This window comes from Brevibacillus sp. LEMMJ03 (assembly GCF_007197875.1).
GTDB lineage: Bacteria > Bacillota > Bacilli > Brevibacillales > Brevibacillaceae > Brevibacillus > Brevibacillus thermoruber.
Window position 1 is genome coordinate 342,370 of record NZ_VKJN01000002.1, and the last position, 56,724, is coordinate 399,093.

Sequence of the window (56,724 nt, forward strand, 5' to 3'; positions counted from 1 at the left end):
CTCCTGGGCGATTTGCCGTAGTTCCACTCCCAGCTTTGGTAGCGGGAGCGGGACAGCTCGTGGATGTTCGTCCAATCCTCGTCGGAGAGCGGGTATTCCTCCACCGGTTTGCCGTCGAAGATGAAGGCGAGCAGTTCCTGCTTGAACTCCTCGATCGTCATCGTGCGGGGCAGAAATTCCGTGATGTTGGCGACCCGGCTGCGAATCGACTTAATCCCTTTCGACTGGATTTTCTGGGGATTCACGTTCAGCGCGGAGACGACACGCTCCAGGTCGGAGTCAAACAGCAGCGTGCCGTGGCTGAACATGCGTCCTTTGGCGGCGTACTGGGCGTTGCCGGAAATTTTCCGCTCGCCCACCTGGATGTCGTTGCGGCCCGTCAGCTCCGCGTCGACGCCCATCTGGCGCAGAGCGCGAACGACCGGATCGGTAAACTTGCGGAAGTTGTGAAAGGACTCTCCGTCGTCATTGGTAATAAAACTGAAGTTGAGGTTGCCGAGGTCGTGGTAGACGGCGCCGCCTCCCGACAGCCGGCGCACCACGTGAATCCGGTGTTCGTTGACGTAGTCGACATTGATCTCTTCGATCGTATTCTGGTTTTTCCCAATGATGATGGACGGTTCGTTGATGTAAAACAGCAGGTAGTCTTCGTTGGCGGGCAGGTGCTTTAAGGCGTATTCCTCGATCGCCAGGTTGATGCGGGGATCGGTGATTCCTCGATTGTCAATGAATTTCATGCGCTTTCCTCCTTTGCAGACCTGATGTCTGTTGGCTTGTCCGATCAAATGTTGACGGACACGCCTCTTGCTTTGCGTGGAAAAAGCAGGAATCGGCGGTTTTCCCCATCCTTACACCCCCCAGGTCTCTCCCCACTCCTTCATCGCGTCAAAAACCGGCCGCAGCGCGAGCCCCTTTTCGGTCAACGAATAGACCACGTGAGGGGGAATCTCCGAGTAGATCGTTCGGTTGACAATGCCCGCTTCCTCCAGTTCCTTTAGCCGCAGGGACAAGGTTCGGGGGCTTATCTCCTTCAAGGATCGCTGCAATTCGCCGAAGCGGCGGGGACCGTAAAACAAATCGCGCAGTATGACAAACGTCCACTTGCCGCCCAACACATCCATGATCTTTTCGATCGGGCACGCGGACTGGCCGCGATCCAACGGGTTCTCCATCCGTTACTCACCTCGCTATACCACTCTATAGTTACTATAAAAAATATCAGTACTTTTATCCAGATAGCACTTCATTTAGTATAGTCCGCAAGGGGCCCCTTGGTACAACAACACATGGATAAAGGATGTTGGAACCTATGAAAGACTGTCGTTTTCCCGGGTCCGCGCCTTGTTGGAGATCACCCGGCAAATCGCTATGGACCACAATACTGCGGCAAAGCGCACAGCAGCTTTCGGCAGGGGGGTTTGAACTGAGATGACGTTACAGCGGGCGTCTGATCTGCAGACGGACACACCCAGGCTGCAAACGAACTCGTCCACGGGTATGGCGACGCTGGTCGCACTGGCGATGGGGTTTGTTATGGCAACGCTTGACGTGACCGTGGTGAATGTCGCCGCTGCCGACTTGCAAAACAAGCTGGACATTACGCTCGCCAGCCTGACGTGGGTTGTCGACGGCTACATTCTGTCCTTCGCCTCTCTCCTGCTGGCGGGTGGCTCACTGGCCAACCGTTATGGCGCCAAGACGGTTTACATGGGGGGATTGACCCTGTTCGTCCTGGCCTCCCTGCTGTGCGCTTTGGCGCCGAGCGGAGCCATTCTCGTGACGGGCCGTCTTCTCCAAGGCGTCGGGGCGGCCTTCTTCATGCCCAGTTCCCTCAGCCTGCTTGCCTACGCGTATCCGGATGAGAAGAAACGGGCGAAAATGTTTGGCATCTGGTCGGCGATCGTCTCCGTCGCTTCGGGGCTGGGGCCGTTCATTGGCGGGGTATTGGTCGAGGCGTGCGGATGGCGGAGCATCTTTTTCATCAACCTCCCGATCGGGATTCTCGGGCTGTTCATGACGCATCGGGTGGTGCCTCAGACGCCCCGCGCAGCGGTCGAATTGCATACGGCCCGTCATGCGTGGGGAATGATCGCCCTGGCGGGGCTCTGTTATGCCCTGATCGAAGGCCCGTCTCACGGCTGGACCTCGCCGTCGATCATCGGTGCGGTCTGCCTGGCAGCCGCCGCCGCGATCCTGTTCCTGCACAGGGAGCGCCGTGCGGCAGCTCCGATTATTCCCGTCCGGTTACGGCGAGACTCCCGCTTTGCCGCTGCCAATGCGGTTGGCTTTTTGATCAACTTCGGCCTCTTCGGGGGGACCTTCATGCTGAGCCTCTTTCTGCAAAAGGCGCGGGAAGCCAGTCCCTTTGCGGCCGGGGTACAGCTCCTGCCGATGATGCTCGTGTTCGTGGCGGGCAATCTGTTGTTCGCCCGCCTGACGCCCCGTCTGGGGGCGAGACTGCCCATGCTCGCCTCACTCGCCGTGGCCGGCATCGGGTCGCTGCTGTTGGTCGCCATCTCCCCGGCCACCCCCTATTGGCTGTTGGCGGTCGTGCTGGCGGCCGTCAATCTGGCGGTGGGCGTCGCAGTTCCGGCGATGACGGCAGCCGTGATGCAGGCGTCGGGACTGTCGGACACCAATATGGCCGGCGCCATTTTGAATGCCAACAGGCAGATGGGGGCACTGTTCGGAGTGGCCGTCATGGGCGTGGTGCTCCACGAATCGGCCGACTGGTATCGTGGGGCAAGTCTTGCGTTTCTGATCACGGGGATCGCGTACATGACGGCCGGGGGGCTCGTCTGGCGGTTGATCCGCACGAGTTGAACGAGGGGCCTCATCCCCTCTCCCGGTCAGGAAATCAGCTTCAATCCGACCGCAGCGGCAAGGACGACGCCGATACACAGCATCCGGCGCCAATCGGTTGACTCGCCGTACAGGGCCATGCCCAGAATCGCCCCGCCCGCCGCGCCGATGCCGGTCCAGACCGCATAGGCCGTTCCCATCGGCAGGGTTTCCATCGCGAGGGAGAGAAACAGAAAGCTGGCCCCGAAACTGGCGAGCAGCAGCGCCAGCGTCAGCCAGGTCCGGTCGCGGTGCCATTTGTTGATCATCGCGACGCCCGTCATCTCGAAAAGTCCGGCGGCGATCAGATACAGCCACGCCATTGCGTCTCCCCTCCTTCCGCTTTCTCTTCCGGTTTCTCGTGGGTCACCAGCTTCAGTCCGACTACGCCCCCCAGCAGCAGCAGGATAAGGAGCACTTTCAACCACTGAAACGGCTCGCCGAAAAAGACGATGTCGGCAAACACCGTGCCGGCCGTGCCCATGCCGACAAAGACGGCGTAGACGGTGCCCACCGGCAGTGTCCGGCCGGCCCCGATCATCATGAAAAAGCTGACGCCAATGGCCGCTGCTGTTCCCAGCCACGTCCAAAGATCGTACGCGTGTTTCAGCCCGATCACCCACAGCACTTCAAACCCTGCCGCAATGAACACCTTTCCCCAATCTCTGTTCACGTCTCTCTCCTCCTCTTCATCCTGGTGGTCTCGTTTTTCCGGAGCAGCAAAAAAACCCGGGGGTATCGTCGGCACAACGATATCTCCCGGGCTTTTATCCCTCCGTGTCACAGCCAATCCGCTGTGTGTTTTCTCTCGGACCAGGCCAGCCAACGCTGCGGAACCCTAGAAAACAAGTGCTCTTCCATTTGGCCGTACTGTATCACATCGGGGCCGTGGGGTCAAGTACGGGGGTGCTGCAGCGCTTTCGCCTCCCGGAGGATCCGCTTGGCCCGCTCCGCCACGGGGTAGTCGACCAGCTTGCCGTTGACCTGAATGGCGGCGCTGCCGGAAGCGAGCGCTTCGTCAAAGGCGGCGGCGACCGCTTTCGCCTCCGCGATTTCCTCCGCCGTCGGGGAAAACGCGTCGTGGACAATCGGGATCTGGTCGGGGTGGATCACCAGCTTGCCCTGAAACCCGAGCTGCCGCGCAAGGCGGGCCTCATGCGCAAGGCCCTCCGCATCCTTGACGTCCGCGAAGACGGCGTCAATCGGCGGTTCGATGCCGGCTGCCCGGGAAATGACCACCAACTGCGAGCGGGCAAACAAGAGTTCTGTTCCCTCCCGCGTCAGCCGGGCGCCGATATCGAGGGCGAAGTCGACCGAACCGAACGCCAGCCGCTTCACCCGGGGGCTTGCCGAGGCGATGTCGTAGGCGTGGTAGAGACCGGCCGCCGTTTCGATAAGGGGTACGATCTCCGTCGAGCCGCACGGCAGATTCAAGTGATGCTCAAGCTGCGTCAGGTGGGCGTCCGCAGCGAGAATCTGCTGACGGTTTGCCGCTTTGGGCAGAACGATGCCCGTCAGTCCGCGCCCGATCGTGCCGTTGAGGTCGTCCAGGTAAAACGGCGTGGACGGGTCGTTCACCCGCACGTATTGGAGACGGCTGTCGTTTTCCCGCAGCGCCAGGCGCACCATGTCCCGCGCGCCCACTTTTTCCTGAAGCGGCACGGCGTCTTCCAAATCGTAAATGATCATGTCAGCCGCCAACTCCCTCACCTTGTCCAGCCGCCGCCGGCTGCTGCCCGGCACGAACATCCACGAACGAGCCAACCTCATCCGCCGTCCCCCTCACGCTTCCCGGTACTGTTCCACGCCCTGCCCGTACGAAAAGGATTCTCCTCTGAGGATCTTGTAACCCATTTTTATTATCTATCAATTTTGATACGAAAAAAAACCCGGGAGATATCGGATCCCCTGATATCCCCCGGGCAATTGTCCGCCGTGCCGCAGCCTGGTGACTCTGCGTGTTACCGCTCGGTTCAGGCCGGCCATTTGCTTCCACACGGCTGAGCCAACACTCGGCACGCGCGTTACGCCCGTTTCGGCGCCAGTTCGACCGCCTGACGGATCGCCTCTTTCATGCTCAGCTCGTCAGCCACGCCTTTTCCGGCAATATCGAACGCTGTGCCGTGATCGACGCTGGTGCGGATAATCGGAAGCCCCACGGTAATGTTCACACCGGCTTCCAAGCCGAGCACCTTGACAGGGCCGTGTCCCTGATCGTGATACATCGCGACGACAATGTCGAAGTCTCCCCGCGTCGCGCGGAAAAAGAGGGTGTCAGCCGGGAGCGGTCCCACCACGTCAATGCCCTCCTGCTGCGCCTGCCGAACCGCGGGCACCACTTTTTCCTCTTCTTCGCCGTATCCGAACAACCCGTTTTCGCCCGCGTGCGGGTTGATTCCGCAAACGGCTATCTTCGGGGAGGAAATCCCCGCCTTCTTCAAGGTCTCATGAGCCAGGACGATGACTTTGTAGACCCGCTCCGGCGTGATCATTTTCACCGCATCGATGAGCCCCACGTGGGTCGTCACATGGATCACTCTCAGTTTGGGAGCGGACAGCATCATGGAAACATCCTTGGTATTGGTCAGCTCCGCAAGTATTTCCGTATGACCCGGGTAGATGTGCCCGCCCTTGTGCAGCGCTTCCTTGTTGAGCGGCGCCGTGCAGATGGCGTCGATCTCCCCGGATTTCGCCAGTTCGATCGCCTTTTCCAGGAAGCGGAACGCGGCGTCCCCGGCCTGGACGGATACCTGTCCAAACGGCAGGTCTTCCGGCAGCAGGTCAAGGTCGAGGCAGTCGATCACGCCGTGTTCGTACTTCGCCGTGCCCGCATCACTGACCCGACTCACGGACAATCCGGCTCCCGTGATGCGGTTGGCGCGCTCCAACATTTTCGCGTCGCCGATGACAAGCGGCCGGCACATCTGATAGACAGCCGGATCTGCCAGCGCCTTTACAATAATTTCCGGGCCGATCCCGGCGGCATCGCCCATCGTAATGCCTACAATCGGTTTACTCATGTTCCCGATCCCCTTTCAAAACGTGTAACGCATGAAGCAGCGTGTGATTGGTGCCAAAAGCTCCCGCCTTCGTGACGACAAACAGCGGGTGCGCGCCAACGAGGCGGCTGAGCGGAATCCCCGGCTCAATCTCGTCCAGGAGCTGAATGCCGCTGACACCCAAGTGGCGGCATACGGCTTTCGCCGTGTCTCCTCCGGTGAGAATCATCCCCTGCAGGTCATGCCGGGCGGCAATGGCGGCGGCGGCGGTGCCCAGCGCATCCGCGATCCGGTTGGAGATGTCCGTGTCCGTCATCCCCCGGGCCTCTCCCAACTCCTTGGCCCCTTTTACATGGGCGGAGGTGGCGAGGGAATAGAACGCCGCATCCCGTCCGCTCTGGACCGCTTCCTCCAGTTCCCGGACGCACCGCTCCAGTTCCCGCTGCTGCTCGTCCTCCCCTGCCAGCAGGGCGAGGGGATTCAGTTCCACGCGAGCCACGTGCGGCGCTTCGCAAACGCGCCTCACCTGCTCCTGTGTCGTTTGCGAGATGCTTCCCGCAACCAGCAGCACCGGTTTTCCGGCCGGGGCAATCGCCACCCTCGGCCGGGGGCGTCCCGCAAGTCCAAGCGTCTCGGGAAGAACATCGGCCAATCCCGCAGAGCCGGTCCACAAGATTCGTGCCCGGTACCCCGTCATGATTGACGCAATCCGCTGCATGTCGCTGTCCGACTCGGCGTCGAAGACCATCACTTCCACGCCGTCCTGCCGCAGTCTGTCCACCTGTGCCCGAACGGCTTCCTCCCCCTCCCGCAGCACAGCCAGCGGGACCAGTCCCGTTTTCCGTTTGGATTGAGAGGCGAGCAGCTTGGGGATGTCCGATTCGCTCACCGGGCATTTGGGATCGCGGGCCATCTCCGTCTGGTCGATGGGCGTCCCGTTGAGAAAGTGTCTCCCGCCTCTCGTCACACGGCCGATTTTGGGATAGGCCGGGGCGACGACGGCGAAATCAAACGTAATCGTGTCCATCACCGCGTCGATTTCCGCCCCGAGATTGCCGCGCAGCGTCGAATCCAGTTTTTTGTAGACGTGCTGGAACTCCAGCGCACGCAAATACTGCGCCGCTTCCCTCACCCTGGCGTACGCGTCCGGTATCGGGAGGGAGCGGCTGTCCGTATCCATGACCGCGACGTCCGTGTCGACGCACTCCGCGGCCGCGTTTTTCCAATCAAAAAGAACGCGTGTCTCCAAGCCCATCCGCGCAAACTGAACGCCTGAATCCGAGGCGCCTGTCAGGTCGTCTGCGATGATGCCTATTTTTCTCATGACTGTTGCCTCGCCTTCTGTCCATGTTTCCCCCGTCCCGGGCTGCCTGCCCCCTCCGGGCTCACATCATCCGCCGAGCCGCATCGGGAAGGCAGAACAGCCAGCCAGGCGGGTGCCTCTTTCCCTGTCTGACGACCGAAGCGAAACGTCCCGAGCCGCTGCCTCGGGACACTCCCTTCTTCTCGATGGCTCATGATTAAGCCGTGTTGCTTTTGACGCCGATCCGCTTCGCCCACCAGGCCGTCACGATCGGTGCCAGAATGGCGGTCACGATCACGCAGGAAGCGATCAGCGCCGTTGCCGACGGCACCAATGGTTCGTACACGGGATTGGCGGCAGCTACTGCGGCCGGCACACCCACGGCGTTACCCGCAGTCGTGGCTGCAGCCAAACCGGCAATGCCGTTGCCGCCAGTCAATTTGTCTGCGGCAAAGAGCACGATGCCGGTGATGGCGACCACCGCCACTCCCAACAATACCCCCAGCAGTCCGGCTTTCCACACATTCTGAAGGTTCAGACCGGCGCCGAGCGCAAAGGCGAAGAACGGCACCAGTACCGGCACGGCCTTGCCCAGATAGTCGCGCATGTCTTTGTCGAGGTTGCCGAGAATCATGCCGACGACGAGCGGCAAAATGGCGCCGACCAGCGTTTCCCAGGGAAAGGCGGAAAGACCTGCCACACCCAGCGTCACCATCGTCAGGAACGGCCCCGACTCCAGGCTCATGATCGAGTACGCCCCTACGTCTTCTTTCTTCCCGAACTGTCCCATCAACGCCATGTACATGCCGCCGTTCGTGTCGTTCATCGCGGCCACGATCGCCAATACGGACAATCCGGCAAAGAATCCGCTTTCAACCATGCCTTCGCCGAGAAATTTCGCAGCGATAAAGCCAAGCACGACAGCCGTACCCACTTTGGCAGCCAGCAGGGCACCGCCCTTTTTCGCGATATACGGCGTCGCCTTGAAGTCGATGGTCGCGCCCATGCACACATAGAAGACAGCCAGAATCGGGAGTGCTCCGGTCAAAAGCGCACCTGTAAACGAACCAAACGTCTTCGCCGCCCCGGGAAACACGGTATTGATCACCGCACCGAGCAGCAGCGGAATGATCATCATGCCGCCCGGAATCCGTTCAATGGATGCTTTAATTTTCATGCGCAAGTGCCCCCTTTGGTACTATTGTTTAAAAATGAAACAATAACTATTTGATATCGCTTTCAATAGTCATTATAAGACGGGTCAAAGGGGGGATTCAATATTCAAACTGTTTATTTTTTCAACACTCCTCCCAATTTTCGCCACAGCGTTGTTCGATTGATGCCCAATCGTTTGGCCGCGCGTGATTGATTCATGCCTTCTTCTTTCAGCACGTGCAGCAAAATTTGCCGTTCAATCTCTTCCCAAGTTCCCTCCAGATTCAATCCGCCCAGGGGCAGCCCCCCGTTTCCGGCACGTGTTTCCGCGCTGTACCGCTGCCACGCTTCCTGCCATTCTTCCAGGCCCACATAGTGGCCCTCCGTCAGCAGCAGCATTTCTTCCACGACGTTTTCGAATTCTTTCAGGTTGCCGGGCCAGTCGTATTCGGCGAGCCGTTCGATTACCTCTTCCCTGATGCCGACGATGTGCTTGCCGTACGCCGAATTGTGATGGGCGATGAGCACACGCGCCAATTCCCCTATGTCCTCTACGCGTTCCCGCAGCGGAGGAATGCGCAGTTGGCACTCGGCGAGCTGGTGGAGCAGAAGAGAGGAAAAGCCGCCTCGTTTCGCGACCTGTCCGGGCGACAGGGTGGAGGAGGCAATCAGCCGCAGCCGTCCCCCTTTTTGCAGCTCGGCCGCCAACTGATCCTGCAGGCGAACAGACAGCTTGTCCGCTTCCTCCAGGTACAGGGTTCCTCCAGATGCGGTTGTAAGCAAACCTGGTTTTCCTTCCGTTCCGAACAGTTCTTCCGCCAGCCTCTCTTCCTCTGCGGATGAACAGCAGACGGAATAGAATCGGTGCCGGCCTTGTCTGCTCGCCACGTGGATGGCCTGGGCAAAATGCATGCGGCCGCTGCCCATCTCCCCGGTGAGCCAGACGCTTTTGTTCGTCTGCGCGTACGTCTGGGCCCGCTTTACCGTTTTCGCGATCTCCCGGCTGGACCCGATCACCTGCGCAAACGCGGCCAGCCGCTCCGGCGTCTGTATCTCCCGAAATGGCTGGGGCGGCACGCCCTTGCTTTCCTGCAGGTAGAGAACAAAAGCGGCCGGTTCCTCCTTTGTGCGGGCGGCAATCCGGATATCGCACAAACGGTCTTGTATCGCCACGTGTTCTGCTGTGACCGTTGTGCCGTCCGGCTGGTCGGCGGAAAGCAGGGACGCAACTGCCGGCGGAATCGCGTCGGCATTGCCCAGCCACGCCTGCGCCGCAGGATTCGCGTACAGGATGTCGCCGTTCGCACGCACCGCCAGCACGCCTGTCGTGTCGTGCTGCAGGAGTTCCTCGTAAAAACGCGCCTTTTCCTGCCCCTTCATGTAGATATCGTGGACGTACACCAGCTCCGTCAACATCTCCTGGACGGACTCGCGGCCGGATGTGATGAGGATGCCGTGATAGCCCATTTCCTGTGCGGTCCTCACCGTGACGACATCGCCCAGTACGATTTGCGCGCCCTGATTGGTCGCCTGCTCCAGCGCGCCTCTTACTTCCGACTCATGGTGAACGGGGTAAACGGGTATTTCAAGGTTGAGCAGGCTGGAGACGGTCGCCGCCCCCTGGCAGATTCCCGGGAAGCCGATGATGGCCGGCTTGCTGTTGGAATCCTTGATCAATGTGAGAACGCGCAGGATGTCGTAGCCGGAGACGGGGATGTCCACGACCGGAATGGACACGTGCTTGCGGATGAGCTGAGCCGTTCCTCCGCGGCTGACAATCACGTCGTACTTTTGCTTCTCGGCCTGCAGCACAATGGGCAGGGCCTCTTCCAGATCGGCGATTTCCACATCCATCTCGATCCGGTCGTCTTCTTTTGCGATGTCCAGCAGCAAATCCCGCAAGCCCGGGTACGGCGCGATGCCTTTTACCTTGATCTTCGCCATGTTCTTGCCTCCAATATGTTGCGAAATGAAACAGGTATCGCTAAAATTATACAACTTTGGCCGGAAAAAGCAAAAGAACCGGAACACCCGTTGTCCGGGCTGCCGGTTCACTAGATTTCGCTCAGGGTTTCCCCAGGTTTCGGATCACCTGCTCCGCTTCCTGATCGCGCCGCTCTGTTTCTCCCGCCGCGGTCCACTGCAGGAAGCGGTCGTCCAGCAGTTCGGCCAGAACGGCCCGGCGCTGTGTTTCGTTCAGTCCGAGCGCGAGCACCCTGTCCCGCATCGCTCCCAAAAAGGCCGTGTAATCTCCGTACTCCGGCCCGAACCGCTCCTCCAACTGCCGGCGCAGTTTTTTCGCCAGACCGGGGTTGTGTCCGCCCGTGGAAATGGCGATCTGCATATCGCCCCGCTCCACCACGGACGGAACGGTAAACGTGCACAGGTCGGGACGGTCGACGACATTGACCCACTGGTGCGGGCCGCACGCCCGGTGGACAGCCAGATTGACGCGGGGATCGTCCGTGGCTGCGATCACCACGACCGCGTCCCGCACGTCGTCAGGAACAAACGGGCGGCGGTGCAGCGTAATGCGTTCCGCTTCCGCCCACGAATCGACCGCCGGCGTGCAGGCGGGACTGACGACCGTGACGACGGCTCCCGTGTTCAGCAGGCCGCCGATCTTTCGTTCCGCCACGTGTCCCCCGCCGACGACGAGACACCGTTTGTCCCGCAGATTGGCCATCATCGGGTAGAGCCGCACCCTGCCTCACTCCTCGAACCACTTGATATTCTCCCGCAATTGTACCACGTCGCCGACCAGAATGATCGCGGGGTTGGAGATGCCGGGGTGGCGCTGGACCGTTTCCTCGATGGTGGCCAGCGTCCCGGTCACCGTCGCCTGCTCCGGCAGCGTTCCCCTGGCGATCACGGCGACGGGCGTGTCCGGCCGGCGGCCATGTTCCAGGAGCCGGGCACAAATCAGCGGCAGATTGGCGATCCCCATGTAAAAGGCGACCGTGTCCACGCCGCGTGCCAGCGCCCGCCACTTTTCCTCGTCCTCTCCCGATTTGCCGCCGCTCAAGTGCCCGGTCACCACGGCAAAGGAAGAGCCGTGCTCCCGATGCGTGACGGGGATGCCGGCGTAGGCCGGAGCGGCGATGCCGGCCGTGACGCCGGGAACGATCTCAAACGGGACGCCTCTTTGGGCCAGATGCTCGGCTTCTTCACCGGCCCGGCCAAACACGCACGGGTCTCCGCCCTTGAGCCGGACGACCGTTTTGCCCTCCAGCGCTTTTTCCGCCAGAAGCGCGTTGATCGCCTCCTGCCGCATCGTGTGGTTGTCCGGCAGTTTGCCGCAGTAGATGCGCTCCGCGTCATCCCGGACGTGCTCCAGCAGCGTCGGATTGGCCAGGCGGTCGTAGATGACGACGTCCGCCCGGCGCAGGCACTCCAGCCCTTTGACGGTGATCAGCTTGGGATCGCCCGGCCCCGCCCCGACAAGGTATACCTTGCCGCGCTGCGTCATCGGCTGCTCACCCCTGCCGACTCAAATGTCGCCATCTCCCGAATCATCCGGGTGGCCGCCTCCACGATCGGAAACGCCACCGCCGCCCCGCTGCCTTCGCCGAGCCTGAGGCCCAGGTCGATCAGCGGCTCTTTGCCCAGCGCCCGGAGCGCATGGAGATGGCCCGGCTCCTGGGAGCGGTGACCGGCGATCAGATAGTCGGCCGCTCCCGGACAGAGGCGGACGGCCAGCAGTGCCGCCACCGTGGAGATGAAGCCGTCCACCAGTACGGGGATGCGCCGCGCCGCGGCGCCGAGCACGGCTCCCGCCATCGCGCCGATTTCCAGGCCGCCCACTTTGGCCAGCGCCTCCAACGGCCGGGCCGGGTCCGGACGATGCCGGGCGAGCGCCTGTTTGACGACCGCTTTTTTCCGCTCCCACGCCGCGTCGCCGACGCCCGTCCCGCGGCCGACCAGCTCATCCGGTTCCGCCCCGCTCAGCGCCGCCAGCAGGGCGCTGCTGGCCGTCGTGTTGCCGATGCCCATCTCGCCGATGATCAACAGCTTCGCGCCCTCGTCAACGATCGCCCCGGCACACTCCAGGCCGACCTGTACGGCGCGCTCCGCCTCTTCCGGCGTCATGGCCTCCTCCCGCAGCAGGTTGCCGGTGCCCGGCCTGATTTTTTTTCGCCACACGCCAGGCGCCTCCACATCGGCAGCTACCCCCACGTCCACCACGTGCAGCAGGGCTCCGATCTGGCGGGAAAAGACGTTGATCGCCGCTCCCCCGGCCGCGAAGTTGGCCACCATCTGGGCGGTCACTTCCTGCGGGTAGGCGGAGACCCCCTCGGCCGTCACGCCATGGTCGGCGGCAAAGACAAGCACGCCGGGCGGTGTTACGGAAGGAAGCGCGCTGCCCGTCATCGCCGCCAGCCGGACAGCCAGCTCCTCCAGCCGGCCCAGGCTTCCCAGCGGCTTGGTCAGCTGATCCACGCGGCGTCTGGCCTCAGCCGCCGCCGCTTCGTTCAGCGGCTCAATCTTTACATACGGTTGTGTCCATTCGGTTTTCATCTTCCCACCCCATTTTCCTGAAACGCTCTCATCCGCTCCTCGATCAGATCCAGCCTGACGTGGCGCCTGACGCAGTCGGCCAACAGGTCAAAGCCCCGCTCCCGCAGCGCGACAAACGACGGCCGTTCGCCAAGCGGCGCCAGCCCCTTCCGCGCGCGAAGCTCGTCGAGCAGCAGCCAGCGGAATTCATCGTTGTGAAACAGCCCGTGAACATACGTGCCGAGCACCCGCCGCTCGGGATCGCAGAAGCCGTCCGCGCGATCGGCGAGCCGGATGAACGGGGAGACCCCGTCGGCAAATACGGAACGGCCCATGTGGATCTCGTACCCCTCCAGCCGAATCCGCCTGCCCGCGAACGACGCCTCGCCGCTGCACAGGACGGTGGTTTTGCGCCGCTCCAGCGTGGTCGTCATCGGGATCAATCCCATGCCCGCCACCGATTGGCGGGGCGACTCCACACCGTCCGGGTCGCTGACCGTCCGCCCCAGCATCTGATAGCCGCCGCACAGGCCGACCAGAAACGAGCGGCCCGCCGCGTGCAGCGAGAGAATCTCCCGCTCCAGACCCGTCTCCCGCAGGAACAAGAGGTCTTCCAGCGTGTTTTTGCTGCCGGGGAGCAGAATCAGATCGGGCTGCCCCAGCTCTTCCGGCCGGGTGACATAGCGAACGGTGCAGTCCGGCTCGACGAAAAACGGATCGGCGTCGGTAAAGTTGGAAATGCGCGGATAGCGGATCACCGCGACATCGATCTCCCGTGCCGTTTCCTTTTGCCCCTGGTAGCGGTGCAGGATGAGCGAATCCTCCGCGTCGATCCACAAGTCGGGAATGAACGGAACGACGCCCAGCACCGGTTTGCCCGTGTACTGTTCAAACCAGTCCAGCCCCGGCTGGAGCAGGGACAAATCGCCGCGGAACCGGTTGATGATCACGCCGATCACCCGCTCCCGGTCCTGCGGCTCCAGGAGCTGCAGCGTGCCCACCAGGCTGGCGAAGACGCCGCCCCGTTCGATGTCGGCCACCAGGATGACCGGCGCGTTGGCGAGGCGGGCCACCCGCATGTTGACCAGTTCCCGATCGTTCAGGTTGACCTCGGCCGGACTCCCCGCCCCTTCGATCACGATCCGCTCGTACGCAGCGGCCAGCCGACCGTACGCTTCCCGGATCACGCGCAGTCCCTCCTCGAAAAAATCGCTGCGGTAGGCGAGCGCCTTCATGTTGGCGTACGGTTCGCCGTTTACCACGATCTGCGACTCCGCGTCCCGCGTCGGCTTGATCAGAATCGGATTCATGTCGGTGGTGGCGACGACGCCGGCCGCCTCCGCCTGTACGCCCTGCGCCCGTCCGATTTCCTTGCCGTCCAGGGTGACGTAGGAGTTGAGCGCCATGTTTTGCGATTTGAAGGGAGCCGTCTTGTAGCCGTCCTGGGCAAAGATGCGGCAAAAGGCCGTCGCCAACACGCTTTTGCCCGCGTCGGAGCTGGTTCCCTGAATCATCAGCGGCAGCGCCTTAGCCACGCGCCTTCACCTCCAGGCACCGCTCCACCCAGCGCTTGGGCAGGGCGGGGTTGGAAGCGAAGTGCAGATGGGTGTAGCCGGCCACCAGATTGTCGCGGGCGTACCCCTCCGGTTTCGTGCCGCGCAGCCCCTTTGTCTCGTACGCGTGCGGCAGCTTGAGGTCAGCCGCAAACGTGGAGTAGTGAAACTCGTGCCCGTGGGCCTGTTCGTCCGGGCCGATCAGGAAGTTTTCCGCCGTCCCCCGCACCTCCCGGTAGCCGAGCGCGGCCAGCCGCTTCTGCATCGTCACCGTGCCGGGGATGATACCGGCCATCGGGTAGGTGCGTCCGTCCGTCGTCACGATCGCGTCGGTCAGGTACATGAATCCGCCGCACTCCGCCAGCGTCGGCAGTCCGGCCCGCACCGCCCGGCGGAACGACTCCAGCACCGTCCGGTTGCGCGACAGCTCGGCAGCGAACTCCTCGGGAAACCCGCCGCCGATGTAGAGGCCGTCCGCCTCCTGCGGAACGGGCTCGCCGGCCAGCGGGGAGAAAAAGAGCAGTTCCGCCCCGTTTGCCTCCAACAGCTCCAGGTTTTCCGGATAGTAGAAGTGGAACGCCGCGTCCTTGGCGACGGCGATCTTCACCCGTTTCTCCCCGGGGACGGCGGAGACGGGAGCAAACAGCTTCCGCTCCACATGAAACGGCTCCGCCTGCGCCAGCTCCCAGACCCGGTCCACATCCACCGTCTCCGCCACCCGTTCGGCCAGGCGGTCAAACAGCGGCTGCAGTTCGCCCCGCTCCACCGACGGCACCAGGCCGAGATGGCGCTCGGGAATTTCCAGGTCGGCCTCCCGCTTGAGGTAGCCGACCACCGGCACTCCGCACTCCTGCTCGACGGCAGCCTTGACGATTTGGTAGTGCCCCTCGCTGCCCGCTTTGTTGGCGACCACTCCGACGATCTTCACCTGCGGGTTGAGCATTTGAAAGCCCTTGACGATGGCCGCCGCGCTGCGGGCCATGCTCTGGCAGTTGACCACCAGCAGCACGGGCGAAGCCGTCAGCAGGCTGATCTCCGCCGTGCTGCCCCGGTCGCTGGTCGGCTCCTTGCCGTCGTACATGCCCATCACGCCCTCGATCACGGCGATGTCCGCCCCCTCCGAGCCCCGGGCAAAGATCTCCCGGACGGTGTCGTGCGGCAGCATCCAACTGTCCAGGTTGCGCGACACCCGTCCCGTCACCGCCGTGTGGTAGGTCGGGTCGATGTAATCCGGGCCGCACTTGAACCCCTGGACGGCGTACCCTTTTCGCTTCAGGGCCGCCATCAGGCCGATGGTGACGGTCGTCTTGCCGGCGCCGCTGCCCGTTCCGGCGATCACGATCCGGCGGTCGTTCGCGCTCATGGGCGTCCCTCCCCGCCGTACGGCATCAGTCCCACGGAGATGGTGACGTTGCCCGATTTTTTCTTGGTCAGCACCAGCTTGTCGACGCCCGCGTACAGCTTGGCCGCCGGTTCGCTCACCCCGTACGCGCCGGTGTACTTGAACACCGTGTCCGACGGCTCCTCCATCGGCACGCGGTTCAGCTCTTCCGGCGCATACCAGACAAACGGCCAGCCGTATTTTTCGCACACGGCGATCAGGCCCGCTTCATCCTTTTTCAGTTCGATCGTGGCCACCGCCTTGACGCTCTTGAGGGAGAACTTCAGCTCCTCCAACGTTTCCCTGATCACCGCTTCGATCTCTTCCGCCGACGTTCCCCGGTTGCAGCCGATGCCGAGCACGATCACCTTGGGCCGGTACAGGACCCCGTTGTCCAAAATCGCTTCTTCCTCGCGGGTCAGCAGGCGGTGCGTCACCACCAGCGCTGCCTGCGGCCGGTCAGCCAGCGCATCCGGAATGGACGCGTACACCCGAATGTTGGGAGGCATCGGCGTGTCGTGCATCCACCAGTGGCGCTCCCCCGACTCCTGCACCACGGCGACGCGTTCCTCATTGACCACGGAGGCGCTGACCGGGGTCAGTTTGTCCGCCGACTCCCACTCCCAGCCGAAACGGCGGCCAAACAGGTCGACGGGAATCGTCTTCTGCACGTCGGAGGCAGTCGTGATCACCGGCCGTGCCCCCATCACCGCTGCCACTTCCCGCGCCAGTTCGTTGGCGCCGCCGAGGTGGCCGGACAGCACGCTGATCACATGTTCCCCCTTGTCGTCGATCACCACCACGCCGGGATCGGTCTTTTTGTCCTCCAACAGCGGCGCGATCATCCGCACGACGGCGCCAAGTGAAATGATCACGATCAGTCCCTTGTAGGCCGGCCAGAGCGCGGGAAACAGCAGGCGGACGCTGCCGGAAAAGAGCTGGATGCCCTTTGCCGCCTCGTCGCCCTTGGCAAACTTGCTCATGTAGTAGAGATCGGTCCCCGGAAACGACTCGTGCAGCCGGCGCGCCATCTCCACACCGTGCTTGGTGATGGCGATGATCGCGTAGTCTCCCCGCTGCTCGATGGCGGGGATCTCTCCTTCCGTCAGTTCGATGATCATCCCTCTGTCACACCTTTTCTGTACCCGTGGGTAAAGGTTTTGTCGTACAACTTGGAGCGGTGCTGCCCGCTCTTTTCGTGAATGGCCGGGTCAAGCGCCCAGCCGGCCAGAATCATCGCGTGCGAGCGGATGCCGTGCTTGCCCATCTCTTCGTCCAGATGTTTCAGCGTGGTGCGGACGATCACCTGATCCGGCCAGCTCGCCCGCTGCACCACCGCCACCGGCGTATCTTCGCTCCAGCCCGCTTCCGTCAGCTCGCGGACCACTTTTTTCGTCAGGGTGGCGCTCAAAAAGAGGGCGATCGTGCAGTGATGCTCCGCCAGCGCGCGCAGCTTTTCCCGCTCCGGCACCGGGGTGCGCCCCTCCGCCCGGGTGAGGATCAGCGTCTGCGTCAGCTCGGGGATGGTCAATTCCGCCCCCAGCGCCGCCGCCGCGGCAAAGACGGAGCTGACGCCCGGCACGATCTCCACGTCTATGCCCGCTCGTTTCAAGAGGGCGATCTGCTCCATCGTCGCCCCGTAGACGGACGGGTCGCCGGTGTGCAGCCGGACCACTGTCTTCCCCTGGCGGACGCGGTCGACCATCAGCTCCACCATCTCTTCCAGCGCCATGCCGGAACTTTGCAGGACTTCCGCGCCCGGCTTGGCCTTGGCCGCCAGTTCGTCGCTGACGAGCGAGTCGGTGTAGAGGACGACGTCCGCCTGCTGCAGCAGTTTCAGCCCTTTCACCGTAATCAGATCCGGGTCGCCCGGACCCGCTCCCACGATGTACAGTTTCATGTCTTTTTCACCACCATCAGCGTGAGGTAGCCGAGCTCCGCCCGCTCCAGCTCCCGGACGTCTGTCCACACCATCTCTTCGGCGGAGGTTACTTTCGTGGCGACGGCCGCCTTGTCGACGAGGTCCAGATCGCGTAATAGCCCGATGATCATCGGCAGCACCTTGGCCACCTTCAAAAAGACGACGCAGTCGTGCGAAAGCAGCGCCTGTCTCATCGCCTCCCGGTCGTCCGTGGCCGGAATGATGCCGATCTGCTCGTCGCCGTCCGCAAGCGGCAGGCCGAGGCGGGAGGCGGCGCCGAGAAACGAGGAGACGCCCGGCACGGAGACAATCGGCACCTCGGGATGCGCCGCCTGCATCACCCGCATCATGTGAATAAAGGTGCTGTAAAACAGCGGATCGCCCTCGGTGACAAAGGCGACGTCCTTGCCTTGGCGCAGACGCTCCCAGACGAGCTCCACCGTGTTGGCCCACTCCCGCTCCAGCACTTCCTTGTCCTTGGTCATGGGAAAGACCAGTCCGAGCATCTCCTTGCCTTCCGAAGGCTTGACGTACAGCTCGGCGATCTGGTGGGCGTAGCTTTTGCTGCCCATCCGCTTTTTCGGGTAGGCGACCACCGGCGACTGCTGCAGCAGGCGAAATGCCTTGACCGTGATCAGCTCCGGATCGCCGGGGCCGACGCCGATGCCGTACAGGGTTCCAATCCTGCTCACGCGCTGTCTCCTCCTCTCTCTTTCTCCTCCTGCTTGGCCCAGGCGGTGATGATGTAGACGGGGTTGAGTCCTTCGAACCGGGTCATGTTCAGGATCGGCTTGCTGCGCGACAGCTGCGCCAGCGTCACCGAGGTCTCAAAGTGTTCCTCCGCAAACGCCTGCGTCGCCGCGTACAGCGTCTCGATCGTGGCCGCGTTGACGACGATCCGGCCGTTTGGCTTCAAGCGGCTGCAGCACACGTGCAAAAGCTCCCGCAGTTCGCCGCCGCTGCCGCCGATAAAGACCGCGTCCGGGTCGGGAAACTGGTCCAGTCCTTCCGGCGCCCTGGCGTGCACGACGGTGAAGTCGGTGCGGAACTTGGCCATGTTCTGGCGGCAGTTTTCCAGATCGTCCGCGTTTTTTTCCACCGCGTACACCTCGCCTTCCCGGGCGATGCGTGCCGCTTCAATCGCCACCGAACCGGTGCAGGTGCCGATGTCCCAGACAACGCTTGTGGCGTGAAGCTGCATCTGGGCCAGGCTGAGAACGCGCACTTCCTTTTTCGTGATCAGCCCTTTGTCCGGCTTACGCTGGGAAAACTCCTCGTCGGCGATGCCGAGCGGCCAGACGGGGCTCTCCCGCCGCTTGCGCAGGATCACCACGTTCAGGTCGGAAAAGGCGCCGTCCGCCATCTCCTCCAGCGTGTACCAGCCGGTCCGTTCTTCCGGACTGCCCAGGTTTTCGCCCACAAACGCGTCGTACTCGGTCATGCCGAACGCGAGCAGGTAGCGGGCGATGGCGGCGGGATTGTTCTCGCGATCGGTCAGCAGGGCCACTTTTTCCCGGCCGTCGATCCGCTGCGCCAGCCCCTTCATGCTGCGCCCGTGCACGCTGGCGAAGTAGGCGTCCTGCCACGACTCGCCCGTCTTGGCAAAGGCGAGCTGAATCGAGCTGAGGTGCGGGTAAATTTCCACGTTCAGCTTTTTTGCCAGCAGGCTGCCGACGCCGTAAAACAGCGGATCGCCCGAGGCGAGAATCACCGTTTTCCGCTTCTCCTCGCGCAGCCGGTCCGCCAGCGCCGAAAGGCCTCCCTTCAGCACCAGCTTTTCGCCCGCGTACTCGGGAAAAAAGGAGAGGTGCCGCTCTCCACCGACCAGCAGTTCGCTCTCCATGATCCATGTGCGGTACAACGGCAGCAGGCTCTGCTGCCCGTCGTCCCCGATTCCGATCACCTTAATCGCCTGTGTCATTCACTGTCACCCTTCCCAACAGGGACCCTTTCATCGTAATCAGCACGGTCTCGATTTCCATGCCGCCGCCCGCTTCCTTCAGGCCGGCGCGGCAGCAGCTTTCGCACAGCTTGGCAAAAAAGGCGGGGTAGTCCGCCATCATGTCGCCCACCTGGGCCGCGGTGTTGGCTTCCTTCGCCTGCTGCACCAGCTCGTCGGGCGCCCCCGCCTCGGCCGCGAGCCCGGCGAGAAAGCCGAAATCGACCGGCGCGCTTTTGGAGTGAACCATCATCACGCCTTGGGCCACTTTGGAAAACTTGCCCATCATCCCGACCAGGGTCACCTTTTTCACCTGCTTTCGCTTGCACTGCTGCAGGGAAAACCCGACGAAATCCCCCATCTCGACGAACGCTTCCTCCGGCAGTTCGGGGTACAGCTGCATGCCGAACTGCTCGCTTTTTCCGCCGGTGGACAGCACGATGTGCTCGCATCCCGCCTCGCGGGCCACATTGATCGCCTGGGCGATGCTGGCCTTGTAGGCGGCGGTGGAAAAGGGGACGACGATGCCGCGCGTGCCGAGAATGGAAATGCCGCCGATGATGCCGAGCCGCCCGTTCAGCGTCTTTTTCGCGATCTCCTCTCCGTCGGGCACGGAAATGACCACGCGCACGCCCCGTTCCACGCCGTACTGCTCCAGCACGGACTGGACCGCCTCCCGGATCATTTTCCGGGGTACGGGGTTGATCGCCGCCTCGCCGATCGGCACCGGCAGGCCCGGTTTGGTCACCCGGCCCACGCCAACGCCGCCGTCCAGCTCCATGCCCGGCTCGTCCCGCCAGGTGACCGTGCTGAGGATCAAGGCGCCGTGGGTGGCATCGGGGTCGTCTCCGCCGTCCTTGATGATGCCCGCCGTCGCCTCGTCGGCCGTCCACTCGCAGCGCTCCAGTTGAAACGTCACATCCATGCCGGCCGGCAGGGGAATGGTGGACTGCGTCTGCCGCTCCTGGGTGATCAGGGCGGTGAGGGCCGCCTTGGTCGCTGCCGCGGCGCACGCACCCGTGGTGTAGCCGTGGCGGAGCGGTTTCGCTTCCTTTTCGTCCGTTGCCGCTTTTGCCGCCATGACCTATCCCAGCCGTTCCGCCATCAGCGAGAGTGCGTTGACGGCCGCCACGGTGACCGGACTGCCGCCCTTGCGCCCGATGTTGGTGATGAACGGCACGTCCAGCTTGGCCAGCTCTTCCTTGGACTCGGCGGCGGAGACGAAACCGACCGGCATGCCGATGATCAAGCCCGGTTTGGCCTCTCCTTCCTTCACCAGGCGGATCAGCTCCAACAGCGCGGTCGGCGCGTTGCCGATGGCGAAAATGCCGCCCTCCGCCTCCTTGACCGCCTTGCGCATGGAGATGATCGCCCGCGTCGTGTTGAGCCGCTTCGCCTCTTCCATGACGTCCTTGTCGGAGATGTACACTTTCACCTCGCCGCCGAACTTTTCGATCCGGTTCTTGCTGATGCCCACCTGCACCATCTGCACGTCGGCCACGACGATTTTGCCGCTGCGGATGGCTTCGATGCCCGCGCGGACGGCGTCCGGGTGAAAGACCAGGCTGCGCCCCAGCTCAAAGTCGGCCGAGGCGTGAATCACGCGCTGCACCACCGGGAACTGCTCCTCGGTAAACGGATGCTCTCCCAGTTCTTCCGTAATGATCTGAAAGCTCTTGTCCTCGATTTCCTGCGGCTGCACCGTTAGCGGTTTAAACTCCGTGCGAAAGTCCATGTCGCGCTCCTCCCTTTCTTTGCGGCAGCTCTCGTTCCCGTCTCAGCGGGTCCGTCCCGGCGGGAGCGGTCCCGGGGGCTGTTCATCCCACGGCAGGGGCAGCCAACTCCCGGAGCTGCCCGATGACGCCGTTAAAATCGGAAAACGTGGTGCCGTACTCGATCTGCGGCCGGGCGATCACAATCGTCTCGATGCCCATCTCCAGGGCCGCTTCCACTTTTTCGTCAAACGCGCCCGCCCTGCCGCTCTCCTTGGTGATCATCAGCGTCACGCCGTAATGGCTGTAGAGCGCCTTGTTCAGCTCCTTGGAAAACGGCCCCTGCATGGCGACGATGTTTTTTTGCTCGATGCCCAGCTCCTCGCACTTCTGCATGTTGTCCACGCGCGGCAGCATCCGGGCGACCAGCGTCGTGTCCGGCAGGCCGAGCAGCCGGTCGGTGAAAATCTTCAGCGTCTTGCTGCCGGTCGTCAGCATGATCACTCCGCGTTTTTGCGCCGCCACTTCGGCCGCCTGGACGTAATCCTCCACCACGGTGATCTTGTCATGCCCGGGCGAGGCGATGCTTTCCCGCTCGTAGCGGATGTAGGGGACGCCCGCTTCCCTGGCTCCGGCCATGGCGTTTTTCGACGCTTCCTCGGCGTAGGGGTGGCTTGCGTCCACCACGGCCTGCACGCCTTTGGCTTCGATCAATCGACGGATGTCCTCCGCGGTCAGGCGGCCCACCTGCACCGGCAAACCGGCTTCCTCCATGCTTTTGGCGGCGTTCTCCGTCACGACGGTGGTCAAAAGGTCGTACCCCGCCGCCTTGATCCGCAGGGCCAACTCCCGCGCGTCGCTGGTTCCGGCCAATACGAGAATCATTGCTCGTCCCTCCTACTTCGTCGCGTGCCGTACGCGGTCGTGATGGTGGTCGTGGTTGTGATGGTGGCCGTGGCTGTGATCGTGACTGTGGCCGTGACTGTGACTGTGGCTGTGATCGTGGCCGTGGCTGTGATCGTGGCCGTGGTTATGATCGTGACTGTGATCGTGACCGTGATGATGCCCGTGGCCATGATCGTGGTCGTGATGATGGTGGTGGTGATAGCCGATGTGCTCCATCGCCGCCAGCCTGTACTGGCAGGTGTCGCAGTTCAGCTTCACTTCGCCGTGCAGCGCCTCTTCCACCCGCTCTTTCAGCACGGCCTTCAGCAGCGGGTGGTAGCCGAAATATTCCGCCAGCGTGAAGCGGGCTTCGGGGTAGCGCGCGCGGAACCGCTCCAGTTGGTCGGCCATCCGCTTGATCAGCACGCCGGTAAACAAAAAGTACGGCAGCACCACCACGTGGCGCGCCCCCAGCTTGAGACAGCGCTCCACCCCTTCTTCGTACAGGGGAAAGGTGACGCCCATGAAGGCCGTCTCCACCCATTTCGACCTCCACCGCTCCCAGAACAGGCGGGACATCTTGTAGATGTCGCTGTTGGCGTCCGGGTCGCTGCTGCCCCGGCCGATGATCAGCACGGCCAGGTCTTCGTCATCCGCACCGGAGGCGAAGCCGGCTTCCGCCATGCGCGCCGCCAGAATGTCCAGCACCTGTTCGTGGACGCCGATCGGCCGCCCGTAGATAAACTGCACGTGCGGATGCTTTTCCTTCGCCTCGTCGATGGCCGCCGGAATGTGAATCTTGGCGTGGCCGGCGGAGAACAGGATGATCGGGATGACCGCCACCCGGGTCGCCCCTCTCTTCACGCAGGCGTCCAATCCCTGCAGCACGTCCGGCCGTTCAAACTCCAGAAAACACGTCTCGATAATGGGAACGTCCAGTTCCGGGGCCAGCGAGGCCACAAACTGCCTGACCTCTTCGTTGCCCTCGGGATCCTTGCTCCCGTGGCCGACAAACAACACCGCGTCCATTTCTCGTCCTCCTTTTTCGCTTGCGGGCCCGCTCCGGCCCGGCGGGTGCGCTCAATCCCCGCAGACGGCGTTTTCAATCTTGGGCGCGGCCGGCTCCCGCCAGACAAATCCCTCGATCTCGCCGACGCGCTGGAAAAACTTGTGGAACCGTTCGTTCGGGAAGGCGTCCCGCTTGTAACGAGCCACGATCCGCTCGATCAGCGGCACGATTTCCTCCGGCGCGATGCCCTCCGCCACCGGTATGCCGGCATGGGCGTTGCGCCCCACCGTTTTGGCTCCGAGGAAGAGGTCAAACTTTCCTTTGCGGAAGACGATGCCGATGTCTTCCTTGACCGCGCCGTAGCAGGCCATGCCGCAGCCGTTGAACCCGATCTTCAGCTCCTTGGGCATCTCCTGGCCGCCCAGCTTTTGGTGAATCTCCTCCGCGTAGGCGATCCCGTCCTTTTTCTCCCCGTCGCAGAAGTCGCACGCTTTCACCTGCACCACGTCACCGGTCGGCATCAGCACCAGCCCCAGTTGGCGCAGGCGTTCGGTCACCGCGCCGGGATCGGCGGTCGGGACGCGCAAAATGATCTGGTGATGCGGCGTGTATTCGATTTCCCCTTTTTCTCCCGCCAACTCGGCCAGCGCGAGCATCTGTTGGGGGGTAAACTTCTTGTTTGCCACTCCCGGGCTGACCGCGCACTCGAAAATCAATTCGGGCACAAACCCGCTGGGGGGACTGCCAGCCTGCAGAGCAGCCGTCTCTGGTCCTTTGTCCGCATGAAGCGCGGCGAGCGCCTGCATCGCCCACTCGTACGGCGTCCTGTCGGCGTCAGGCTGCTCCCGCTGTCCGGTCGACGCGTCCAGGACAGCCGTGGCGGACTCCTCCGAGGCAGGGGATGGCGCTGCATGAACTCCGCCGCTTCCCGCCTGCGCTTCCAGCGACCACGGCTCGTTTTCCACCCGCAGGCGCTGGTGGGGCTTCAGCGCCTGTTCGTCTGTCGTCAGCGTATACTTGCGCTGATAGCCGCGCGGTGTAATCATCAGGCCGTCGTAGACAAAGGTGGAGGAGTTGCCGATGATCACCGTCGTCAGCATGCCGATGTCGTGCTCCAGCATGTTGGCCAGCGTGGTCAGCTCGATCCGCTCCCGCTCCCGATAGGCGCTTTTGACGATGCCGACCGGGGTGTCGGGCGAGCGGTACTGGAGCAGGATGCGCTGCGCCTCCACGATTTGACGCGTCCGCCGTCCGCTGCGCGGGTTGTACAGGGCGATGACGAAATCGGCCTGCCCCGCCGCGTCGATCCGCTTGGCGATCAGTTCCCACGGCGTCAGGTGGTCGCTCAGGCTGATGGTGCAGGCGTCGTGCATGATCGGCGCCCCCAGCAGGGCCCCGCAGGAGTTGATCGCGGAGATGCCGGGAATCACCTCCACCTCCACGCCGTTCGCTCGCGTCCAGCCCTGTTCCACCAGCACTTCGTAGACCAGCCCGGCCATGCCGTACACGCCCGCGTCGCCGCTGGAGATCACCGCCACCTTTTTGCCCGCTTCCGCCTGCCGGACGGCTTCCCTCGCCCGGCTCACCTCTTCCGTCATGCCGGTGCTGACGATCTCCTGACCGGTCAAGAGGCCGCGGATCAAGTCCACGTAGGTGGTGTACCCGATGATCACGTCACTTTCCTCGATCGCTTCCCGGGCCCGCTTGGTGATGTGGTCGAAACTGCCCGGCCCAAAGCCGATGACAAACAATTTTCCGCTCATGAGGAGCCTCCTTTCCATAACGCGTCCCTATTCGCCCGTACTCACGGATATCCCGAAGGCCGCCGCCATGCAGACGACAAGCCCCAGGACCGACACCAGCTTCATCAGCCGGACCGCCGCGCCGATGTCGTCCGGGCGGAGCGGCCGGAGGGGATTGCCCAGTTTGGCCCGGTTAGACGGCACGCCCTGGTAGTAGTTGAGTCCGCCAAGCTGCACGCCGAGCGCACCCGCCACGCCCGCTTCCGGCAGTCCGCTGTTGGGGCTGGGGTGCAGCCGGGCGTCGCGCCGGATCACCGCCCAGCACTGGCGCCAGTCCAGCCGCATCAGCCAGCTTGCGGCGACGAGCAACAGGGCGGTCAGGCGGGCGGGCAGGAAGTTGAGCAGGTCGTCAAACCGCGCCGACGCCCAGCCGAGATTGCGGTACTTCTCGTTCTTGTAGCCGACCATCGAGTCCAGGGTATTGGCCGCCCGGTAGGCCATCGCCAGCGGCGCGCCGCCCAGCGCGGCGTACACCAGCGGAGAGATGATCGCGTCGACGATGTTCTCCGCCACCGTCTCCACCGCCCCCCGGCAAATCTCCGGTTCGTCCAGCCGCTCCGTGTCCCGGCCGACGACCATGGAGAGCGACCGGCGCGCCGCCTCCCGATCACCTGCCCGGAGGTGATGAAAAACTTCCATGCCGGCGTCGGCCAAGCCTTTGGTGGCAATCGTGGCGGAAATCAGCCAGACTTCCAGGGCGACGGCCAGCCAGGGATGGACCCTTCCCGCCGCGTACAGCAGTGCCCAGGTGACAACAAGGCTGCCGCCTGCGATCAACAGCGGGAACAGCAGGCCGGCCGCTTTCAGGTGCTCTTCCCGCTTGACCAGCGCGCGCAGCAGCCGCTCCAGCCGCAAGATGCACCAGCCCATTCCGACCACCGGATGCGGCAGGCCGCGCGGATCGCCCACCACCCGGTCTATCCAGTACGCCGCGAGCAAAATCAATGCCTCGTTCATCTCGTCCCTCTCTTTGTTTCCACTCACGGAAGTTCCGTTCTTTTTCCCGGACGGGAGGCAGGCAAGCTCCAATCTCCCGCATCTCCCGCCTGCCTAGCGCCGCACCGACGCCGTCCAGCGGCTTCCGTCCCACTCGGCGACGAGGACGGCGCCGTGGCCCACGCCGTCCACCTGCCAGTAGCGGCCGGGATCGTTTTCCACCCAGGCCGCCTGAAACCAGCGGATGACGCCGCCGTGGGTCACCAGGCAGACCGTATCGTCCATGGAGACGGACTTCATCAGCCGCATCAGCCAGCGATCGACCCGCTCCCCCAACTGGGCCAAGGTCTCCCCGCCGGGCGGAGCGCAGTCGAACGGATTGTCGTACCAGCGGCGGGCGTGCTCGCCGTCCCGGGCCATCAGCTCGTCATAGGTAAGCCGCTCCCACGCGCCAAACGACAGCTCGCGCAGAGCGGGAACGGCCCTGGGCTCCAGTCCCCAGACCGCTGCCAGCCGTTCCGCCGTTTGCCGGCAGCGGAGCAAATCGCTGGTGTACAGCGCCGACGGACGTTCCGAAGCGAGCAGCCGGGCCACCTGCTCCGCCTGGGCGCAGCCGTGCTCGTTCAGCGGCACATCGCTGTGTCCCAGGTAGCGGCCGGCGCGGTTCTCCTCCGTCTGTCCGTGCCTCACCCACATCCATCTCACGGCCACCAGCTCCCAATCAGGATGAGCAGCATCACGGCTTCGGCACTCTCGATCAGGGCGCCGTAGCAGTCGCCGGTCAAGCCGCCCAGCTTGCGGGCGACGGAGCGGGCAAACAGCAGGCTGGCCGCGAGCGACAGCAGGACGGCAGTCACCGCCCGGACGTCGGCGATCCACCAGCCCAACGCCAGCACCAGCAGATAGCCGATACCGATGTGCCAGGGACGGAGCGCCTCGCCGACGCTTTTGCCGATGCCCTTTTCCCCGGTGACATACGGCCAGCAGCGGATCGCCAGCAGCACATGCGTGCGGGCGGCGGCGGGCACCAGGAACAGACAGACGCTGAGACCCGCATGGTCAAGCTCGGCCAGCGCCGCCGTCTTGACCAGAAGCAGCACGATCGCCGCCAGCACCCCCATCGCGCCGGTCCGGCTGTCTTTCATGATTGCCAGCATCTGTTCCCGCGGCCGGCTGCTGCCCAGACCGTCGGCCAGATCCATCCAGCCGTCCAGATGCAGCCCGCCGGTGATGTAGACCCAGCAGGCCATCGTCAATACGGCAGCGGTCAGCGGCGCAAACGCCCACAAGGCCGCCTGATGCGCTCCCCACAGCACAAGGCCGATCACCAGCCCGACAGCCGGGTACCAGGCGACGCTCTTCTTCCAGGCTTCTTCCGACGGGCGCAGCCAGGGAACAGGGATGCGGGTAAAAAACGACAGTGCATGAAAAAACGCGTTCATCCTTTAATCCTCCAGGGAATGCCGGCCAGGACGGCGTAGACGGTATCGGCCCGTCTGGCGGCCAACTGGTTGACGTCGCCCAGCACGTCGGCAAACCAACGGCCCAGCTTGGTCATCGCGACGCCGCCCAGACCCACCTCGCTGGTCACGGCGATCACGGTCCGGCCGCCGCTGCAGGCGGCATCCAGCCACAGCTCCGCCTCGTCCATGAGCGCCCGCGAGATCGCTTCGTCCCGCCAGGACGCTTCCGGCACGCTCATCAGCCGCGTGCTGATCCACGTCGACAGGCAGTCCAGCAGCACCACCGGATACCTCTCCATTTGGGGAAGGGCAGCGGACAGGGTGCCGTTCGTTTCGGCCAGTCCCCAATCTCGGGGTCGCCGCGCCCGGTGCCGCTCAATCCTTTGCTTCATTTCCTCGTCCCATACCTGGCCGGTGGCCACGTACAAGACGGGGCTTCCCGCCTGTGCGGCCAGTTCTTCGGCGAAGCGGCTCTTTCCCGAGCGGACGCCCCCGGTCACCACGATCAGGCTCAGCGCCGCTCCCTCCTTTCGCTCCACACGTCCCGCAAGGCCGCCAGCAGGCGGTCGTTTTCCTGCCGGGTGCGGACCGCGATGCGAAAATCACCGGGCGTCAAGCCGGGGTACATGGCGCAGCTGCGAATCAGAATGCCCCGTCTGCCCAGCATCTCCTGCAGTCCCGCCGCCGTCAGCCCAGCCGGACAGCGCACGAGCAGAAAGTTGGCCTCGCCCGGCCAGACGCGCCAGCCCAACTCCTCCCCGATGACGCCGGACAGATAGGAGCGCTCCTCGGCGATCAGCCGCCTGGTTTTTGCTGCGTAGTCGGATTCCTCCAGACAGAGCTCCCCGACCGCAAGCGCCAGACTGTTGACGCTCCAGCTCACCTGCTTTCCCCGCAGCCGTTCGATCAGCGCGGGAACGGCGACGGCGTAGCCGAGGCGCAGCCCGGGGATGGCGAACATCTTCGTCAGCGAGCGCATCACGAGCACGCGCGGAAACCGGGAAAGCCTGTCGGCCAGCGTAAACTGCCGCTCTTCCGCGACAAAGTCGAGAAACGCCTCGTCGACCACCAGATGCGTGTCCGTCTCGACCGTCCAGCCGGCCATCTGCAGCAGTTCGTCCGGTTCATACAAGAGGCCGGTCGGGTTGTTGGGAGAACCGACAAAGACGAGGTCCGCCCGTTCAAACAGCCGGTACAGTTCCGCCTCATCCGGCTTGAAGCCGCGTTCTTCCCGGCCCGGGCACGCCAGCACGCGGGCGCCGAACTGCTTGGAAAGTTGGGCATATTCGGAAAAGCAGGGCGTGACGATGCCGACCGTCTTTGGCTGCAGCGCGAGGATCGCCAGGGCCATCGCCTCGGCCGCCCCGTTGGTCGGCAGAAGCCACGACGCCGGCAGGTTCAGCTTCGCCGCCAAGGCGCTGCGAAACGACCGGTGCCCCGGATCGGGATAGTGAACCACCTGGGGCAGCGCCTCCCGCAGTCCTTCCAGCACGCGGGCTGGGGGGCCCAGCGGGTTGATGTTGGCGCTGAAATCCACAAATCGCCCGGCTTCCACGCCGAAGCGCTCCGCCGCCGTGACCAGATCGCCGCCGTGGCCGAACACCTCCAGCACGTCCGTCATCAATACTCCACCCCCAGGACTGCGGGGATGCCCTCGTCATAGTAGTGCTTGACCGCTTTCATCTCCGTCACCAGATCGGCGATCGCCGTGATTTCCGGCCGCGCGTCTCGTCCCGTAATCACCAGATGCACGTGGCGCGGCCTGTTCTTGATCGTGTCCAGCACATCGTCCAGCGGCAGCACGTCCGCCACGGGAAAACGATCAATCGCCAGCGCGTTGTTCAGCTCGTCGAGAATCACCACGTCGTACTGGCCGCCCATTACCTGCTCCTTGGCGTAGCGCCACGCTTCCCGCAGGGCGGCGCGGTGCTCCTCGGGCGTTTTGGTCCAGGTAAAGCCGACGCCTTTCTGCACCATCTCGATTCCCAGCCGGTCAAACACGATCTTTTCCCCGTAGGTGCGCTCCGGCGACTTGATAAACTGAACCACCAAGACGCGCTTGCCGCGCCCGGTCGCCCGTACGGCCAGCCCGAGTGCCGCCGTCGTCTTCCCTTTGCCGTCCCCGGTGTACACCAGGACCAGTCCCCGCTTGTTGTCGGGTTTGTTCATCGGCCCGTTTCCTCCCCTCTCGCCGGCCAACCAGGGACGCGACGCCAAACGGTCCGCTCCCTGTAGGCCATCGCAAACACCGTTCACATTTTCTTTCCAGAAACAACAAAAAACGCCTTGCTTTCCCTGGAAACCAAAGGAAGCAAAGCGTCGACACGACGTCCACGACAATCCTCACCTTTTCCTTTGACCCGAAGGAAATCAGTGCACACGCAAAACAGGCAGGTCTCCTGGCTTGAGGATCGCCGCTTTCCTTCTCCTTCCCACTCCCGCTGGAGCAGTGGATGGCTGTCGCCGTGAAGGAAAACTCCCCTCTTACAGTGGCGGGACCGCGTTGGATTTTCACCAAACTTCCCTTTTAACTTCACCCACCCGGAAGCGTCCGCGCAGGTGAAGACCTGTTTGCTCCGTATGAAGCTGTCTGTGCCGCACATGACTGGCACTTGTCTCCATCATAACAAAAGTGGCCGTGGATAGGAAGGAAAAAGCGGGGGTTCAATGGGCTGTCTTATTCGCTGCGAGTTGTCGTGCCGTCTGGATTCATGATTTCATCCTCGATGGTTCCATTCACATTGGAGTAAAAATGTAGATCGTGATTCGGGCCTTGAAGGTAAGCGATGGTGTACAGGTACACCCGTTCATCTTTCCAGCCGATGAAGAAAGCTGCTCCTACTTTTCCACTGCGAATTCCTTCTTCATCAATGACATGGTCGGGCACCGAAGGCTGGTAATCCTCCTCTGTGAAGAAGCGGTACAGCCAGAATTCTTCACAGCCGTTTTCGAGATCCCCCTGGTCATCCACGAGAACGTAACGGTCTCCGAACAGTGCGGCGACTTCTTGTTTGGATGAGCCGATTTTTACGTTGTCTTTTATCCTGGCAACGGTTTGCAGCACATCTTCTTCACGAACGGTCTGCCTTTCTGGTGAGGATACGAAGATTCTGTCAAACGAATCAATGGTATAAAAGGTGACCAAGATCGCGGCAATGGCTGCGGGAAGAGTTAGGTATAGGTACGTTTTTCTTTGCAAAATGGTTGTCCTCCTTCGTTATTGAATAGAAAATGTAACACTCTCACGCTTTAAGTCATGAGAGTGTTTTTAAGTGGAGTTAATCTAGGATTTACCCAAAATTTTCTTTTCTCTTTCAGGCGACAATGAAGTCTTCATAATCTTATTAATATCTTTTTCTGTTAATTTGAAATATTTTTTAAAGTTTGTCATTGTACGCTCTGACTCCTCAATAGAGTCCATCCATCTAAAAAATTCGTCCTTACCAACGTAATCGATAAGTAAAAAGTCGAAGAAGTATTCCGGATCGTCGAACTTTTCCTCGTGTTGTCCTTGTGTATCTCCCCCAAGATCTATATTTAATAGTGAAGGTCTCTTTTCGGGCCAAAAAACCCAGGGAGAAAACGTATCGTAATCACCCGGATAAGTCATTCCTTTTGCATTTACATCGAAGTGTAAATGGTAACCAGTGGCTCCACTTTTACCAGAGGTAGCAATTGTTGTACCTTTGCTTACTGTTTTATTAGTTGTAAACTTTAACGTTCCGGGCTCCAAATGCAAGTATCTTGTAATTAGGTTTTTTCCGGTATCCGGATCAATATCATTGTGTTTGATCGTCATAGCATACGTTACCTTGTCGGAATAAACCCCACTTTGAATCACCACACCTGATGCGGTTGCAAAAACTGGTTCTTTGGTAACTCCAATATCTATTCCCTTGTGCCAACGCCAGCCCACATCACCATAGTCATCCGTAATCGTATCATCGGTTGTAGGCCACGCCCATCTCATGTTGTAGTACGGATCATCAGATCCCAACACTTCCACTGCTTCATCTGTTCCCACCTTAGTAGCAGAAGCCCATACACCTGGAGTGATGATTGCTCCGACCATTAAAGTTGAACATACCAATCCATACATCTTTTTCAGCATCAGTATTACCTCCCCATAACAACTTTGTTCAAATACCAATATTTACTATATAATATATATTAAGATTTGTAAACCATCATCTTTAAATATTGGAATTATCTAGTGTTTTATCATGAGAAGATAAACACTTTCACAAGCGCTGGAACAGTACTCGGTAATGACAAGTATGATAACGATGCAGCTAGCCCAACCCCTGCTGCCATCATTCCGGGAAGAAAAATCGTGAGGATTTGTGCCGCAGCAGGATGTGTGCCCATTGATCCTTGCTGAAAGAATCCGTTTACTGTATCTCTATGATTCGTTACGATAGCTGCAAAACCATTCAAACACACAGCACGGAGGTGACCCGTATGACATCCCCCCCGATTCCGCACGAGCCGCGCAGCGATTCCGCCCTGCTACCGCCGCTGCGGGAATGCGGCGAGCCCTTGGTTCCCCTCTCGACGCTCTCGCCCAGGATCTCCGTCTACCCCGCCTACTACCATCAAGGCTATCAGGGTGCCCTCCCGGAAGCGTACCTGCGCGAAGGGGCGGCGCTGCGGTTGGCCCAAGCGGCCGGGCGGCTTCCCGACGGCTATCGGCTGGTGGTGCTGGACGGATGGCGCTCCCATCGGGTGCAGGCTTCGCTGTACGAGCGGTTCAAGCAGTCGCTGATCGACCAGGGCTGGCAGGAAGGGGAGGCGCTGGCCCGCGAATTGGACAAGTACGTCGCCTCTCCCACCGTCGACGTGCACAAGCCCGCCCCTCACCTGTCCGGCGGAGCCGTCGACCTGACGATTGCGGGGCCGGACGGCTGGCTGGCCATGGGCACGGCGTTTGACGACTTCAGCGAGCGGGCAGCGACCCGCTACTACGAGTGCATGGCGGCCCCGGACGAGACCGAGCGGCGCATCCGCGACAACCGCCGCCTCCTGTACCATCTGATGACCGAAGCAGGGTTCGTCAACTATCCCCAGGAGTGGTGGCACTACGAGTACGGCACCCTGAACTGGGCGAGGCAGACGAACGGACAAGCCATCTACGGCGGACTTGTGGACTTGTTCCAACGAAAAGTTCAATGATGCGAATGTCACCTGGCCGAATTTGAGCCGGGCGAGATGCTTCCCACACGCAAAAAACAGCCCTTCGTGCCGCCGGTGTTCCCTCCGGTGCACGCGGGCTGTTTTTCGCTTGCATTCGCTGTTCGTCTCTGCCGCTTCCCTCAGCCTCTCAGCCGGTTTACCCAGAAACCGCCTTTCAGGTGCTTCGGCTCAAACGAGATGACAAACGCTTTCGGCGCCAGGTTGTTGATCAGCATCCACAGCTTTTGCTCGTTGCTTCGCTTGGTCAGCACCTGCATGACCAGCCGTTTGCCGTCTCTGCCATCCGCCACCCAGGAGGTGACGCCAAAGCCGTGTTCTCTCATCTTTGCCGGCAGGTCAAGCTCCGGCGAATCGACGACCACCTGCAGGGTGACATACCCCAGTGCCAGGTATTCCTCGATCCGGCATCCCAGATAGACCCCCATTCCCCATCCGATGCAGTACGCGGCCAGATTGAGCGGGTTGTCCAGATTGTCCAGGACGATCGCCAACCCTTTCAAGTAGACGAATACCTCCACCATCGACAGCAGGGAGGCCAACAGCCGGTACCCTTTGATCACCAGGATCATGCGCAGCGTAAAAAACGACACGTAGAGGATGTTGATGCCGACAATGATGAGAATGATCTCGTATCCCACTGGTTAGCCCTCCAGCCCGTTTTCGGGCGTCTTCTCTAAACGGCTTCGATTATAATACGTCCGGGACCGGGTGTAAATTGCCCTCGCCGGCCCAAATAAAAAGAACCACGTCCACCCCCCGACTATTCGGATTGAACGGGTTCCACGGTACAGTTCCTGACCCTGCCGCCCGGCTCTACTGCTCCCGGCGCAGCCGCGTGTCAAACACGAACGGACCGAACGGCAAAAGCGACGCGACAAACGCGCCGAGCACCCGCAGGAACGACCAGCGGTGCACACTCGCGGCGTGTACAACGGCGATCAGATACAGCACAAAAAACAGGCCGTGAAGCGCGCCCACGATCGTGACGGCCAACGGGTAATGAAAGAAGTACTTCAGCGGCATGGCAATCCCGAGCAGCACGAGAAACGAGATGCCTTCCGCATACCCGACGGCGCGCAGGCGCCCGATAGGCGTATGAAACACGTGAACACCTCCATTGCTGAAAACCAATCACAAGCAGAATGATAAACGAAACCGTTGGAAAACGTTGAACATCCAGATTCGTTCCACATACGTTCATACTTGCCCGGCAGGCGAACGAAAGCCCCGTCAGCAGCCGATGCCCCGCTCCTTTTTGTGCGTGGAGCATTATCAGGTCTGGCTCAATTTAGCAAGCTGTACTCGTAGTGCCACCACTCCTGGGGATCGGGAAGACGTCCGGCAGCTAGGGCCAGCCGCAGTGCCGTCTCTTAGCGCAGATACGCTTCCGGCAGGGCACCCTACTAGCCTTGATGGTAGTAGGCGGGGTAGACGGAGATCCTGGGCGAGAGCGTCGAGAGGGGAACCAGGGGACGCTATCGCGAAGCTATATTGTTCTGAACCCTTGGAATGAAAGGAGCCACTCGCTGGCTACACATTGATCGGGACGCCTTGTTGCAATATGAACCCTACCTGAGCCGGTATTTCAACGGGTTCGGGTCATGCTGTATTGGCAATACTCTGCACGGAAAGTCAACCCCTTGTTTCCTTAACTTGACCCGTGTTGGCGTCAATGATGATTTCCTGATTTACATCGCCCTTATAATTCATGATCGAAATAACCCAAGTATTTTCCACAAATGTTGTGTTTTTAACAATTTCCCCCTTTGTTTTGTTTTTCGAAAATTCCTCCAAAGCTAAATGTATGGCTTGTGATCTGGTGATTTTTGAAGTAGGGAACGATAGATCTTCTCTCACTATAATCTTGCTCGCTCCAGCACTGGCGGGATATGATTCGGCGTCAGGGGTATTTGCCCATACATCAACTTCTTGCCCCAGAGTGATGTCTGAAAAAATTAGTGCATTTCCTTTCCTGTCAAATATGCTTGTATGATTGTCTACACTATATATTACCGCGTCATAACGATTGTCGGAAGCGGTATTATCATTTTCTGCCACCAACACTTGTTGTGTATCCGGTCTTATTTCAACGACAAATCCACTGATTCCCTTTCTCTCTTCTCCGGAAGATGAAGGAGAGCAGCCTAAGATTATTGACAAAAATGATAGTACAAGTGAAGCCTTACTCCAACTCAATGGGTTCGCCCCCCTTTAAAAGGTGAAAAGGGGAAGTTATCCCCCTTTTTAATTCCCTAATAATAAATCTACATCAAATTCGTTTATAATATATCTAATATGAGTATATATTCCACCTGAAGCACTATGAACACCTACAGCAGTTCCCCCAATGAATACTGGCGCTCCGCTATCTCCAGATCTGCTGCTATACGATGCTTGCCGCATATTTGTAAAATATTCCGTGGAACCATCTGGATGCCTAATATATCCCTTCCAGTTGGTTGACTAAATGGTTCCACAAGTTACGCTCCCTGTAGCCGCACCAGAAATACAAACGGGATCTCCAACTTCTTCTTCACTGAAGGATTGAATATCGTCAATTGACTCTAATTTATGCTTGCCATTGCCAAACAAATAGTAGGTCGCGTCATCTGAACCTTCATCAAGTTCAATCAGTCCTACATCAATACTCCCACCAAATTGATAGTCAGTGACATCCCCGAATTTTGAATTACCCTGTTCCCAGTCTTCCCCGATATTATCAATGCAATGTCCAGCGGTAATAACGTAAAAATCATCTGGGTCAGACTCACTTTGCGCAGAGAAGGCTGCAGTACAAGCCCTAATATTACCCTCAATTTCTAGGCCAGCTTCAATTGGTCTATAATAATCATCCGGATCAGCCTCTGCTTTGTGTATCTCTTCTTCGAAAATATGCAAGATATTTTTTCCATACTTGTCCTCAAGTTTTTTCGTTACTTTCGAATTAAGTTTCGTCACGCCAATATCAATCTGTTGATTCGGTAAATTAACGCTTACTGATGATAGTTCAATCCCCTCTTTTTTAATGTAATTCTATCCTCAGATATTTTATCAGCCAAGTCGTTCAACTCTTCATTCGTATGTTCGGCATAATATACCTCGATCATATCTTCATCGTATAACTCTTTTAATTCATCAACAAGTTTTTCAACTTTCTCCTTTTCAGACTTTTTAAAACCTACTTTAACAACTCCTCCTTGGCTCTGATCAATATATAATCCGGCAAATTCATTTTTTAGATTTTTGTTAATATATTCCCTTATTTTTGGAATTCTATCTTTTTGCTTTTTAAATCGAGCATCAAGTTCTTTTTCCTCATTTTCGGTTAACAGTACACCATATTTCGACAATTTTCTTTCTTCATTTAAAAGTGATTGAAGTGTCTTGCTGTCCCCATCAAGTCCCATTTCTTCTCTGAAACGCTGACTTTTTTCCAAAATGTCTACCGATTTAGCATTTGTTTTTGCGGCAATTAACGCGTTAGGCTGTAAAACAAGCATTGTCGCCAATGAAGTCAGTAAGATAGTGCGAATTACAGTCCCTAACTTTGGCATAATACCACTCTTTTACCAGAGATTTACTATAATTTTAAATATAATGGAATAAATGTCAATATTTTTTTGATCTCTTCTCCGTAATACATGCTTGATCTCCCTCTATCGGACTTTTTAGAAATTGAGCTTTTTGCGGTTTTCCGAGTCCTTTAGCATCAACCGTTAGTAAAGAAAAAAGACTTCACCCTAAATCGGCGGCATCAACTGCCGCATGTCAGGGGGCTTCTTCCCGTCCGTCAGCAGACCGATGAATGATCAGCCCCACGCGTATGACCGCCGCTTTCAGCTACACCCGTTCCCGCTCCGCTGTTTTTGGACGCACCTGTGCAGCGGGAATTTTCACCCGTTCGCCGCCCATCAGGAGGATTCCCACGACCGCCAGACAGGCCGGAATCAGCGCCCACATGAACGTCTGCGCAATCGACGAGGAGAGAACCTCGGTTATCTGCTCCAGGACAGGTGCCGGAATGGACGCCCGGGTTTCCGGAGTCAGCACCGCCTGCGGGTCAACCAGCCCCCCTGCCGGAATGCCGCTTCCGCCGGCAAATACCTCTTCCATGCCGCTCTGGAACAGGTTGCGCTGCACGATCCCAAACACGCTCACACCCAGCGTCATGCCCAGCGAGCGGAAAAACGAGTTGGTCGAACTGGCTGAGCCGCGCTGACGCATGTCGAAGTTGTGGATCGCGGCCATGCCCAGCACCGAGAAGGAAAAGCCGACGCCAAACCCGGTGAGGACCATGTAGACGGTCACCAGACCGCGCGAGACCTCGGGCGTCAGCGTCCCCAACAAAAACATGCCGGGCAGGAAAAAGGCGGCGGACAGCAGCATGATGTTGCGGAAGCTGGTCTTCGTCGTCAGCATCCCGCCCGTTTGGCTGCCGAGAACCGACCCAAGCATCATCGGGGTGAGCAGAAGACCCGAGTTGGACGCCGAGCCGCCAAACACCCCCTGGATAAAAATCGGGATGTAGACGGTCGTGATGATGAAGGACGCCCCGTACAGGAGGGACACCACATTGCTCGCGGCAAACAGCCGCTGCTTAAACATGGAAAACGAAATGATCGGCTCGGCCGCCCGTTTTTCCACGTACAAAAACACGGCAAACAGCGCGGCAAAGGCAGCAAACAGGCCGAGAATCACCGCGGAGTCCCAGGCGAACTGATTGCCGCCCAGCTCCAGTGCGAACATCAGGCTGACCACGGCCCCTACCAGCGTGATCGCGCCCCACCAGTCAATGCTCTGCTTGCGGTGCTCCAGCGACTCCTTGTAGTACGCGGAGATGAACCAGAGCGACAGGAGGCCGATCGGCACGTTGATGTAAAAGACCCAGTGCCAGCCGAAGTACTCGGTGATGTAGGCGCCGAGCAGGGGGCCGACGACGCTGGACGTGCCGAACACCGCCCCGAACAGGCCGGTCATTTTCCCCCGCTTCTCCGGCGGAAAGACGTCAAAAATGATCGTGAAGGCAATCGGCATCAGCGCCCCGCCGCCAATCCCCTGGATGGCCCGATAGATGCTCAGCTCGACGATGCTGCCGGCCGTCCCGCAGAGGATGGACCCGAGCAAAAACAGTACCAGCCCGAACACGTAAAAGCGTTTGCGGCCGTACATGTCGGACAGTTTGCCGAAGATCGGCATCCCCGCCATCGTGGCCACCATGTACGCCGAGGTGACCCAGACAAACTTGTCCAGACCGCCCAACTGGCCGACGATCGTTCCCATCGCAGTGGCGACGATGGTGTTGTCCATGGACGCCATCAAGAGACCGAGCAGGAGCCCGGCCACCACAACATTCACGTTACTTTCCTTGGCGATCACGCCGATCTCCTCCTCGTTCGTTTTCACTATGAACATGATTATAGCCAATTCGGGCTGCAAAGAAAAAACCCTTCCCTCCCAACTATACGGAGAGAAGGGCACGAGAATTTCATCCTGTTTCAGCTTTTCAGCACGTCGTGGTCGACGTAGCGCTCGCCGTTCAGCTCGCTGATGACGTTGATCGCCACCCTGGCCCCGTCGCCGGCGGTGATGATCGTATGAACGCTGACGCCGGCGCACGTTCCGGCCGCCCAGATGCCTTCCACACTGGTTTTGCCGTCCCGGTCGACGTCGATCACCGTCTTGATCCGCGGCTCGGTGCCGGGCTTGGTCGCCACGCCGATCTTTTCCGCCAGATCGACCAAGACGCCGGTAGCGAGAATCACGTGTCTGGCTTCAAACGTGCCTGCGCCGTCCGTCTCCACGGTAAAGCCCTGCTCCGTTTTGACGATGTTGGTCACCTGGCCGGCCACCAGCTCGGCGCCAAATTTTTCCGCCTGCTTTTTCCCTGTCTCCACCAGGTCAGGGCCGGTGATCTCCATCACGCCGTAGTGATTTTCCACCCAGGCCCGTTTGGTGATGCTCTTGTCATTGTCGATCAGCAGCGTTTTTTTGCCCGCCTTCGCCGTAAACAGCGCCGCGCTGGCCCCTGCCGGTCCTGCACCAATAATCGCGATCTCGTACATTCAGACAAGCCCCTTTCCAGTTTTTATGATTGTCAACTTAATTATAAACTAAGTTTTGAAAAAAGAAAAACCACCGGGGCACATTGGCGGCACCATCCCCCTACACTCCCCGTGCTTCCATGCACGGCCTGCCTTCCGCTGCCGGTACTGTCCGGCTGTGAGGGGGCGCTGTTCCGGCCGCCCGTACAAAAAAACCTCTTGAGCCCGATTGGCCCAAGAGGTTTTGCCTTGCTTTGCTTTGTCTGTACGCCTTACTGCACCATGGAGTTGAAGCTCATGACCCAAATGGAGCCGGCGACGATCGTCAAAAGGATAACCGCGCCCAGGATCAGCGCCTGCACATTGTAGCGGGGTTTCTCCCCTTCGCGGATGTGCATGAAGAAGAACAACTGCACGAACAACTGCAGAACGGCCATCGCCATGATCGCGACAACCAGCGCGGTGCCGCTCAGCACCTTGTTCATGACCAGCACCAGCGGGATGATGGTCAGCACGATCGACAGGACAAACCCGATGACGTACGACTTGAGGGAGCCGTGCCCCTCCCCGTGACCATGACTGTCGTGTTGCATCATCTTACATCACCCCCATGAGATAGACGACCGTGAAGAGGAAGATCCAGACGACGTCGAGGAAGTGCCAGTACAGGCCCAGATTGGTGATTTTGCGCTTGGTGACCGCCGTGATGCCGTGTTTGCCCAACTGGATCATCAGCGCGGCCATCCAGAACAGGCCGAGCGTCACGTGCAGACCGTGCGTTCCCACCAGCACGTAGAACGCGGACCAGTACGCGCTGGTGTAAATGGCGGCGCCTTCCGCGACCAGATGGGAAAACTCGGTCACTTCCAGCACGACAAACGCCAGACCCAGGACGGCGGTTATCGCCAGCCAGCCGATCACCTGTTTCACTTTTCCCTTGTGCATGGCCAGCATCGCCAACCCGCTGGTGAAGCTGCTGGTCAGCAGGATGAACGTGGAGGCGATCACGCCCGGCAGTTGGAACATCTCTTTACCGGTCGGCCCTCCCGCGTAGCTGTGCATCAATACGGCATAGGTGGCAAACAGCGTGCCGAACAGAATGCAGTCCGTAACCAGGAAGATCCAGAACCCGAGGACCTTGAGAGATTCGTGGTCCTCGTGTCCGTGATCGTGGTCATGATGTGCCATCGCTTGTTGCATTATACAGCCCTCCCCAGAGAGGCCTCCGTCCGTCTCACTTCGTCCACAGGGATGTAGTAGTCCGTGTCATACTGGAACGAACGCACCAGCATCGAGATGCCGACGCCTGCCAGACCGATCACGATCCACCAGGTCCAGCCCCACACGAACCCAAATCCGGCAATGAACCAGAAGAAAGACATGATAAACGGAATGCCCGAGTTTTTCGGCATGTGAATCGGCTCCAGCTTGGCCGGCGCTTCGTTTGCCGTGCCGTTTGCCCTCGCCTGCTTGGTCGCCCACCAGTCGTCCGCCTCTTTTACCTGCGGAATGACGGCGAAGTTGTACACCGGAGCCGGAGACGGAATCGACCACTCCAGCGTGCGTCCGTTCCACGGGTCGCCCGTGGTGTCGCGCTCGCCGTGTTTGATGCTGTAGGCGATCTGCCATACCTGGAAGACGAAGCCGAGCCCCATCATGAACGCGCCGACAGTGGAAACCAGGTTGAGCGGTGCCCAGCCCAGGTCCCATCCGTACGTGTAGAGGCGTCGGGTCATGCCCATGAAGCCGAGCGCGTACTGCGGCATGAAGCAGACGTAGAAGCCGATGTTCCAGAGCCAGAAGCCCCATTTGCCCAGGCGCTCATCCAGCTTGAAGCCGAACATTTTCGGCCACCAGTAGTAAATCCCTGCGAGGTATCCGAATACGACCCCGCCGATCAGCACTTGGTGGAAGTGCGCGATCAGGAAGTAGCTGTTGTGGTACTGGTAGTCCGCCGGAGCGACAGCCAGCATCACGCCGGTCGCCCCCCCGATCACGAAGCACGGAATGAACGCGATCGTCCAAAGCATCGGCTGTTTCAACTGAATCCGTCCGCGGAACATCGTGAACAGCCAGTTGAACACCTTCACCCCGGTCGGAATGGCGATGGCCATCGTACTGATCGCGAAGAACGAGTTGACGTCCGCCCCCGCGCCCATGGTGAAGAAGTGGTGCGCCCAGGTATAGAAGGACAGCACACTGATGATGATCATCGCAAAGACCATCGACTTGTAACCGAAAATCTGTTTCTTGGAGAACGTAGCCACGATCTCAGAGAAGATACCGAAGGCCGGCAGCACCACGATATACACTTCCGGGTGGCCCCACATCCAGATCAGGTTGACGTACATCATCGGGTTCCCGCCGCCGTCCATCGTAAAGATATGGGCGCCGAGGTAACGGTCGATGAAGAGCAGCGCCAGCGTCACGGTCAGGATCGGGAACGCGTAGATGATCGTGATGCAGCTGGACAGAACCGACCAGGAGAACAGCGGCATCTTCATCAGCGACATGCCCGGTGCACGCATTTTCAGGATGGTCACCAGGAAGTTGATCCCGGTGGCCAAACTACCGATACCGGAGATCTGAATCCCCCAGATGTAGAAGTCCTGTCCGACGCCCGGACTGAACATTTTTTCCGACAGCGGCGGATACGCGAGCCAGCCGGACTCCGCGGAACCCCCGATCACAAAGGACAGGTTGAACAGCATCGCACCAAAGAAGAACAGCCAGAAGCTGAGTGCGTTCAAAAACGGATACGCGACGTCGCGCGCGCCGATCTGCAGCGGCACGACGATGTTGAACAGCGCGAACATCATCGGCATCGCCATGAACAGAATCATGATCGTGCCGTGTGTCGTAAAGATCGCGTTGTAGTGCTCGGAGTGCAGAAACTCCACATTGGGCAGCGCCAGCTGCAGACGCATCAGCAGCGCGTCCACGCCGCCGCGGAACAGCATCAAGAGCGAGCAGATCAGGTACATGATCCCGATCTTCTTGTGGTCGACGGTCGTCAGCCATTCGCGCCACAGCCAGCCCCATTTTTTGTACTTGGTCAGGACAAACACGATGGCCAGGGTGGTCAGCACAATAGCCACATCCGCCCCGTAAATCAACGGGTCACCGGTGACAAAAAACGTGGATGCAAAAGACTTGATGTCCTCCCACATACGGTGATCCTCCTCCCTTTCCGTTTATGCGTTAATGGTTCGTTCCGGACATGTCGTGCTGGTGAGAAGCTTGGGCGTCATTTCCGCCGTGGCTGCCGTGCTGTCCGGCATCCTGCTGTCCACCGCCTTGATGTCCTTCGTCGTGTTGGTCGTCGTTGTTTTTCAGATTGTTCTTGTAGTGGTTCATGCCGCCCGGATGATTGCCGTGCGCATGGCCGTATTTCTTCACGATTTCCTCAAACAGCCCCGGCGGGAAGGACGAATACGTCAAGCGGTCGGACAGACCCGGCTTCACCAGGTTTTCGTAGTCCTGTCTGGTCATGCCCGGCGCAGTGTTTTTCACCTGCTGCACCCACTTGTCAAACTCCTCCTGCGGTTCGGCAATCACCTTGAACTGCATGTGGGCGAAGCCTTTCCCCGTAAAGTTGGCCCCTGTACCGAAGTACTCGCCCGGCTCATCCGCCTGCAGCCACAATCCCATCGCCATGCCCGGCATCGTATAGGTCTGGCCGGCCAACTGCGGTACCCAGAACGAGTTCATCGGCGCCTCGGCGGTCAGCTCAAATTGAACGGGAACGCCCACCGGAATATGCACATAGTTGACTGTTGCGATGTTTTGTTCAGGATAAGTAAACATCCATTTCCAATCGAGCGACGTCACCTGTACCGTGATCGGCTTCACTTCTTTATTGGGAGGCTCGACCAGCGCGTAGGTGTCGCGCACCGTAAAATAGCCAAGAATGGCAATAATGACGACGGGAATCCCCCACCAGATGACCTCCAGGGTGGTGTTGTGCGCCCATTCCGGTTGGTACGGCGCCTTGTTCCCCGGTTTGTCCCGATAGCGCCACACGATGTAGAACGTAATCGCCAACACCGGCAGGATCACGATCGAGACCAAAATCACGGAGATAATGATCAGATTGTACTGCGTTTCAGCAACGGGCCCCTTCGGATTGAGAACCATGTATTCGCTCCCGCATCCGCTCAACAGGACGCTGGCCAATACCGCCATGATCCAAAACTGGACCCGTCCGAGCCACTTTCTAGCTCCCATTTCTTCCTACCCCTCCTCCGTTCCAACAGAAAGGAAACAACCGTTCACATTCAGTCTTAGTAAACATGTTTTTTGCTCTCATATCGTATCAAAAGCGCATTTGTTTTGTACCTTTGTTTACACACCGTTCAAGAATTTGCCCTTTTTTCGTGACAAAGTGTTCACTAATACTTCACGATTTGATCAAAACTTTGTTACCGATCCCCTGTTTTTCTAATTAGCAGCCAATACAGGTGGTTTTTTCAAGCAGACTGCCTGCCCTCTCTCCCGGCAGCCATCGGCGGGGAAGCCCCGGCGCGTCGCGCGCGAAACGGCGCGGTCAGGCCGCATGCACACAAAAAAAAAGACCTCTCAAGATCGCTCGTCTTGAGAGGTCATCCACCCAGTTTCTTCATCTTATTATGTGTCTGATCATGGAATGTCGCCATCTGTCCTACGATTCGGTGTGAAGCAGCCGGAACACCGTGCTCAGCAAAAAGATGTTCATGCCTCCGATCAAAAATCCAATCGCCGCCATCAGTCCAAAATTCTCCGCGCGGAAATCGCTTACATTGATCACCAGCAGAACAGCACCGATGATCGTTGCCGCCCACGCAAGCCATTTCAAGGTTGCCGCTGCTTTGATACCATTGTTCATTTGGTTCATGGCACCCAACCCCTGTCCGTTATCGATTGGTTCATGGCTCTATTGTAACACATTTTTCACATTTTGTTCACGTTTTGTTCAATTTTTTCTCAAAAAATTGTCGTTTTTTCCGGTAGGATGGGGGCGCTTTCCAGTTCTGCGGGCGCGCTGGGTTTATTCTCAGGCCAGGATCCATGCAAAAAAAAGCTGTTCCTCTTCTTCAAAGGAACAGCTTCTGCCATCCAATCACGTTTCCCTTACAAAAACCTCCGATGCACCTTTTTCCCGTCGTAGGTAAACTGCACCGCCCGCTCCTCGATCACCGTCTCCAGGTGGACGTTTTTGCCCCAGAGCTGGTACACGTACGGGAGCGTCTTTTCCACGTACTTGACGTCCAGCTCCAGTCCTTCGTAGTAGTGCTTCAGGTACAGCTCGCCTGCCCGCAGGTAGTCGCCGTCGTGGACCATGACGTACGGGAAGCCGCCGTTGACGCGCGTCGCGGCCAGGCCGTCCCGCACCTGCTCCCAGGATTTTTCCGTCACCACCCAGTCGCTGCCCTGCTTGCCGAACAGGTACAAATCCAGCTTGTCGACCAGTTCCTTGGTCAAATAATTGCGCAGAAAGCTGATGTCCGACTCCATCTCGCGCACCTCGAAAATCTTCGCCCGCCCCTGGCCCGGCGTGCGGCCGAAACGCTCCTGCTCTTCCTTGGTCGGATTGTCCCAGCGCGCCTCGATATCCTCAAAGATTTTCAGCCCGAGATGGTACGGGTTGATGCTGGTCGGCGACGGCTGGATCACCGAGGCGTGCAGCTTGGCAAAGTCGATCGTCTCCGCTTCCGTCAGGTCCAGTTCCCGCAGGATGCGCATGTGCCAGTAGGTGGCCCAGCCTTCGTTCATGATCTTCGTCTCCAACTGCGGCCAGAAATAGAGCATCTCGTCGCGGATGATCGTCATGACGTCCCGCTGCCAGTCCTCCAGAATGGTGCTGTACTCCATGATGAACAACAGCAGGTCTTTCTCCGGTTCGGGCGGGAACTTGCGGATCGGCTTGCCCGGATCGGCTGGCTTTTCTTCTGTGCGTTCCAGCCGCCACAGATCGTCGTACGGCGTTGTCCGCTCCGTTTTGCCCGGTTTGCCGGTCGTCTCCTCCACCTCCCGCTTCCAGCGCAGTTTCGGCCGCAGCAGACTGGGATCGATGTGCTCCTGAATGGACAGGCAGGCGTCCAAAAACGACTCCACTGCCTCCTTGCCGTGCTCGATCTCGTACTGCCGGATGCGCTCCGAGCTGGCCGCCATGCTCTCCACCATGTCGCGGTTGGTGTTGGAGAACCGCACGTTGTTTTTGAAAAAGTCGCAGTGGGCCAAGACGTGGGCGACGATCAGCTTGTTCTGGATCAGCGTGTTGCCGTCCAACAGAAAGGCGTAGCACGGGTTGGAGTTGATCACCAGCTCGTAGATTTTGCTCAGATTGAGGTCGTACTGCAGCTTCATCCTGTAAAAGGACTTTCCAAAGCTCCAGTGCGAGAAGCGCGTCGGCATGCCGTACGCGCCAAACGTGTAGATGATGTCCGCCGGGCAAATCTCGTAGCGCATCGGGTAAAAGTCAAGGCCGAAGCCTTTGGCGATTTCCGTGATTTCTTCAATCGAGCGCTCCAGTTCCTTGCGTTCGTCGTTGGTCATGTCGCTTCCCCCCATTTTCTTCTCCCTCCTCTATGTATATGGGGGCATCCGGCATGAGAGCACCCGACAAAACGACGAAGTGAATCCGGACCAAAACAAAGACGTCCCTTTCTGCAGGGACGCCTTTGCCTCTGTCGGCACAGATCCGGTTGTTACTTCTGGAGCCAGTCGCGTACGCCAAAATAGATGAGTGCGCCCGAGAACACCACTGTCGCCACGATGCCTATGCCGTCGACGACAGGATCGATTGCGGAGAGGAACGAGCCTTCCAGCGGGATTTTCAAAAAGGACCAACCGCCTACGAGGCCGCCCACAAGCGCCGTCCATTTGCCCATGCTGTTCACCTCCTGCGGCGGCGGCATGCAAGCGCTGCCGCCACGTACTGTATACTATGCCGGAGGTTGTCACGCGGTCTGGACAGGAGGCCAGAAAGCGCGTTCAACAAATTGCAATTGGGCATGGACGCACCGGTTGCGGTACAATAACGCTGTGTATGCATATTGTCACACAAAGGAGCGAATGTTTCGTGCGTATCTTTCTTCTGCTCGGCAGTATCAGCGGCTTTCTCTCCGTCGCCCTGGGCGCGTTTGGTTCCCATGTGCTGAAAGGCAGGCTGAACGACTACCTGCTCGGCGTCTTCCACACCGGGGTTACCTACCAGACGACGCATGCGCTGGCGCTGGTGCTGGTCGCCCTGTTATGCAAATGGTTCCCCGATTCGTCTGCCCTGACCTGGGCGGGCTGGTGCTTCGCTGTCGGCACCCTGCTCTTTTCCGGCAGCCTGTACGCCCTCAGCTTCACCAACATCAAAGCGCTCGGGGCGATTACCCCGTTTGGCGGCCTCCTGTTCCTGGCCGGCTGGGCGCTTCTCGCCGTGCACGCCTGGAAATCCGTCTCCTGAGGAGGTTTCCCATGTCGCGGTTACCCGCTTGGGCATATGCCTATCTCCACCGGCTGGGACTGGAACCGCGCCCGGCCGGTTACGCCTATCTCAGCGAGCTGTGCCGCGCCCATCTGCAGGCGTTTCCGTTTGAAAACGTCGGCAAACTGCTGCAGGCCCGGCATCCGGGGCACAGCGGCCTCCCCTCGCCCGAACAGTTTGTCGCCGACGCCGCCCGCTGCGGGTTCGGCGGCACCTGCTACTCCATCCACGCCAATCTCCTCGCGCTGCTGCGCGCGCTGGACTTTTCCGCCCATCTCGTGCCGGTGGGGGACGCCCATACGGCGGTCATCGTCCGGCTGCCGGAATGGGGCGGAGAGCCGGTCTACGTCGATCTCGGCTCCGCCGCCCCCCTGTATCAGCCGGTCCGCTTTCGCCGCGATCCCGACAACTGCACCCGGTTCGGCACGGAAGCAGTGCGGATCGCGCCGGATGCGGAGCGGCCGGGTCGTTACCGATACCTGCGTTACCGGCGGGAGAAGCTGGTGAGCGATCACTGGCACTTTGACCCGGAGGAGCGGCGGGAACCGGACGATTTCGCCGACGCGATCGCCCGCTCGTTCCTCCCCGGCGCCACCTTTCTCAACTGCCTGCGCATCCATGTGTATCAATGGGACAACGAACGCAGCGTCTCCCTGAAAAACAACACCCTGCTGATCACGCACGCCGACGGCAGCGAACGCCGGGTGACGCTCGGTTCCGTCCGGGAGCTGGAAGAGGCGGTGGCGGACGAGTTCCGCCTGCCCCGCTTGCCGGTCAGGGAGGCGGTGGAGGCGCTGCGGGCGCGGGGCATCGATCCGTTTGCCCCGGAAACGTAAACACGTCTCGCGGGCTGCTGCCATATGCTAAAGCGTCTACTCCATTCCAAAGGAGCTGAGCGCATGGCAAATCCCCCATATGCGCAGCCGTCGTACTACTACGGCATCCCGGACATGTTCCTGCAGATGGGATACGTTCCGTATTCCCGCCACACCGCCGGAGAGCAGCCGGACATGCACGTCGACATTCCGCTGGCGACGGCGATGGCGATGCAGGGCAAATACTACCTGGGGCAAACGGAAAAGCTGACCGCGGGCAGCGGCGTCCAGGCCTGGGGGGCACTGGTCAATCCCTACCGTTCCGGGGTCCAGGTGTACGTAAACGATTGGTTTCTCACCAACCGGGCCGACCATCCCGTGGAAGTGCACATCTGGCTCGGCAAGGCCAACCAGCTCGGCACGGCGACCGCTTCCCGGCAGGTAACCCCGGGCAGCATCCAACTGCCCCCCTGCCCCGACCCGAAAGGGCAAATCTTGTACGCATCCGCCACGGCCGAGATGCCCCGGGACGGGGTCATCGCCTCCACCCGGATCCTCCCGCCGAGCAGCACCACCGCCGCCGAAAAGAGCGGCCACTGGATCCTCGGCCCCGGAACGGCCCTGCTGTTCCACATCCCCGCCGAAGTCCCGTCCTCGGAACTGACCGTCTCTTTCGGCTGGTGGGAGCAGCCGGTATACGGATGAACGAAAAAAAAACCGCTGCCCCAGCGGTTTTTTGGGTTGGTCGGAGCTTAGCGGACCTTCCTGCCGCCAACCTCTCCCCTCTTTACGGCCAGATACAGGGTCACCGCCAGCAGCACCAGATCCAGTTCGTACCCGCTTGCGCCGCCCGCGCCTATCAGGCCGTTTGGCCATTTGACGGTGACGATGGCGCCTGCCATGATCACGGCCAGGAGCAGCGACGCAGGCCGTACCGCCACCCCGATCAGCAGCGCCATCCCGGCCAGCACTTCCGCCAGCATCACCAGATAGGCCAACCACGTCGGGAGGCCGACGCTCCCGAACCACTCCGCCACCGCTCCCATTCCTTTTTGCAGCTTGTGCAGGCCGTGGGCGAAAAAAATCATGCCCGTCACCATCCGCAGCACGGCGAAAGCCGTTTTCTCCCGCATCCGACTCCCTCCTCACCACCAGCATATGCCGACGCCCGGACAAACAGCCGCATGATTTCCTTCTCAGCCAACAAAAAAGCAGTCGGAACGCCCCATCGTTTCCGACTGCTTTTGCTTTTGTCCGGCGGCGGCCCCGGGCGTTTTCGACGCGAACCTCCGGGGCCGGTTTTTTCTTACATCAGGGCCATGTAAAGCACCGCCGCCAGCACGATGCGGTAGAGGGCAAACGGAACCAGTTTAATCCGGTCGATCAGCTTCAAAAAGAAGCGGATGAAGAGCAGCGCAAAGACGAACGCGCTGATAAAGCCGACCGCAAAAAACGGCAGGACATCGAGGGTGATGGACTGCCAGTGCTTCATGAGCGAAAGGCAGCTTGCCCCCAGCATGACGGGGACGGCCATGATAAAGGTAAAATCGGACGCGGCGCGGTGGCTCAATCCCAGCAGCACCCCGCCCGAAATCGTCGAACCGGAACGGGAGAAGCCCGGCCACAGCGCGATGCACTGAAACAAGCCGATAAAGAAGGCCTGCTTGTACGTAAGCTGGTCAACCGTCTCCACTTTCGGCCTGCCCGGGCGGAACCAATCAGCGGCCAGCATCAGGAAAGCGCCCGCCACCAACCCGATCAGCACGGTGTTCACCGAAAACAGGTATTTGTCGATGTAGTCCTCGAACAGGAACCCCAATACGGCAGCCGGCAGCAGCCCGACAATCACCTGGGCCAGTTTCAGTTTGGGACCGGGGGCTTGTCCGCCTGCCGTGCGCTTCCGCAGCCCGAGCAGATCGAAAAAGCGCTCTTTAAAGACGATCACCACGGCCAGGATCGATCCGAGCTGAATAACCACCTTGAAGGTGTTGGCCACCTCGGGCGAAAACATCTCCTTGGATTTCAGCCACATATCGTCAACGATAATCATGTGCCCGGTCGAGGAAACGGGCGCGAATTCCGTAAGTCCTTCCACAAGCCCTAATACGAATGCTACGAACATTGACCACAGATCCATTGTACTCACCTTTCTGGAAAAAGAGGCAGCTTGGCGATGCCGCCGTTTTCCTCCTCTCTTGTCTCGCGCATGAACGCTTGCGCCACGCCCTTCATTTTAACTTACTTTCTCGTGCGCCCCAAGCCTAAATTTTTTCTGCTCCGTTCGTCCCAGCGAGACGCCGGCGGCATGGGGGTCCGCCGTCATCCTGCAAAAAACCCACCCGGCGACCGCTGGATGGGATGAGCCGGATGGGATATCGTCAACCGCATGATGAATGTGCCGAAACCGGATGATCGGGCGAACGCTCGCGCCTCTTTTCATACAGGCGGCGGCCCAGTCCGTAAAAGGCGAGGCTGGCCACGGCCAACGCGGCCATGACGAGAAACATCGCCGTCCCGCCGTAGGCGGAGAGAATCAGACCGCCTGCCCACGGACCGAGAAAGTTGCCCAGTTCGCTGACGCTTTGCGCCCCGTAGTACGTTCCCCGCATCCGGGGCGGTGCGATCTGGTCGATCTGGGCGTATTCGGCCGGGATGATCAGGATTTCTCCCAGTGTAAACACGATCATTGCCGCAACAAACCAGCCCCATTCCGCGGAAAAGGCAAATCCCACCTCTCCCGCGGCCATCAGGAGAGCGCCCGCCACCAGCCGGCGGAACAGCGAAAACCGCTCCGTCCAGCGTGTCAACGGCGCCTGCAGCAGGAGGACGGTCATGCCGTTGACGCTCATCATGACGCCAAACAGGGCTACCCCGTCAGCGATATGGGCCTGTAGATACTGGGAGAGGGTCACCGACATCTCCCCGTGCACGGTAACCAGCAGCACGCCGCCGATGACGAACAGCAGCAGCACCACATCGCGGCTCAACACTCTCCAGATCCTGGACAAACGAACGCTTTCCTCCTCTCCTCCGGCTGCGGCCTCCCCCACTCCGTACCTGCGGCAGGCGACGGCCAGAGCGGCGGCAAACAGCAGGTACGCCCCGGCGGTCAGCCCAAACGTGAACCCGCTGCCGGCCACCCCGAGAAACGCCCCCAGCATCGGTCCGACGGAAAAGCCCAGATTGATCGCGAGATAACGGTTGGAAAACACACGGAATCGCTTTTCCGGGGCAGTCAGATCGCCCATCAGCGCTTTGGAAATCGTTCCGTAAAACGATGCGGCCAATCCCCGCAGCACGCTGTTCGCCAGGAGAATGAGGGGATCGCTCGAGACGACAATACCGGCATACGCCAGCGCCAGCAGCAGCATGGAAAGAAGCATCAGCCTGCGCCGCCCAAACCGATCGGACAGCACGCCGCCGAGAAAGCCGCCCACCGTACCGGCCAGCGGGCCCGCCCCGATGATCATCCCAATCTCAGCCGGGCCCAGCGCCGTTGTCTGGCTGAGGTAAATGGCGAGAAACGGCATGCTCATCGATTGGGTCAACATCACGAACACGGTGCCGGCCATCAGCAGATGCACCACCGGATGGTACGCCCGCCAGGCAATCTGCAGCTTGTTCATCGACCGTTCCCCCCGCTGGACAAGAATGTCATGATCAGCTCGGGCAGCCGGTCGAGAAACCGTTCCCGCAGGCTGTAACCGATCGCCGTGGTGCTGTCCGCGAAGTGAGCGCGGATCATCCCCGCCCGCCGCAGTGTGCTGATGTGGTGGTGAACGGTGCTTTTGGCAAGAGAGACCTGCTGCTGCAGTTCCCCCAGCGTGCACGGCTTTTCCGCCAGACAGCGGAGAATCTGCAGCCGTTTCTCGTCAGCCAGGCACTGAGCGAGCGACAGCAGCTCCCGCAGCGGATCCGGTCCCGCGGCCGCGTCAGCAACCGGGTACAGACAGGTGGCGATGCCGCGGTAAAAATCGAGAATCGTCGTCGGCGCACAGTGGTACTGCGGAGCCAGCACCACCTGCTGCAGGTGGTCGGTCGGTTCAATCCGGATGCCGTTGGTCGCTTCCTCCACCAGCTCCGGCGGCTCCATCTGCTCCGCCATGCGCGCAAAGCGGCGGGCACTTGCAGCCAACCGGTCCAAAATCTGCGGCTCCAGCGCGGCAAAGTAGTGCTCATGCCAACGAGACAGCAGGGAAAGGCTGCGATCGCGAATCTCCCCCAGATTGAGCGGAATGGCGCTGACCCAGGGAGCGAGCCGCTCGTAGATCTCGCCAGCGGGAATTGCCCCGAGCCAGTCCAGGAACTGTTCGACGGACGTTTTCGCGGGAGACTGGGCAGCCAGCAGCACGATCCGGTGCAGCACCTCCCACCGCTCGTCGGCCAACCCGGCGGCAAACGACGGCGGCAGCCGACGTGCCGTCTCGTCCCGCCAGTCGTTGTCCAGATACAGGTTCTTTCCTTCCTTGCGGTTGATGTAGGCATAGAAGCTGGCGATGCATTCGTACACAGGCGAATATTCGATTTTTATAGAATATGTTTTTGTCATTCGATCACCATCGAACAGTTTGTTTTTTATCACGTTACCTTTCTTTCCTTTAATTGTCAATCCCCTCTATGCAAAAACAGCTCCCGCCTTTTCCCGGCGAAAGCTGTCCGTCATCGCTGCCGTGCTGTCGGAGCACGCCTCCCGTTCACACAAACGGCGGGTCCCACGCCTTTTTGCGCCAGCCCAGCCTGTGGGTGACAACGTTCAGGTTGCGGTCCAGACGAACGTCGACGCCAAACGGCAGTTTCCGGTCGTACCAGAAGCGCACGTCGCTCCAGGTGACCTCGTAGCCGTCCTGGATCTCCTTCCAGGTGACGTGCACGCGCTGCGCAAACCCGAGAAACGCCCGCACGCCGTCGATGCCCATCGTGGCCTGGATGATCTCGTTGCTCTTTTCCTTCGGGTAGATCTCTTCCAGCATGACCGTCCCGTATTCGATCCTGCCCGTGTAGAAGCGCTCCGTCGTCTCCATCACAAACCGCCAGCGAAACGGATGAAAGCTCGGCGTGACGTGACAGACCCCCTCCTGCCTGAGTGCGGCCCTCACCCTTCGAACCTCGCGGCCGTGCTGCCAGGCGCGGAGCCCGATGTAGAGCAGGGAGATCAGGTAGACGGCGGGAAAGATGCGCCCCGGCTCTCCGGCAAAGGCCAGCCACCAGACGGCAGCGGCGCCATGCAGGGCAAACAGGAACGGCTCGAAAATGGCCAGCACGTCCAGGTGCACCCACCGCCTCGTAAACGGCCGGAAGCACTGGACGCCGTACGTGTTCAGCATGTCGAGAAAGACGTGGAAGACGACAGCAATCCAGGTCCACACGTACAGAAGTCCGGCGTGATCCGTCAATCCGTATGCCAGCGCCAGCGGAACGGCGATCACCGCCGGCCAGACAAACAAGGCGGGAATGGAATGGGTCATCCCCCGATGATAGCGGATGTACGTGGTAATGCCGCGCAGTCTGACCAGCGTGTCAAAATCAGGCGCATGCGACCCGACAATCGTCGCGATCATCAACGCCTGGGCGAGCGCGGGATTTTCGGCGACAGCCGGATTGACGTGGGCCAAACCGGCCAGTGTGACTCCCAACAACAGATGGCTTCCCGTATCCATTACGATCCCTCCCATGCAGTCCTCTGTTCTTCGTGCTTTGTCTCGTGTTCTGTCAGGGTGCCCTCGAATCGGCGCGGCCTGTCACCATCCCGTTCGCCGCGTTTGCCATCCGCCGACCTCCTTCTGTTCGTGACGCCATTTCCCCCTACCATGACTGTACGACAAAACGATCGTCTGTTGATAAACAGCAGGTTAAGGATTGTCAAAGATTCCGCCGGTTCCCTTTACGGTTTTTCAACAAAAGACCCCCGCCGGGGCTGCAGATCGCAGCGCCGGCGAGGGTTCCCCGTCCGCGGCCGGCAGTCGGCCTGGCGGATGTGCGCGGCATGGACCGGTTCCCTTTCGGTCGTCGGCATGACGTCCGCTCGCGCTGAAATGCCCCGCTTTATTTCGTCAGGCTGAGAAACTCGTCGATGTCGGCCACGGCCAGATCCACCGCCTTCTGCCAAAACCGGATGTCGGTGATGTCCTCGCCCAGATGGCGCATCGCCAGCTCTTCCACGGTCATCCGTCCCGTATCGCGCAGCAGGGCGTCGTACTTGTCGGCAAAGGCCGGCCCTTCCTGCAGGGCGCGCGCGTACACGCTCAGGCTGAACAGATAGCCAAAGGTGTACGGGAAGTTGTAGAACGGATAGGTCGTGATGTAAAAATGCAGCTTGGACGCCCAAAAAAGCGGCTCGTATTCGGTCAGCGCGTCGCGGTACGCCTTTCGCTGGGCTTCCAGCATCAGCCGGTTCAGCTCCTCTACGCTGACCAGCCCGTATTTCCGCTTTTCGTAAAAGCGTTTCTCAAACAGGAAGCGGGCCTGGATGTTCATGAAAAAGGAGACGGTCTGCTGCACTTTGTCTTCCAGGAGAGCCACCCGCTCCTCCGCACTGGCCGCGTTCTTCACCGCCGCGTCCGCCACGATCATTTCCGCAAACGTGGAAGCCGTCTCCGCCACGTTCATCGCGTAGTTTTGCGTCAGCGGCGGCAGATCGTTCATGACGTGCTGGTGATAGGCGTGCCCCAGTTCATGAGCCAGGGTGGACACGTTTTGCAGGCTGCCCGCGTAGGTCATAAACACGCGGGACTCGCCCCTCGCCGGAAAGCTGGTGCAGAAGCCGCCCGGCCGTTTGCCCGGCCGGTCCTCCGCCTCGATCCACCCGTTTTCGAAGGCGTTTTGGGCAAAGGCGGCCAGCTTCGGGCTGAACCGGCCAAACTGTTCGAGGATAAACGCAGCGCCTTCCTCATAGGACATCTTCTTGTGCTGGCGGCCGACCGGAGCGGACACGTCGTACCAGCTCAATTTGTCCACGCCCAGCAGCTTGGCCTTGCGCTCCAGGTACGCGACGAGCCGGTCCTTGCGGTTGTCGATCGCCTGCCACATCGCGTCCAGCGTCTTTTCCTGCATCCGCCCGATGTCCAGCGGCTCGCGCAGCACGGAGTCCCATCCCCGATGCCGGTACAGCGCCAGGCGAAAGCCGCCCAGGTGATTGAGCGCCTGTGCGCACAGTTCCGCTTCCTGCGCCCAGGCCTCCTGCCATTTGGCGAACACGCGGGCGCGGACGCTGCGGTCCGGGTGGTGCATCAGGTTGGCGGCCTGGCCGACGGAGAGACGCTTCGTTTCGCCGTCTACCTCCACTTCGATCGTCATGCGGCCGACGACGGTATTGTAGAGATCCTGCCAGGCGTGGTATCCGTCCACGGCCAGGTCGTTGGCCAGCACTTCCTGCGCGGGCGGCAGCTTTTCCTTCGCCCGTCTGCGCCGTTCATTGAGATTGAACGCGACCGGCTTCACTTCCGGAGCGGCGAGCAGCTTGTTCCAGACCGGCTCGTCGATCGCGAGCAGGTGTTCCTCCCATTTGGCCAGCGCCGCGGCAAATGAGGCGGCAACGGTTTTCACCCGTCCGCCCAGGAGCTTGGCTTGTTCGTCCTTTACATCTTGGGCGGTCAGGCAGGAGACGAACGCCCCCGCCTCCTTCAGCCGGACGGCAATGCTCTGCACCTGGGCCAGCATGGAGACAAACGCATCCTTGTCGTCCATCCGCACGCGGTCCGCGCTCACCTGCGCCTGCAGAGCGGCAATATCTCCTTCCAACATGCTGAGAAACGCGCGAAATGACTCCGACTCGCTTCCGCCGGAAAACAGCACCTCCAGATTCCAGCGCTGCGGCAAACGTTTTTCCATATCGATCCCTCCCTCGCCATTGTAGCGCAGCAAGCGCGCGGATGTGCACCGCGACACGGATTGCGTGAAACAATTTTTGCTGCGGCGCGAATGGTCTCTCGATTCTTGCCGCATGTTAGGTGCCTGCCGCCGCGTATGAAAAAAGGGACGCCTCAACGCGTCCTTTCCTTATTATATAGTGCGCGGACAAACGCCGCGATGCCCGCCGCGTCGTCAATGGCGTACACCGGCAGCGCCGGGTGCTCAAACGGTTCCCAGCTTGCCACAGCCACGGGCCGGGTGACTGCCTCCAGCAGCTCGCGGTGCGCCGGTTCGCGGAGCACGACCAGTTTCTCGTAGTCCTCCCGCTTGAATCCCTCGACCAGCACAAGATCGGCGCCGGCGTCCGCCATCCGCTCCACCAGGACAGGCAGCGGCACGGGGTTCAGCTCCAGCATTGCCGTCTTGGTCCGCGAGGCGATCGCCACCAGCGACGCTCCCGCCTCCCGGTAGCGCCACGTGTCCTTGCCCGGCCGGTCCCATTCAAAATCGTGACCGCCGTCGTGCTTGATCACGCCGACGCGCAGGCCCGTCTGCTCCAGCAGCGGAATCAGTCGGGTCAACAGCGTCGTCTTGCCCGAATCGGAATAGCCTACCACCTGCAGCACCATCGGTTCGTTCGCCATGCGCTACGCCTCATCTCTCCAGTCCGGCGCGGCGTGGGGAATCACGTCGACGGTCTCTCCCGCCTGTTTGCCCCTGCCGCCTGCCGGGATGATCAGGAAGCATTCGCTTTTGCCCAGCGTCGCCAGGTTGCCCGCCTTGTCGTTGTGGTCGGGGACGACGTACAGCTTTCCCTCCCGCTCCGTCAACCGGCCGCGCAAATAGCGCGGGTAGGGACACGGTTTGTCGTAGGTCTCCGCCAGCGTGGCCCGGATGCGGCGCAGGCCCGCCTCCCGGTCTCCCTGCAGCCGACGCAGCACGGGACGGACGAACAGCTCGGCGCCGAGAAAACAGGCCCCCGGATTGCCCGACAGCGCACAGACCAGTTTGTCGCGGTACAGGAGGGCGGTTGTCGGTCCGCCCGGCCGCATCGCGACCCGGTTGAACAGCAGGGTGACGTCCGGATCGTCCGCCAACGCGGCCATCACGTCGAAATCGCCGACTGACACCCCGCCGCTCGTCACCAGCAGGTCAACCTCCTCCAGACATTGGGCCATGTGCCGCTTGGCCAGGTCCAGATCGTCCGGCAAACGTCCGTACAAAACAGGGATGCCGCCCGCCTCGGCGATCAAGGCGGACAGCATCACCGCGTTGCTGTTGCGAATTTTCCCCGGCTCGAGCGGCTGGTCCACGTCCAGCAGTTCCGTGCCGGTGGAAATCAACCCGACGCGCGGTCTGCGGACGACCGGAACCTGCGCGTAGCCAAACGTCGCCAACACCGCCAGGGTTCCCGCGTTGATCCGCGTTCCCGCTTGGGCCACGCACGTGCCGGCGGCGATTTCTTCTCCCCGGCGGGAGATGTTTTCCCCGGGGTGAAGCGCCCGTTTTACCCCGACCCACTCCAGCAGCTCGCCGGGCTGCTCCGTCTGTTCGAACATGATCACGGCATCGGCTCCCGGCGGCATCATCGCGCCAGTCATGATCCGGACGGCTGTTCCGGCCGTTACCGTCTGCCGGGGGATCTGGCCGGCCCCGACCGTTTCCAGCACCCGCAAGCGAACCGGCCGGTCCGGTGTGGCCCCGGCCGTATCCGCCGCTCTCACGGCAAACCCGTCCAGCGGCGAGCGGTCAAACGGCGGCATGTCGCACGTGGCGGCGAGATCCCGGGCCAACGTCCGCCCGTGCGCTTCGCCAATGCCTACCTGTTCTTCCTGAAGCGGCGTCAGGCCCGCCAACAGCCTGCGCAGCGCTTCCTCCACGCTGATGGTTTGTCGCTGAAAGTGCATCGTCTGTTCCTCCTTCTGCTTCGAAACCCGTTCCCTGATGTCGCGCCGGTCAGCCGGCGTTTACGTCC

At 60.5% G+C, this 56,724-nt stretch carries 58 protein-coding genes and 2 riboswitches (1 of these 60 only partly in view); of the genes, 5 read left to right on the plus strand and 53 right to left on the minus strand.

Annotated features, from left to right (window positions below; translation table 11 throughout):
- Together lplA and FOI68_RS04230 are read right to left on the minus strand one after the other, a co-directional pair.
- A protein-coding gene (gene lplA / locus FOI68_RS04225; protein WP_143862413.1) for a lipoate--protein ligase crosses the window boundary here: on the minus strand, positions 1–737 show its 5' portion. The gene continues 250 nt to the left of window position 1, outside the view; the window shows 737 of its 987 coding nt (coding positions 1–737); its start codon is at positions 735–737; its stop codon lies off the left edge, out of view.
- A gap of 111 nt (positions 738–848) precedes the next feature.
- Entirely contained in the window at positions 849–1,172 is a 324-nt protein-coding gene (locus FOI68_RS04230) for a winged helix-turn-helix transcriptional regulator (RefSeq protein WP_029097820.1), read from the minus strand.
- A gap of 256 nt (positions 1,173–1,428) precedes the next feature.
- Between FOI68_RS04230 and FOI68_RS04235 the strand changes: the two genes are divergently transcribed.
- Positions 1,429–2,823: an MFS transporter gene (locus tag FOI68_RS04235; RefSeq protein ID WP_143862414.1), complete on the plus strand. Its 1,395-nt coding sequence runs from the start codon at positions 1,429–1,431 to the stop codon at positions 2,821–2,823.
- Positions 2,824–2,849: 26 nt separating this feature from the next.
- On the opposite strand, the gene FOI68_RS04240 is transcribed toward FOI68_RS04235, so the two are convergent.
- The 29 genes from FOI68_RS04240 to FOI68_RS04380 form a co-directional block, all read right to left on the minus strand.
- A complete protein-coding gene (locus tag FOI68_RS04240) occupies positions 2,850–3,164 on the minus strand; it encodes a DMT family transporter (protein ID WP_029097822.1) in 315 nt (104 codons plus the stop codon).
- Positions 3,146–3,514, minus strand: a complete 369-nt coding sequence (locus tag FOI68_RS04245) for a DMT family transporter (RefSeq protein WP_035300730.1) — start codon at positions 3,512–3,514, stop codon at positions 3,146–3,148. Before FOI68_RS04245 ends, FOI68_RS04240 begins: the two co-directional genes overlap by 19 nt.
- Positions 3,515–3,595: 81 nt before the next feature.
- Positions 3,596–3,694: riboswitch (guanidine-I (ykkC/yxkD leader) on the minus strand.
- A 41-nt stretch (positions 3,695–3,735) separates the two neighbouring features.
- Positions 3,736–4,611 carry an HpcH/HpaI aldolase/citrate lyase family protein gene (locus FOI68_RS04250; RefSeq protein ID WP_029097824.1) on the minus strand — a complete coding sequence of 292 codons (876 nt, stop codon included), beginning with the start codon at positions 4,609–4,611 and terminating at the stop codon, positions 3,736–3,738.
- Between the two features lie 254 nt (positions 4,612–4,865).
- Complete coding sequence (gene pdxA, locus FOI68_RS04255) at positions 4,866–5,861, minus strand: 4-hydroxythreonine-4-phosphate dehydrogenase PdxA (RefSeq protein ID WP_143862415.1); 996 nt, start codon at positions 5,859–5,861, stop codon at positions 4,866–4,868.
- Complete coding sequence (locus tag FOI68_RS04260; protein WP_143862416.1) at positions 5,854–7,164, minus strand: four-carbon acid sugar kinase family protein; 1,311 nt, start codon at positions 7,162–7,164, stop codon at positions 5,854–5,856. Before FOI68_RS04260 ends, pdxA begins: the two co-directional genes overlap by 8 nt.
- Positions 7,165–7,360: 196 nt before the next feature.
- Positions 7,361–8,320 carry a 2-keto-3-deoxygluconate permease gene (locus tag FOI68_RS04265; protein WP_143862417.1) on the minus strand — a complete coding sequence of 320 codons (960 nt, stop codon included), beginning with the start codon at positions 8,318–8,320 and terminating at the stop codon, positions 7,361–7,363.
- 113 nt (positions 8,321–8,433) lie between these two features.
- A complete protein-coding gene (locus FOI68_RS04270; protein WP_143862418.1) occupies positions 8,434–10,242 on the minus strand; it encodes a PrpR N-terminal domain-containing protein in 1,809 nt (602 codons plus the stop codon).
- Positions 10,243–10,363: 121 nt separating this feature from the next.
- On the minus strand, positions 10,364–11,002 hold the full coding sequence (locus FOI68_RS04275) for a precorrin-2 dehydrogenase/sirohydrochlorin ferrochelatase family protein (protein ID WP_143862419.1): 639 nt from the start codon (positions 11,000–11,002) through the stop codon (positions 10,364–10,366).
- A gap of 6 nt (positions 11,003–11,008) precedes the next feature.
- Entirely contained in the window at positions 11,009–11,767 is a 759-nt protein-coding gene (gene cobA / locus FOI68_RS04280; protein ID WP_143862420.1) for a uroporphyrinogen-III C-methyltransferase, read from the minus strand.
- On the minus strand, positions 11,764–12,816 hold the full coding sequence (gene cobT / locus FOI68_RS04285) for a nicotinate-nucleotide--dimethylbenzimidazole phosphoribosyltransferase (protein ID WP_143862421.1): 1,053 nt from the start codon (positions 12,814–12,816) through the stop codon (positions 11,764–11,766). The genes cobA and cobT overlap by 4 nt, the downstream gene beginning before the upstream one ends.
- Positions 12,813–14,330: a cobyric acid synthase gene (locus FOI68_RS04290; RefSeq protein ID WP_143862422.1), complete on the minus strand. Its 1,518-nt coding sequence runs from the start codon at positions 14,328–14,330 to the stop codon at positions 12,813–12,815. Before FOI68_RS04290 ends, cobT begins: the two co-directional genes overlap by 4 nt.
- Entirely contained in the window at positions 14,323–15,711 is a 1,389-nt protein-coding gene (locus FOI68_RS04295; protein ID WP_143862423.1) for a cobyrinic acid a,c-diamide synthase CobB, read from the minus strand. Before FOI68_RS04295 ends, FOI68_RS04290 begins: the two co-directional genes overlap by 8 nt.
- On the minus strand, positions 15,708–16,850 hold the full coding sequence (locus FOI68_RS04300; protein ID WP_143862424.1) for a cobalt-precorrin 5A hydrolase: 1,143 nt from the start codon (positions 16,848–16,850) through the stop codon (positions 15,708–15,710). The genes FOI68_RS04295 and FOI68_RS04300 overlap by 4 nt, the downstream gene beginning before the upstream one ends.
- The gene (gene cobM / locus FOI68_RS04305; protein ID WP_035300771.1) at positions 16,847–17,629 is read right to left on the minus strand and encodes a precorrin-4 C(11)-methyltransferase; all 783 of its coding nucleotides are present in this window, start codon (positions 17,627–17,629) and stop codon (positions 16,847–16,849) included. Before cobM ends, FOI68_RS04300 begins: the two co-directional genes overlap by 4 nt.
- Positions 17,626–18,342 (minus strand): precorrin-2 C(20)-methyltransferase, encoded by a 717-nt coding sequence (gene cobI, locus FOI68_RS04310; RefSeq protein WP_143862425.1) that lies wholly within the window; start codon positions 18,340–18,342, stop codon positions 17,626–17,628. Before cobI ends, cobM begins: the two co-directional genes overlap by 4 nt.
- On the minus strand, positions 18,339–19,571 hold the full coding sequence (gene cbiE, locus FOI68_RS04315) for a precorrin-6y C5,15-methyltransferase (decarboxylating) subunit CbiE (RefSeq protein WP_143862426.1): 1,233 nt from the start codon (positions 19,569–19,571) through the stop codon (positions 18,339–18,341). Before cbiE ends, cobI begins: the two co-directional genes overlap by 4 nt.
- Positions 19,555–20,670: a cobalt-precorrin-5B (C(1))-methyltransferase gene (locus FOI68_RS04320; protein ID WP_143862427.1), complete on the minus strand. Its 1,116-nt coding sequence runs from the start codon at positions 20,668–20,670 to the stop codon at positions 19,555–19,557. The genes cbiE and FOI68_RS04320 overlap by 17 nt, the downstream gene beginning before the upstream one ends.
- 3 nt (positions 20,671–20,673) lie before the next feature.
- Complete coding sequence (locus tag FOI68_RS04325; RefSeq protein ID WP_029097839.1) at positions 20,674–21,324, minus strand: precorrin-8X methylmutase; 651 nt, start codon at positions 21,322–21,324, stop codon at positions 20,674–20,676.
- An 82-nt stretch (positions 21,325–21,406) separates the two neighbouring features.
- On the minus strand, positions 21,407–22,186 hold the full coding sequence (gene cobK / locus FOI68_RS04330; protein ID WP_143862428.1) for a precorrin-6A reductase: 780 nt from the start codon (positions 22,184–22,186) through the stop codon (positions 21,407–21,409).
- Positions 22,187–22,198: 12 nt separating this feature from the next.
- Positions 22,199–23,215 carry a sirohydrochlorin chelatase gene (locus tag FOI68_RS04335; RefSeq protein WP_143862429.1) on the minus strand — a complete coding sequence of 339 codons (1,017 nt, stop codon included), beginning with the start codon at positions 23,213–23,215 and terminating at the stop codon, positions 22,199–22,201.
- Between the two features lie 51 nt (positions 23,216–23,266).
- Positions 23,267–24,958: a precorrin-3B C(17)-methyltransferase gene (gene cobJ, locus FOI68_RS04340; RefSeq protein ID WP_143862430.1), complete on the minus strand. Its 1,692-nt coding sequence runs from the start codon at positions 24,956–24,958 to the stop codon at positions 23,267–23,269.
- A gap of 27 nt (positions 24,959–24,985) precedes the next feature.
- A complete protein-coding gene (gene cbiB / locus FOI68_RS04345) occupies positions 24,986–25,954 on the minus strand; it encodes an adenosylcobinamide-phosphate synthase CbiB (protein ID WP_044898334.1) in 969 nt (322 codons plus the stop codon).
- Positions 25,955–26,047: 93 nt separating this feature from the next.
- Entirely contained in the window at positions 26,048–26,629 is a 582-nt protein-coding gene (locus FOI68_RS04350; protein WP_238550909.1) for a histidine phosphatase family protein, read from the minus strand.
- 5 nt (positions 26,630–26,634) lie between these two features.
- Positions 26,635–27,375, minus strand: coding sequence for an adenosylcobinamide-GDP ribazoletransferase (cobS, locus tag FOI68_RS04355; protein ID WP_143862431.1), 741 nt, complete (start codon positions 27,373–27,375; stop codon positions 26,635–26,637).
- The gene (gene cobU / locus FOI68_RS04360) at positions 27,372–27,935 is read right to left on the minus strand and encodes a bifunctional adenosylcobinamide kinase/adenosylcobinamide-phosphate guanylyltransferase (RefSeq protein WP_255433359.1); all 564 of its coding nucleotides are present in this window, start codon (positions 27,933–27,935) and stop codon (positions 27,372–27,374) included. The genes cobS and cobU overlap by 4 nt, the downstream gene beginning before the upstream one ends.
- Positions 27,908–29,017 carry a threonine-phosphate decarboxylase CobD gene (gene cobD, locus FOI68_RS04365; protein WP_143862432.1) on the minus strand — a complete coding sequence of 370 codons (1,110 nt, stop codon included), beginning with the start codon at positions 29,015–29,017 and terminating at the stop codon, positions 27,908–27,910. The genes cobU and cobD overlap by 28 nt, the downstream gene beginning before the upstream one ends.
- The gene (gene cobO, locus FOI68_RS04370) at positions 29,017–29,565 is read right to left on the minus strand and encodes a cob(I)yrinic acid a,c-diamide adenosyltransferase (protein ID WP_143862433.1); all 549 of its coding nucleotides are present in this window, start codon (positions 29,563–29,565) and stop codon (positions 29,017–29,019) included. The genes cobD and cobO overlap by 1 nt, the downstream gene beginning before the upstream one ends.
- 203 nt (positions 29,566–29,768) lie before the next feature.
- Positions 29,769–29,982: riboswitch (cobalamin riboswitch) on the minus strand.
- 91 nt (positions 29,983–30,073) lie between these two features.
- Positions 30,074–30,595, minus strand: a complete 522-nt coding sequence (locus FOI68_RS04375) for a hypothetical protein (RefSeq protein ID WP_029097849.1) — start codon at positions 30,593–30,595, stop codon at positions 30,074–30,076.
- An 84-nt stretch (positions 30,596–30,679) separates the two neighbouring features.
- Complete coding sequence (locus tag FOI68_RS04380) at positions 30,680–31,507, minus strand: M23 family metallopeptidase (RefSeq protein ID WP_143862434.1); 828 nt, start codon at positions 31,505–31,507, stop codon at positions 30,680–30,682.
- Positions 31,508–31,857: 350 nt separating this feature from the next.
- Here FOI68_RS04380 and FOI68_RS04385 point away from each other — a divergent pair, with 350 nt between their 5' ends.
- Complete coding sequence (locus FOI68_RS04385; RefSeq protein ID WP_143862435.1) at positions 31,858–32,568, plus strand: M15 family metallopeptidase; 711 nt, start codon at positions 31,858–31,860, stop codon at positions 32,566–32,568.
- A gap of 140 nt (positions 32,569–32,708) precedes the next feature.
- Here the strand turns inward: FOI68_RS04385 and FOI68_RS04390 are convergent, their stop codons facing one another.
- From FOI68_RS04390 to FOI68_RS04455, 14 genes are all read right to left on the minus strand, one after another.
- Positions 32,709–33,227, minus strand: coding sequence for a DUF2179 domain-containing protein (locus tag FOI68_RS04390; RefSeq protein WP_029097852.1), 519 nt, complete (start codon positions 33,225–33,227; stop codon positions 32,709–32,711).
- A gap of 175 nt (positions 33,228–33,402) precedes the next feature.
- On the minus strand, positions 33,403–33,693 hold the full coding sequence (locus FOI68_RS04395; RefSeq protein WP_143862436.1) for a DUF3817 domain-containing protein: 291 nt from the start codon (positions 33,691–33,693) through the stop codon (positions 33,403–33,405).
- 528 nt (positions 33,694–34,221) lie between these two features.
- A complete protein-coding gene (locus FOI68_RS04400) occupies positions 34,222–34,785 on the minus strand; it encodes a DUF3221 domain-containing protein (protein WP_143862437.1) in 564 nt (187 codons plus the stop codon).
- A gap of 267 nt (positions 34,786–35,052) precedes the next feature.
- A complete protein-coding gene (locus tag FOI68_RS04405) occupies positions 35,053–35,547 on the minus strand; it encodes a chymotrypsin family serine protease (protein ID WP_143862438.1) in 495 nt (164 codons plus the stop codon).
- Between the two features lie 35 nt (positions 35,548–35,582).
- Positions 35,583–36,143, minus strand: coding sequence for a hypothetical protein (locus FOI68_RS04410; RefSeq protein ID WP_143862439.1), 561 nt, complete (start codon positions 36,141–36,143; stop codon positions 35,583–35,585).
- A gap of 286 nt (positions 36,144–36,429) precedes the next feature.
- Positions 36,430–37,965, minus strand: a complete 1,536-nt coding sequence (locus FOI68_RS04415) for an MDR family MFS transporter (protein WP_143862440.1) — start codon at positions 37,963–37,965, stop codon at positions 36,430–36,432.
- Positions 37,966–38,084: 119 nt separating this feature from the next.
- Positions 38,085–38,651 carry an FAD-dependent oxidoreductase gene (locus FOI68_RS04420; RefSeq protein WP_029097855.1) on the minus strand — a complete coding sequence of 189 codons (567 nt, stop codon included), beginning with the start codon at positions 38,649–38,651 and terminating at the stop codon, positions 38,085–38,087.
- A 251-nt stretch (positions 38,652–38,902) separates the two neighbouring features.
- Positions 38,903–39,226 carry a cytochrome o ubiquinol oxidase subunit IV gene (gene cyoD / locus FOI68_RS04425; protein WP_029097856.1) on the minus strand — a complete coding sequence of 108 codons (324 nt, stop codon included), beginning with the start codon at positions 39,224–39,226 and terminating at the stop codon, positions 38,903–38,905.
- A gap of 1 nt (position 39,227) precedes the next feature.
- On the minus strand, positions 39,228–39,830 hold the full coding sequence (gene cyoC / locus FOI68_RS04430; protein ID WP_035300802.1) for a cytochrome o ubiquinol oxidase subunit III: 603 nt from the start codon (positions 39,828–39,830) through the stop codon (positions 39,228–39,230).
- A complete protein-coding gene (locus FOI68_RS04435) occupies positions 39,830–41,800 on the minus strand; it encodes a cbb3-type cytochrome c oxidase subunit I (protein WP_143862441.1) in 1,971 nt (656 codons plus the stop codon). The genes cyoC and FOI68_RS04435 overlap by 1 nt, the downstream gene beginning before the upstream one ends.
- 31 nt (positions 41,801–41,831) lie before the next feature.
- Positions 41,832–42,857, minus strand: coding sequence for a cytochrome c oxidase subunit II (gene coxB / locus FOI68_RS04440; RefSeq protein WP_083989885.1), 1,026 nt, complete (start codon positions 42,855–42,857; stop codon positions 41,832–41,834).
- 433 nt (positions 42,858–43,290) lie between these two features.
- The gene (locus FOI68_RS04445; protein ID WP_231558799.1) at positions 43,291–43,503 is read right to left on the minus strand and encodes a hypothetical protein; all 213 of its coding nucleotides are present in this window, start codon (positions 43,501–43,503) and stop codon (positions 43,291–43,293) included.
- A 236-nt stretch (positions 43,504–43,739) separates the two neighbouring features.
- Positions 43,740–45,164 (minus strand): SpoVR family protein, encoded by a 1,425-nt coding sequence (locus FOI68_RS04450; RefSeq protein ID WP_143862482.1) that lies wholly within the window; start codon positions 45,162–45,164, stop codon positions 43,740–43,742.
- Positions 45,165–45,316: 152 nt separating this feature from the next.
- A complete protein-coding gene (locus FOI68_RS04455; protein WP_029097861.1) occupies positions 45,317–45,499 on the minus strand; it encodes a hypothetical protein in 183 nt (60 codons plus the stop codon).
- Between the two features lie 191 nt (positions 45,500–45,690).
- On the opposite strand from FOI68_RS04455, the gene FOI68_RS04460 reads away from it, so the two are divergent.
- From FOI68_RS04460 to FOI68_RS04470, 3 genes are all read left to right on the plus strand, one after another.
- Complete coding sequence (locus FOI68_RS04460) at positions 45,691–46,065, plus strand: DUF423 domain-containing protein (RefSeq protein ID WP_029097862.1); 375 nt, start codon at positions 45,691–45,693, stop codon at positions 46,063–46,065.
- A gap of 11 nt (positions 46,066–46,076) precedes the next feature.
- The gene (locus FOI68_RS04465; RefSeq protein ID WP_143862442.1) at positions 46,077–46,922 is read left to right on the plus strand and encodes an arylamine N-acetyltransferase; all 846 of its coding nucleotides are present in this window, start codon (positions 46,077–46,079) and stop codon (positions 46,920–46,922) included.
- Between the two features lie 63 nt (positions 46,923–46,985).
- A complete protein-coding gene (locus FOI68_RS04470) occupies positions 46,986–47,606 on the plus strand; it encodes a DUF6143 family protein (RefSeq protein ID WP_143862443.1) in 621 nt (206 codons plus the stop codon).
- A 47-nt stretch (positions 47,607–47,653) separates the two neighbouring features.
- Here FOI68_RS04470 and FOI68_RS04475 read toward each other — a convergent pair whose 3' ends face one another.
- From FOI68_RS04475 to FOI68_RS04510, 8 genes are all read right to left on the minus strand, one after another.
- Positions 47,654–48,034: a DoxX family protein gene (locus FOI68_RS04475; protein ID WP_143862444.1), complete on the minus strand. Its 381-nt coding sequence runs from the start codon at positions 48,032–48,034 to the stop codon at positions 47,654–47,656.
- A gap of 173 nt (positions 48,035–48,207) precedes the next feature.
- Entirely contained in the window at positions 48,208–49,038 is an 831-nt protein-coding gene (locus tag FOI68_RS04480) for an undecaprenyl-diphosphate phosphatase (protein ID WP_029097866.1), read from the minus strand.
- Positions 49,039–49,279: 241 nt separating this feature from the next.
- Entirely contained in the window at positions 49,280–50,527 is a 1,248-nt protein-coding gene (locus FOI68_RS04485; protein ID WP_143862445.1) for an MDR family MFS transporter, read from the minus strand.
- Positions 50,524–51,450: an ArsR/SmtB family transcription factor gene (locus tag FOI68_RS04490; RefSeq protein WP_143862446.1), complete on the minus strand. Its 927-nt coding sequence runs from the start codon at positions 51,448–51,450 to the stop codon at positions 50,524–50,526. Before FOI68_RS04490 ends, FOI68_RS04485 begins: the two co-directional genes overlap by 4 nt.
- 145 nt (positions 51,451–51,595) lie before the next feature.
- On the minus strand, positions 51,596–52,558 hold the full coding sequence (locus FOI68_RS04495) for a metal-dependent hydrolase (protein ID WP_143862447.1): 963 nt from the start codon (positions 52,556–52,558) through the stop codon (positions 51,596–51,598).
- Positions 52,559–52,943: 385 nt separating this feature from the next.
- The gene (locus FOI68_RS04500) at positions 52,944–54,728 is read right to left on the minus strand and encodes a M3 family oligoendopeptidase (protein ID WP_143862448.1); all 1,785 of its coding nucleotides are present in this window, start codon (positions 54,726–54,728) and stop codon (positions 52,944–52,946) included.
- Positions 54,729–54,880: 152 nt separating this feature from the next.
- Entirely contained in the window at positions 54,881–55,393 is a 513-nt protein-coding gene (mobB, locus tag FOI68_RS04505) for a molybdopterin-guanine dinucleotide biosynthesis protein B (RefSeq protein WP_143862449.1), read from the minus strand.
- 3 nt (positions 55,394–55,396) lie between these two features.
- Positions 55,397–56,656, minus strand: coding sequence for a molybdopterin molybdotransferase MoeA (locus tag FOI68_RS04510; protein ID WP_143862450.1), 1,260 nt, complete (start codon positions 56,654–56,656; stop codon positions 55,397–55,399).
- Positions 56,657–56,724: the final 68 nt, after the last annotated feature.

Excerpts from the sequence above, each read along its gene's own strand:
- FOI68_RS04230 (WP_029097820.1), bottom strand. The coding sequence starts at position 1,172 with ATGGAGAACCCGTTGGATCGCGGCCAGTCCGCGTGCCCGATCGAAAAG.
- FOI68_RS04235 (WP_143862414.1), top strand. The coding sequence starts at position 1,429 with ATGACGTTACAGCGGGCGTCTGATCTGCAGACGGACACACCCAGGCTG.
- FOI68_RS04240 (WP_029097822.1), bottom strand. The coding sequence starts at position 3,164 with ATGGCGTGGCTGTATCTGATCGCCGCCGGACTTTTCGAGATGACGGGC.
- FOI68_RS04250 (WP_029097824.1), bottom strand. The coding sequence starts at position 4,611 with ATGAGGTTGGCTCGTTCGTGGATGTTCGTGCCGGGCAGCAGCCGGCGG.
- pdxA (WP_143862415.1), bottom strand. The coding sequence starts at position 5,861 with ATGAGTAAACCGATTGTAGGCATTACGATGGGCGATGCCGCCGGGATC.
- FOI68_RS04260 (WP_143862416.1), bottom strand. The coding sequence starts at position 7,164 with ATGAGAAAAATAGGCATCATCGCAGACGACCTGACAGGCGCCTCGGAT.
- FOI68_RS04265 (WP_143862417.1), bottom strand. The coding sequence starts at position 8,320 with ATGAAAATTAAAGCATCCATTGAACGGATTCCGGGCGGCATGATGATC.
- FOI68_RS04270 (WP_143862418.1), bottom strand. The coding sequence starts at position 10,242 with ATGGCGAAGATCAAGGTAAAAGGCATCGCGCCGTACCCGGGCTTGCGG.
- cobA (WP_143862420.1), bottom strand. The coding sequence starts at position 11,767 with ATGACGCAGCGCGGCAAGGTATACCTTGTCGGGGCGGGGCCGGGCGAT.
- cobT (WP_143862421.1), bottom strand. The coding sequence starts at position 12,816 with ATGAAAACCGAATGGACACAACCGTATGTAAAGATTGAGCCGCTGAAC.
- FOI68_RS04295 (WP_143862423.1), bottom strand. The coding sequence starts at position 15,711 with ATGAGCGCGAACGACCGCCGGATCGTGATCGCCGGAACGGGCAGCGGC.
- FOI68_RS04300 (WP_143862424.1), bottom strand. The coding sequence starts at position 16,850 with ATGATCATCGAACTGACGGAAGGAGAGATCCCCGCCATCGAGCAGCGG.
- cobM (WP_035300771.1), bottom strand. The coding sequence starts at position 17,629 with ATGAAACTGTACATCGTGGGAGCGGGTCCGGGCGACCCGGATCTGATT.
- cbiE (WP_143862426.1), bottom strand. The coding sequence starts at position 19,571 with ATGACACAGGCGATTAAGGTGATCGGAATCGGGGACGACGGGCAGCAG.
- FOI68_RS04320 (WP_143862427.1), bottom strand. The coding sequence starts at position 20,670 with ATGGCGGCAAAAGCGGCAACGGACGAAAAGGAAGCGAAACCGCTCCGC.
- FOI68_RS04325 (WP_029097839.1), bottom strand. The coding sequence starts at position 21,324 with ATGGACTTTCGCACGGAGTTTAAACCGCTAACGGTGCAGCCGCAGGAA.
- cobK (WP_143862428.1), bottom strand. The coding sequence starts at position 22,186 with ATGATTCTCGTATTGGCCGGAACCAGCGACGCGCGGGAGTTGGCCCTG.
- FOI68_RS04335 (WP_143862429.1), bottom strand. The coding sequence starts at position 23,215 with ATGGACGCGGTGTTGTTTGTCGGCCACGGGAGCAAGGATCCCGAGGGC.
- cobJ (WP_143862430.1), bottom strand. The coding sequence starts at position 24,958 with ATGAGCGGAAAATTGTTTGTCATCGGCTTTGGGCCGGGCAGTTTCGAC.
- cbiB (WP_044898334.1), bottom strand. The coding sequence starts at position 25,954 with ATGAACGAGGCATTGATTTTGCTCGCGGCGTACTGGATAGACCGGGTG.
- FOI68_RS04350 (WP_238550909.1), bottom strand. The coding sequence starts at position 26,629 with ATGTGGGTGAGGCACGGACAGACGGAGGAGAACCGCGCCGGCCGCTAC.
- cobS (WP_143862431.1), bottom strand. The coding sequence starts at position 27,375 with ATGAACGCGTTTTTTCATGCACTGTCGTTTTTTACCCGCATCCCTGTT.
- cobD (WP_143862432.1), bottom strand. The coding sequence starts at position 29,017 with ATGACGGACGTGCTGGAGGTGTTCGGCCACGGCGGCGATCTGGTCACG.
- cobO (WP_143862433.1), bottom strand. The coding sequence starts at position 29,565 with ATGAACAAACCCGACAACAAGCGGGGACTGGTCCTGGTGTACACCGGG.
- FOI68_RS04380 (WP_143862434.1), bottom strand. The coding sequence starts at position 31,507 with ATGCTGAAAAAGATGTATGGATTGGTATGTTCAACTTTAATGGTCGGA.
- FOI68_RS04385 (WP_143862435.1), top strand. The coding sequence starts at position 31,858 with ATGACATCCCCCCCGATTCCGCACGAGCCGCGCAGCGATTCCGCCCTG.
- FOI68_RS04410 (WP_143862439.1), bottom strand. The coding sequence starts at position 36,143 with ATGCCAAAGTTAGGGACTGTAATTCGCACTATCTTACTGACTTCATTG.
- FOI68_RS04420 (WP_029097855.1), bottom strand. The coding sequence starts at position 38,651 with ATGTACGAGATCGCGATTATTGGTGCAGGACCGGCAGGGGCCAGCGCG.
- cyoD (WP_029097856.1), bottom strand. The coding sequence starts at position 39,226 with ATGATGCAACACGACAGTCATGGTCACGGGGAGGGGCACGGCTCCCTC.
- cyoC (WP_035300802.1), bottom strand. The coding sequence starts at position 39,830 with ATGCAACAAGCGATGGCACATCATGACCACGATCACGGACACGAGGAC.
- FOI68_RS04435 (WP_143862441.1), bottom strand. The coding sequence starts at position 41,800 with ATGTGGGAGGACATCAAGTCTTTTGCATCCACGTTTTTTGTCACCGGT.
- coxB (WP_083989885.1), bottom strand. The coding sequence starts at position 42,857 with ATGGGAGCTAGAAAGTGGCTCGGACGGGTCCAGTTTTGGATCATGGCG.
- FOI68_RS04445 (WP_231558799.1), bottom strand. The coding sequence starts at position 43,503 with ATGAACCAAATGAACAATGGTATCAAAGCAGCGGCAACCTTGAAATGG.
- FOI68_RS04450 (WP_143862482.1), bottom strand. The coding sequence starts at position 45,164 with ATGACCAACGACGAACGCAAGGAACTGGAGCGCTCGATTGAAGAAATC.
- FOI68_RS04455 (WP_029097861.1), bottom strand. The coding sequence starts at position 45,499 with ATGGGCAAATGGACGGCGCTTGTGGGCGGCCTCGTAGGCGGTTGGTCC.
- FOI68_RS04465 (WP_143862442.1), top strand. The coding sequence starts at position 46,077 with ATGTCGCGGTTACCCGCTTGGGCATATGCCTATCTCCACCGGCTGGGA.
- FOI68_RS04470 (WP_143862443.1), top strand. The coding sequence starts at position 46,986 with ATGGCAAATCCCCCATATGCGCAGCCGTCGTACTACTACGGCATCCCG.
- FOI68_RS04475 (WP_143862444.1), bottom strand. The coding sequence starts at position 48,034 with ATGCGGGAGAAAACGGCTTTCGCCGTGCTGCGGATGGTGACGGGCATG.
- FOI68_RS04480 (WP_029097866.1), bottom strand. The coding sequence starts at position 49,038 with ATGGATCTGTGGTCAATGTTCGTAGCATTCGTATTAGGGCTTGTGGAA.
- FOI68_RS04485 (WP_143862445.1), bottom strand. The coding sequence starts at position 50,527 with ATGAACAAGCTGCAGATTGCCTGGCGGGCGTACCATCCGGTGGTGCAT.
- FOI68_RS04490 (WP_143862446.1), bottom strand. The coding sequence starts at position 51,450 with ATGACAAAAACATATTCTATAAAAATCGAATATTCGCCTGTGTACGAA.
- FOI68_RS04495 (WP_143862447.1), bottom strand. The coding sequence starts at position 52,558 with ATGGATACGGGAAGCCATCTGTTGTTGGGAGTCACACTGGCCGGTTTG.
- FOI68_RS04500 (WP_143862448.1), bottom strand. The coding sequence starts at position 54,728 with ATGGAAAAACGTTTGCCGCAGCGCTGGAATCTGGAGGTGCTGTTTTCC.
- mobB (WP_143862449.1), bottom strand. The coding sequence starts at position 55,393 with ATGGCGAACGAACCGATGGTGCTGCAGGTGGTAGGCTATTCCGATTCG.
- FOI68_RS04510 (WP_143862450.1), bottom strand. The coding sequence starts at position 56,656 with ATGCACTTTCAGCGACAAACCATCAGCGTGGAGGAAGCGCTGCGCAGG.